57 protein-coding genes and 2 tRNA genes (2 of these 59 only partly in view) are annotated in these 54,313 nt (G+C 64.6%); 22 read left to right on the top strand and 37 right to left on the bottom strand.

All coding sequences use genetic code 11. The features are described from left to right. The 3 genes in view from NLM25_RS23065 to NLM25_RS23055 are tightly spaced (at most 19 nt apart) and all read right to left on the bottom strand, a layout consistent with a single transcriptional unit that may run on beyond the window. On the bottom strand, window positions 1–930 hold the 5' portion of the coding sequence (locus NLM25_RS23065) for an amino acid ABC transporter permease (RefSeq protein WP_254138509.1). 591 nt of this gene lie to the left of the window's left edge; only the first 930 of its 1,521 coding nucleotides appear in the window; its start codon is at window positions 928–930; its stop codon lies beyond the left edge, outside the window. Then, complete coding sequence (locus NLM25_RS23060; RefSeq protein WP_254138508.1) at window positions 927–2,132, bottom strand: amino acid ABC transporter permease; 1,206 nt, start codon at window positions 2,130–2,132, stop codon at window positions 927–929. The genes NLM25_RS23065 and NLM25_RS23060 overlap by 4 nt, the downstream gene beginning before the upstream one ends. A gap of 19 nt (window positions 2,133–2,151) precedes the next feature. Beyond that, window positions 2,152–3,168: an amino acid ABC transporter substrate-binding protein gene (locus tag NLM25_RS23055; RefSeq protein ID WP_254138507.1), complete on the bottom strand. Its 1,017-nt coding sequence runs from the start codon at window positions 3,166–3,168 to the stop codon at window positions 2,152–2,154. A 399-nt stretch (window positions 3,169–3,567) separates the two neighbouring features. On the opposite strand from NLM25_RS23055, the gene metC reads away from it, so the two are divergent. Next, window positions 3,568–4,752 (top strand): cystathionine beta-lyase, encoded by a 1,185-nt coding sequence (metC, locus tag NLM25_RS23050; protein WP_254138506.1) that lies wholly within the window; start codon window positions 3,568–3,570, stop codon window positions 4,750–4,752. A gap of 155 nt (window positions 4,753–4,907) precedes the next feature. Further along, window positions 4,908–6,599 carry a Na/Pi cotransporter family protein gene (locus NLM25_RS23045; protein ID WP_254138505.1) on the top strand — a complete coding sequence of 564 codons (1,692 nt, stop codon included), beginning with the start codon at window positions 4,908–4,910 and terminating at the stop codon, window positions 6,597–6,599. A 9-nt stretch (window positions 6,600–6,608) separates the two neighbouring features. On the opposite strand, the gene NLM25_RS23040 is transcribed toward NLM25_RS23045, so the two are convergent. The 6 genes from NLM25_RS23040 to NLM25_RS23015 form a co-directional block, all read right to left on the bottom strand. After that, window positions 6,609–6,947: a lipid-A-disaccharide synthase N-terminal domain-containing protein gene (locus NLM25_RS23040; RefSeq protein WP_254138504.1), complete on the bottom strand. Its 339-nt coding sequence runs from the start codon at window positions 6,945–6,947 to the stop codon at window positions 6,609–6,611. Further along, window positions 6,944–7,681: a glycosyltransferase family 2 protein gene (locus NLM25_RS23035; RefSeq protein ID WP_254138503.1), complete on the bottom strand. Its 738-nt coding sequence runs from the start codon at window positions 7,679–7,681 to the stop codon at window positions 6,944–6,946. Before NLM25_RS23035 ends, NLM25_RS23040 begins: the two co-directional genes overlap by 4 nt. 65 nt (window positions 7,682–7,746) lie before the next feature. After that, window positions 7,747–8,592, bottom strand: a complete 846-nt coding sequence (locus NLM25_RS23030) for a phosphatase PAP2 family protein (RefSeq protein WP_254138502.1) — start codon at window positions 8,590–8,592, stop codon at window positions 7,747–7,749. 1 nt (window position 8,593) lies between these two features. Then, window positions 8,594–10,336, bottom strand: coding sequence for a glycosyltransferase family 39 protein (locus NLM25_RS23025; RefSeq protein ID WP_254138501.1), 1,743 nt, complete (start codon window positions 10,334–10,336; stop codon window positions 8,594–8,596). Window positions 10,337–10,386: 50 nt separating this feature from the next. Further along, window positions 10,387–12,579, bottom strand: coding sequence for a penicillin-binding protein 1C (pbpC, locus tag NLM25_RS23020; protein WP_254138500.1), 2,193 nt, complete (start codon window positions 12,577–12,579; stop codon window positions 10,387–10,389). Between the two features lie 18 nt (window positions 12,580–12,597). Continuing rightward, window positions 12,598–17,802, bottom strand: a complete 5,205-nt coding sequence (locus tag NLM25_RS23015) for an alpha-2-macroglobulin (protein WP_254138499.1) — start codon at window positions 17,800–17,802, stop codon at window positions 12,598–12,600. A gap of 437 nt (window positions 17,803–18,239) precedes the next feature. Between NLM25_RS23015 and NLM25_RS23010 the strand changes: the two genes are divergently transcribed. Next, a tRNA-Arg gene (locus tag NLM25_RS23010) sits at window positions 18,240–18,316 on the top strand. A 307-nt stretch (window positions 18,317–18,623) separates the two neighbouring features. Then, window positions 18,624–18,809, top strand: a complete 186-nt coding sequence (locus NLM25_RS23005; RefSeq protein ID WP_254141241.1) for a hypothetical protein — start codon at window positions 18,624–18,626, stop codon at window positions 18,807–18,809. Window positions 18,810–18,843: 34 nt separating this feature from the next. Here NLM25_RS23005 and NLM25_RS23000 read toward each other — a convergent pair whose 3' ends face one another. From NLM25_RS23000 to NLM25_RS22990, 3 genes are all read right to left on the bottom strand, one after another. After that, window positions 18,844–20,127: a hypothetical protein gene (locus NLM25_RS23000; protein WP_254138498.1), complete on the bottom strand. Its 1,284-nt coding sequence runs from the start codon at window positions 20,125–20,127 to the stop codon at window positions 18,844–18,846. A gap of 272 nt (window positions 20,128–20,399) precedes the next feature. Continuing rightward, window positions 20,400–20,621 (bottom strand): hypothetical protein, encoded by a 222-nt coding sequence (locus tag NLM25_RS22995; protein ID WP_375166943.1) that lies wholly within the window; start codon window positions 20,619–20,621, stop codon window positions 20,400–20,402. A gap of 269 nt (window positions 20,622–20,890) precedes the next feature. Beyond that, window positions 20,891–21,043, bottom strand: coding sequence for a hypothetical protein (locus NLM25_RS22990; RefSeq protein ID WP_254138497.1), 153 nt, complete (start codon window positions 21,041–21,043; stop codon window positions 20,891–20,893). A 188-nt stretch (window positions 21,044–21,231) separates the two neighbouring features. Between NLM25_RS22990 and NLM25_RS22985 the strand changes: the two genes are divergently transcribed. Beyond that, the gene (locus NLM25_RS22985) at window positions 21,232–21,387 is read left to right on the top strand and encodes a hypothetical protein (RefSeq protein ID WP_254138496.1); all 156 of its coding nucleotides are present in this window, start codon (window positions 21,232–21,234) and stop codon (window positions 21,385–21,387) included. Window positions 21,388–21,488: 101 nt separating this feature from the next. Here the strand turns inward: NLM25_RS22985 and NLM25_RS22980 are convergent, their stop codons facing one another. From NLM25_RS22980 to NLM25_RS22970, 3 genes are all read right to left on the bottom strand, one after another. After that, window positions 21,489–22,283 (bottom strand): hypothetical protein, encoded by a 795-nt coding sequence (locus NLM25_RS22980; protein WP_254138495.1) that lies wholly within the window; start codon window positions 22,281–22,283, stop codon window positions 21,489–21,491. 185 nt (window positions 22,284–22,468) lie between these two features. Then, a complete protein-coding gene (locus NLM25_RS22975; RefSeq protein WP_254138494.1) occupies window positions 22,469–22,693 on the bottom strand; it encodes a hypothetical protein in 225 nt (74 codons plus the stop codon). Window positions 22,694–22,754: 61 nt separating this feature from the next. Next, window positions 22,755–22,982: a hypothetical protein gene (locus tag NLM25_RS22970; protein ID WP_254119278.1), complete on the bottom strand. Its 228-nt coding sequence runs from the start codon at window positions 22,980–22,982 to the stop codon at window positions 22,755–22,757. 269 nt (window positions 22,983–23,251) lie between these two features. On the opposite strand from NLM25_RS22970, the gene NLM25_RS22965 reads away from it, so the two are divergent. Further along, complete coding sequence (locus NLM25_RS22965) at window positions 23,252–23,599, top strand: DUF6481 family protein (protein WP_254138493.1); 348 nt, start codon at window positions 23,252–23,254, stop codon at window positions 23,597–23,599. A gap of 121 nt (window positions 23,600–23,720) precedes the next feature. Here NLM25_RS22965 and NLM25_RS22960 read toward each other — a convergent pair whose 3' ends face one another. Continuing rightward, complete coding sequence (locus tag NLM25_RS22960) at window positions 23,721–23,963, bottom strand: pentapeptide MXKDX repeat protein (protein WP_028150975.1); 243 nt, start codon at window positions 23,961–23,963, stop codon at window positions 23,721–23,723. Between the two features lie 319 nt (window positions 23,964–24,282). On the opposite strand from NLM25_RS22960, the gene dctP reads away from it, so the two are divergent. The 3 genes from dctP to NLM25_RS22945 are packed head-to-tail and all read left to right on the top strand — an operon-like array spanning window position 24,283 to window position 27,211. After that, on the top strand, window positions 24,283–25,305 hold the full coding sequence (gene dctP / locus NLM25_RS22955; protein WP_254138492.1) for a TRAP transporter substrate-binding protein DctP: 1,023 nt from the start codon (window positions 24,283–24,285) through the stop codon (window positions 25,303–25,305). Beyond that, complete coding sequence (locus NLM25_RS22950; protein ID WP_254138491.1) at window positions 25,302–25,856, top strand: TRAP transporter small permease; 555 nt, start codon at window positions 25,302–25,304, stop codon at window positions 25,854–25,856. Before dctP ends, NLM25_RS22950 begins: the two co-directional genes overlap by 4 nt. Then, the gene (locus NLM25_RS22945; RefSeq protein WP_254119271.1) at window positions 25,853–27,211 is read left to right on the top strand and encodes a TRAP transporter large permease; all 1,359 of its coding nucleotides are present in this window, start codon (window positions 25,853–25,855) and stop codon (window positions 27,209–27,211) included. The genes NLM25_RS22950 and NLM25_RS22945 overlap by 4 nt, the downstream gene beginning before the upstream one ends. A gap of 143 nt (window positions 27,212–27,354) precedes the next feature. On the opposite strand, the gene NLM25_RS22940 is transcribed toward NLM25_RS22945, so the two are convergent. Further along, the gene (locus NLM25_RS22940) at window positions 27,355–28,032 is read right to left on the bottom strand and encodes a GntR family transcriptional regulator (protein WP_254138490.1); all 678 of its coding nucleotides are present in this window, start codon (window positions 28,030–28,032) and stop codon (window positions 27,355–27,357) included. Window positions 28,033–28,263: 231 nt separating this feature from the next. On the opposite strand from NLM25_RS22940, the gene NLM25_RS22935 reads away from it, so the two are divergent. The 4 genes from NLM25_RS22935 (at window position 28,264) to NLM25_RS22920 (ending at window position 32,146) form a co-directional block, all read left to right on the top strand. Continuing rightward, a complete protein-coding gene (locus NLM25_RS22935) occupies window positions 28,264–28,872 on the top strand; it encodes a TRAP transporter small permease (protein ID WP_375167886.1) in 609 nt (202 codons plus the stop codon). Next, window positions 28,872–30,137 (top strand): TRAP transporter large permease, encoded by a 1,266-nt coding sequence (locus tag NLM25_RS22930; protein ID WP_254119266.1) that lies wholly within the window; start codon window positions 28,872–28,874, stop codon window positions 30,135–30,137. Before NLM25_RS22935 ends, NLM25_RS22930 begins: the two co-directional genes overlap by 1 nt. A gap of 24 nt (window positions 30,138–30,161) precedes the next feature. Next, window positions 30,162–31,145 carry a TRAP transporter substrate-binding protein gene (locus tag NLM25_RS22925; RefSeq protein WP_254119264.1) on the top strand — a complete coding sequence of 328 codons (984 nt, stop codon included), beginning with the start codon at window positions 30,162–30,164 and terminating at the stop codon, window positions 31,143–31,145. Between the two features lie 74 nt (window positions 31,146–31,219). Further along, window positions 31,220–32,146: a dihydrodipicolinate synthase family protein gene (locus tag NLM25_RS22920; RefSeq protein ID WP_254138488.1), complete on the top strand. Its 927-nt coding sequence runs from the start codon at window positions 31,220–31,222 to the stop codon at window positions 32,144–32,146. A gap of 127 nt (window positions 32,147–32,273) precedes the next feature. On the opposite strand, the gene NLM25_RS22915 is transcribed toward NLM25_RS22920, so the two are convergent. The 4 genes from NLM25_RS22915 to NLM25_RS22900 are packed head-to-tail and all read right to left on the bottom strand — an operon-like array spanning window position 32,274 to window position 37,996. Beyond that, window positions 32,274–33,185, bottom strand: coding sequence for a hydroxymethylglutaryl-CoA lyase (locus NLM25_RS22915; RefSeq protein WP_254138487.1), 912 nt, complete (start codon window positions 33,183–33,185; stop codon window positions 32,274–32,276). Window position 33,186: 1 nt separating this feature from the next. Continuing rightward, complete coding sequence (locus NLM25_RS22910) at window positions 33,187–35,190, bottom strand: acetyl/propionyl/methylcrotonyl-CoA carboxylase subunit alpha (protein ID WP_254138486.1); 2,004 nt, start codon at window positions 35,188–35,190, stop codon at window positions 33,187–33,189. A 4-nt stretch (window positions 35,191–35,194) separates the two neighbouring features. Continuing rightward, on the bottom strand, window positions 35,195–36,799 hold the full coding sequence (locus tag NLM25_RS22905) for a carboxyl transferase domain-containing protein (protein WP_254138485.1): 1,605 nt from the start codon (window positions 36,797–36,799) through the stop codon (window positions 35,195–35,197). Window positions 36,800–36,823: 24 nt separating this feature from the next. After that, entirely contained in the window at window positions 36,824–37,996 is a 1,173-nt protein-coding gene (locus NLM25_RS22900; RefSeq protein ID WP_254138484.1) for an acyl-CoA dehydrogenase family protein, read from the bottom strand. Window positions 37,997–38,108: 112 nt separating this feature from the next. Here NLM25_RS22900 and NLM25_RS22895 point away from each other — a divergent pair, with 112 nt between their 5' ends. Continuing rightward, entirely contained in the window at window positions 38,109–39,137 is a 1,029-nt protein-coding gene (locus tag NLM25_RS22895; protein WP_254138483.1) for an AraC family transcriptional regulator, read from the top strand. Window positions 39,138–39,233: 96 nt separating this feature from the next. On the opposite strand, the gene NLM25_RS22890 is transcribed toward NLM25_RS22895, so the two are convergent. After that, window positions 39,234–39,533 carry a DUF3551 domain-containing protein gene (locus tag NLM25_RS22890; RefSeq protein ID WP_254119254.1) on the bottom strand — a complete coding sequence of 100 codons (300 nt, stop codon included), beginning with the start codon at window positions 39,531–39,533 and terminating at the stop codon, window positions 39,234–39,236. Window positions 39,534–39,764: 231 nt separating this feature from the next. Then, window positions 39,765–40,256 (bottom strand): Lrp/AsnC family transcriptional regulator, encoded by a 492-nt coding sequence (locus tag NLM25_RS22885; protein WP_254124313.1) that lies wholly within the window; start codon window positions 40,254–40,256, stop codon window positions 39,765–39,767. 284 nt (window positions 40,257–40,540) lie between these two features. On the opposite strand from NLM25_RS22885, the gene NLM25_RS22880 reads away from it, so the two are divergent. Continuing rightward, the gene (locus tag NLM25_RS22880; RefSeq protein ID WP_375167841.1) at window positions 40,541–42,016 is read left to right on the top strand and encodes a DUF1254 domain-containing protein; all 1,476 of its coding nucleotides are present in this window, start codon (window positions 40,541–40,543) and stop codon (window positions 42,014–42,016) included. Window positions 42,017–42,068: 52 nt separating this feature from the next. After that, window positions 42,069–43,610, top strand: a complete 1,542-nt coding sequence (locus tag NLM25_RS22875) for a DUF1254 domain-containing protein (RefSeq protein WP_254138481.1) — start codon at window positions 42,069–42,071, stop codon at window positions 43,608–43,610. 119 nt (window positions 43,611–43,729) lie between these two features. Here NLM25_RS22875 and NLM25_RS22870 read toward each other — a convergent pair whose 3' ends face one another. Next, entirely contained in the window at window positions 43,730–44,035 is a 306-nt protein-coding gene (locus NLM25_RS22870; protein ID WP_254119249.1) for an ETC complex I subunit, read from the bottom strand. 257 nt (window positions 44,036–44,292) lie between these two features. Here NLM25_RS22870 and NLM25_RS22865 point away from each other — a divergent pair, with 257 nt between their 5' ends. Beyond that, complete coding sequence (locus tag NLM25_RS22865) at window positions 44,293–45,471, top strand: OpgC domain-containing protein (protein ID WP_254138480.1); 1,179 nt, start codon at window positions 44,293–44,295, stop codon at window positions 45,469–45,471. Between the two features lie 13 nt (window positions 45,472–45,484). On the opposite strand, the gene NLM25_RS22860 is transcribed toward NLM25_RS22865, so the two are convergent. Beyond that, on the bottom strand, window positions 45,485–45,676 hold the full coding sequence (locus tag NLM25_RS22860; protein ID WP_028150987.1) for a hypothetical protein: 192 nt from the start codon (window positions 45,674–45,676) through the stop codon (window positions 45,485–45,487). Window positions 45,677–45,985: 309 nt separating this feature from the next. Between NLM25_RS22860 and NLM25_RS22855 the strand changes: the two genes are divergently transcribed. Continuing rightward, window positions 45,986–46,144 (top strand): hypothetical protein, encoded by a 159-nt coding sequence (locus tag NLM25_RS22855; protein ID WP_254138479.1) that lies wholly within the window; start codon window positions 45,986–45,988, stop codon window positions 46,142–46,144. Window positions 46,145–46,470: 326 nt separating this feature from the next. Here NLM25_RS22855 and NLM25_RS22850 read toward each other — a convergent pair whose 3' ends face one another. Continuing rightward, on the bottom strand, window positions 46,471–46,842 hold the full coding sequence (locus tag NLM25_RS22850) for a hypothetical protein (protein WP_254138478.1): 372 nt from the start codon (window positions 46,840–46,842) through the stop codon (window positions 46,471–46,473). A gap of 333 nt (window positions 46,843–47,175) precedes the next feature. Between NLM25_RS22850 and NLM25_RS22845 the strand changes: the two genes are divergently transcribed. Then, window positions 47,176–47,337 (top strand): RNA-binding protein, encoded by a 162-nt coding sequence (locus NLM25_RS22845; protein WP_254138477.1) that lies wholly within the window; start codon window positions 47,176–47,178, stop codon window positions 47,335–47,337. 34 nt (window positions 47,338–47,371) lie between these two features. On the opposite strand, the gene NLM25_RS22840 is transcribed toward NLM25_RS22845, so the two are convergent. From NLM25_RS22840 to NLM25_RS22820, 5 genes are all read right to left on the bottom strand, one after another. Further along, window positions 47,372–48,100: an outer membrane protein gene (locus NLM25_RS22840; protein WP_254138476.1), complete on the bottom strand. Its 729-nt coding sequence runs from the start codon at window positions 48,098–48,100 to the stop codon at window positions 47,372–47,374. Between the two features lie 181 nt (window positions 48,101–48,281). Continuing rightward, window positions 48,282–48,358, bottom strand: a tRNA-Pro gene (locus tag NLM25_RS22835). Window positions 48,359–48,442: 84 nt separating this feature from the next. After that, window positions 48,443–48,925, bottom strand: coding sequence for a DUF192 domain-containing protein (locus tag NLM25_RS22830; protein ID WP_254119239.1), 483 nt, complete (start codon window positions 48,923–48,925; stop codon window positions 48,443–48,445). 186 nt (window positions 48,926–49,111) lie between these two features. Further along, window positions 49,112–49,747 (bottom strand): cold-shock protein, encoded by a 636-nt coding sequence (locus NLM25_RS22825; RefSeq protein ID WP_254119237.1) that lies wholly within the window; start codon window positions 49,745–49,747, stop codon window positions 49,112–49,114. 199 nt (window positions 49,748–49,946) lie between these two features. After that, window positions 49,947–50,708 (bottom strand): NAD-dependent protein deacetylase, encoded by a 762-nt coding sequence (locus NLM25_RS22820; RefSeq protein ID WP_254138475.1) that lies wholly within the window; start codon window positions 50,706–50,708, stop codon window positions 49,947–49,949. A gap of 268 nt (window positions 50,709–50,976) precedes the next feature. On the opposite strand from NLM25_RS22820, the gene NLM25_RS22815 reads away from it, so the two are divergent. Further along, a complete protein-coding gene (locus NLM25_RS22815; protein ID WP_015686271.1) occupies window positions 50,977–51,141 on the top strand; it encodes a hypothetical protein in 165 nt (54 codons plus the stop codon). Between the two features lie 68 nt (window positions 51,142–51,209). On the opposite strand, the gene NLM25_RS22810 is transcribed toward NLM25_RS22815, so the two are convergent. Next, window positions 51,210–51,494, bottom strand: coding sequence for a hypothetical protein (locus tag NLM25_RS22810; protein WP_254119234.1), 285 nt, complete (start codon window positions 51,492–51,494; stop codon window positions 51,210–51,212). A gap of 247 nt (window positions 51,495–51,741) precedes the next feature. Here NLM25_RS22810 and NLM25_RS22805 point away from each other — a divergent pair, with 247 nt between their 5' ends. Beyond that, entirely contained in the window at window positions 51,742–52,041 is a 300-nt protein-coding gene (locus NLM25_RS22805) for a hypothetical protein (protein WP_254138474.1), read from the top strand. A gap of 3 nt (window positions 52,042–52,044) precedes the next feature. On the opposite strand, the gene NLM25_RS22800 is transcribed toward NLM25_RS22805, so the two are convergent. The 3 genes from NLM25_RS22800 to NLM25_RS22790 all read right to left on the bottom strand — a co-directional run bounded on the left by NLM25_RS22800 (window position 52,045) and on the right by NLM25_RS22790 (window position 53,230). Then, on the bottom strand, window positions 52,045–52,242 hold the full coding sequence (locus tag NLM25_RS22800; RefSeq protein ID WP_254119232.1) for a hypothetical protein: 198 nt from the start codon (window positions 52,240–52,242) through the stop codon (window positions 52,045–52,047). A 332-nt stretch (window positions 52,243–52,574) separates the two neighbouring features. Continuing rightward, window positions 52,575–52,721, bottom strand: coding sequence for a hypothetical protein (locus NLM25_RS22795; RefSeq protein WP_254119230.1), 147 nt, complete (start codon window positions 52,719–52,721; stop codon window positions 52,575–52,577). A gap of 371 nt (window positions 52,722–53,092) precedes the next feature. Further along, window positions 53,093–53,230: a hypothetical protein gene (locus NLM25_RS22790; protein ID WP_212483880.1), complete on the bottom strand. Its 138-nt coding sequence runs from the start codon at window positions 53,228–53,230 to the stop codon at window positions 53,093–53,095. Window positions 53,231–53,597: 367 nt separating this feature from the next. Between NLM25_RS22790 and NLM25_RS22785 the strand changes: the two genes are divergently transcribed. Continuing rightward, window positions 53,598–53,828, top strand: a complete 231-nt coding sequence (locus NLM25_RS22785; protein ID WP_254138473.1) for a hypothetical protein — start codon at window positions 53,598–53,600, stop codon at window positions 53,826–53,828. Here the strand turns inward: NLM25_RS22785 and NLM25_RS22780 are convergent. Together NLM25_RS22780 and NLM25_RS22775 are read right to left on the bottom strand one after the other, a co-directional pair. After that, window positions 53,825–53,989 carry a DUF2934 domain-containing protein gene (locus tag NLM25_RS22780; RefSeq protein WP_254119225.1) on the bottom strand — a complete coding sequence of 55 codons (165 nt, stop codon included), beginning with the start codon at window positions 53,987–53,989 and terminating at the stop codon, window positions 53,825–53,827. The two genes, NLM25_RS22785 and NLM25_RS22780, sit on opposite strands and share 4 nt — an antisense overlap. Window positions 53,990–54,113: 124 nt before the next feature. Next, window positions 54,114–54,313, bottom strand: the 3' portion of a protein-coding gene (locus NLM25_RS22775) for an HU family DNA-binding protein (protein WP_007591377.1). The gene runs 97 nt beyond the window's last position; the window shows 200 of its 297 coding nt (coding positions 98–297); the start codon falls outside the window, past its right edge; its stop codon occupies window positions 54,114–54,116.

The following is a 54,313-nucleotide window of genomic DNA, read 5'->3' as shown; positions in this document are numbered from 1 at the left end:
GGTGACGATGCCGGTCACGGAGACCACCAGCGTCACCAGCAGCCCGCCCCACAGATTCGTCGATACGACCGGCAGGCCGCCGTGGTCGAGCCCCATCAGCTTGATCACGATCGCGATGGCGACGAAGCTGACGACACTGGAGGCCAGAGCCCGCCCGCCGGTGCGAACGCCGCCGCCGAGAACGAAGGCGATCAGGGAAACGATCGCGGCCGTGATGGCGAAATCGGCCCAGACCGACTGACCCGTCCCCTGGAGCTGGTCCCGCAGCCAGGTCAGCGGAAAGATCAGCCAGTAGATCGCCGTGCCGACCAGCACGATGAAATTGCCGACGATCCAGAAGAGCGGTGCGATGGCCGAGGTCTTGCTGAGACCGAGCAGAGCCTGCCCGGCGCCGATGATGCTGTCGTCGAACAATTGCAGCAGGCTCGCCGTCCAGCTCACGCCAAATCCCTTGATGCCGCCGCCGTGCAGCAGAAAGAAGGCGACCACCGGAAAGGCGAAGAAGAACAGGCTGGCGTTCAGGCCCTTCGCCGGGAGGCGCGGAATGAGCAGCGGCAGCAGCAGGGCTGCCGCCAGGATCAGGGAGAGGTTGACGCGCCAGCGCTCGGCCTCGGGATAGAAGCCGTAGATCAGCTGCGGCAGCTTGGCCTGGATGTAGGGCCAGCAGGCGCCGACCGCGAAGCCGGCGTTCTCGGTCAGGCACGCCGTGCGGTCCTTCCCGGTCCAGACCGCATCGACCATCAGGAACCTGACGGAGGGAACGATGGTGAACCAGAGCAGCAAGGCGCCCACGATCGTGAGCAGGATGTTGGTCGGCGAATTGAACAGGCGGGTGCGCACGAGGCCGATGAAGCCCGTGGTCTTCACCGGCGCGGGACGCTCCGTGAGCAGATCCCGGCGGACGTAGGCGGACGAGGTGATATCGCTCATGCGCCGAGGCTCCGGCTGACGCGCCAACCGTAGACGCTCATGATCGCGCTGGTGAGCAGCGAGATCAGGAGGTAGACGCCCATCGTCATGGCAATGATCTCGATCGCCTGCCCGGTCTGGCTCAGCGACGTGCCGGCGAACACCGAGACCAGGTCAGGATAGCCGATCGCGACCGCGAGCGAGGAATTCTTGGTGAGGTTGAGGTACTGGTTGGTCAGCGGCGGAACGATGACGCGCATCGCCTGCGGCACGACGATCAGGCGGAGCGTGGTGCCGCGGCTAAGGCCCAGCGAGGATCCCGCCTCCATCTGCCCCTTGTGGACGGACAGGATGCCGGCACGCACGATCTCGGCGATGAAGGCGGCGGTGTAGGTCGACAACGCCAGCGTCAGCGCCACGAATTCCGGGATGATCCGCGAGCCGCCGGCGAAGTTGAAACCCTTGAGCTGCGGCATCTCGAAGGTGAAGGGCAGACCAAACACCAGCATGGTGGCGAGCGGCAATCCGAACAGCAGCGCGAGCACATAGGGCCAGATCCGGATCATCTGCCCGCGCTGGAACAGCGCGCGCCGCGCATAGATGCGCAAGGCCAGCGCCGCCACGATGCCGAGGGCCAGCATTGCCAGGAGCGGCTCGAAGCCGCTCTCGCCGATCGGACGCGGAATGACGAGGCCGCGGTTGCTGATGAAGGCGACGCCGAGCAGCGAGATGCTCTGCCTCGGATTTGGCAAGGCTGCGAGCACCGCCAGGTACCAGAACAGGATCTGGAACAGCAGCGGCAGGTTGCGGATGATCTCGACATAGATCTCGCCGACGCGCGACAATAGCCAGTTGGGCGACAGCCGGCACAATGCGACGATGAAGCCGATCACGGTGGCGAAGAAGATGCCCACCACCGAGACCACGAGCGTATTCAAAAGGCCGACCACGAACACGCGCAGGAACGTGTCCGAGCCGGTGTAGGGGATCAGGGTCTGGTTGACGTCGAAGCCGGCATTGTTCCGCAGGAAACCGAAGCCGGCGGCGATGTGCTGGTTTTCGAGGTTGGCCCGGGCATTGGAGACGATCTCATAGCCAATCCAGCCCAGGATCGCCGCGAAGGCAAACTGGACGGCGACGCCGTTCCAGCCTGCCTTGCCGCCCAGAATGCGCCTGATCTTCAGCGCGATCTGGGCCGGCGGTTTTCGAGCCTCGGTGCTCATCGCCGCGGATCAGGCGGGATCAGCGGATCGGCGGCGCGTACTGGAGACCGCCCTTGTTCCAGAGATTGTTGAGACCGCGATTGATGGCGAGCGGCGAACCGGCGCCGACGTTGCGGTCGAACACTTCGCCGTAATTGCCGACGGCCTTCACGATCCGTACCACCCAGTCCTTGGTCAGGCCGAGCTGTTCACCGAAATTACCGTCGCTGCCGAGCACGCGCTTCAGCTCCGGATTTTCCAGTTTCGCCTTCTCGTCGACGTTCTTCGAGGTCACGCCGAGCTCTTCAGTGGTGATCAGGGCGAACAGCGTCCATTTCACGATGTCGAACCACTGGTCGTCGCCGTGGCGCACCATCGGTCCGAGCGGCTCCTTCGAGATGATCTCGGGGAGCACCATGTGATCGTTGGGATTGGCAAGCTTGAGGCGGTTGGCGTACAGGCCCGACTGGTCGGTGGTGAAGACGTCGCAGCGCCCGGCCTCATAGGCCTTGACGGTTTCATCGTTGGTGCCGAACGCGATCACCTCGTACTTCATGTTGTTGGCCTTGAAGTAGTCGGCGAGATTCTGCTCGGTGGTGGTGCCGGTCTGGACGCAGACCGAGGCGCTGTTGAGCTCGAGCGCCGAGTTCACCTTGAGCGACTTCTTCACCATGAAGCCCTGCCCGTCATAATAGGTCACGCCGGTGAAGTTGGCGCCGAGCGAGGTGTCGCGCGAGATGGTCCAGGTGGTGTTGCGCGAGAGCACGTCGATCTCGCCGGATTGCAGCGCCGTGAAGCGGTCCTTGGCAGACAGCGGCACGTACTTGACCTTGGTCGCATCGTTGAAGATCGCTCCGGCGATCGCGCGGCAGAGGTCGACGTCGAGCCCGGTCCAGTTGCCCTTGTCGTCAGGCGAGGAGAAGCCGGGCAGGCCCTGGCTGACGCCGCAGGACAGCATGCCCCGATCCTTGATGGTCTTGAGCGTTTGCGCATCGGCGGCCTGGGCGGAGAGGCCGGTGGCGAGAGCGAGAGTGAGAGCCAGGGTTACGCGTTTCATGGGCTGAAGGCCTTTCAAAGTCGTCTCAAGGTCAGGAATGTCGTCTTTGGGATCGTCTCTGCCACGGCTAGCCGCATCAAGACTAGCCTTGCAAGAGTCATGCTGGAAAACCTTGCCGAACACTCGCCGATCCCGGGAGGCCATACCTTAATCCCCGCCGCAGGCGCCCGCCGTCATGTTATGGCTGTGGCGCAAGGTTCGGTCAGACGATGGATCGAAGGTCGCGGCAGCCCCTCAACATGCGGCGACTGAATAGCACCTGCGCATCTCAGAACGACTGGCGAGCCGGGTCAAGGGGTTGACGGGACTCTTCTGTGTTCTGTTATTAACGGCAGCGGCCTTTCGGCCGGCCCGCGGGCGCGGTGCGCCCGGTGGAAACGCCCTTTTGAAAGCAGACGCATGGATTCCTCGCACTCCTCCGAGCAGCAGGCCGAGACTCGGCTGGTCACCTCCGGCCGCGACACCAAGGCGCAGAAGGGGTTCGTCAATCCGCCGGTGTTCCACGGCTCGACGGTGCTCTATCCGACCGCCGAGGACCTGCACGCCCATCGCGGCGAGTTCACCTATGGCCGCCATGGTTCCCCCACCACCAAGGCGTTTCAGGAGACGCTGATGGCGCTGGAGGGGCCGCAATGCGCCGGCGTCGGCATCGTGCCGTCGGGGCTGTCGGCAATCTCCACCACCCTGCTCTCGGTGCTGAAGACTGGCGACCACATCCTGGTCTGCGACAACGTCTATCGGCCCTCGCGCAATTTCTGCAACGGCATGCTCGCCCGCCTTGGCATCGAGACAACCTATTTCGATCCGATGATCGGCGCCGGCATCGACAAGCTGTTCAAGCCTAACACGAGCGCCGTGCTGGTGGAGGCACCGGGCTCGCAGTCGTTCGAGATGCCCGACATCCGCGCCATCGCCGACGTCGCGCATGCCCGCGGCGCACTCGTCATCGACGACAACACCTGGGCGACGCCGCTCTATCACCGCTCGCTCGATCAGGGCGTCGACATCAGCATGCAGGCTGCCACCAAATATATCGGCGGCCATTCCGACATCATGTTCGGCACCATCTCGGCCAACGCCAAGGCATGGCCGCAAATCGCCGAAGGCATCCGCCTGCTCGGCGTTTGCGCCGGCCCCGACGACGTCTTCCTCGCGCTGCGCGGCCTGCGCACGCTGTCGGTGCGGTTGGCGCAGCATCATCGCTCCGGCCTTGACATGGCACGCTGGCTCGCGGCCAGACCCGAGGTCGCGCGCGTGCTGCATCCGGGACTTGAGACCGATCCCGGTCATGCGATCTGGAAGCGCGACTTCACCGGCGCCTCGGGCCTGTTCAGCATCGTCTTGAAGCCGGCACCGCAGGCCGCCGTCGACACCATGCTCAACACGCTCAAGCTGTTCGGCATGGGTTTTTCCTGGGGCGGCTTCGAGAGCCTCGCGATTCCCTTCGACTGCGACGCCTATCGCACCGCGACCAAATGGGCGCCCGGCGGCCCTACCCTGCGTCTGCATATCGGCCTCGAAAGCGTCGACGATCTCAAGGCCGATCTCGATCGCGGATTCGCTGCCCTCAAGGCGGCAATGTGAGCCTGCTCACAAGGCATCTCGCCTGGGGACGCGGCAATCCCGCCCCCGGGAACGTGCAGCACCCGCAAACGTTAACGCTGATGCGCCAACAAAGGGTTTGATCCCCAAGCGTTTGGCGCTAGCTTCACCAATCGACTCTAATCCGGACACGGAGCATGGGAACGTTGGTTCTGCTCGATCTGATGGGCGGCGTGGCGCTGTTGCTGTGGGGCCTGCACATGGTCCACAGCGGGATTCTGCGCGCCTTTGGCCCGGACCTGCGGCGGCTACTCGGCAAGGCGCTCGGCAACCGGTTCAACGCGTTCGCCGCCGGGCTAGGCCTCACCGCGCTGCTCCAGAGCAGCACGGCGACGGCGCTGATCACCAGCTCATTCGCGGCCGAAGGCCTCGTCAGCGTCTCCGCCGCGCTCGCCATCATGTTGGGCGCCAATGTCGGCACGACGCTGATCGTGCAGGTGCTGTCGTTCAACATCGCAGCCGTCGCGCCGGTCTTGTTCGTGCTCGGGCTCGTCGCCTTCCGGGCCGGCCCGCGGTCGCGGATCAAGGATGTCGGCCGCGTCTTCATCGGGCTCGGATTGATGCTGCTGTCGCTGCACATCCTGCTCGACACGCTGGCGCCGGCGGAGAACGCGCCGGGCGTTCGTGTCATGATGTCGGCGATCACGGGCGATCCCGTGCTCTGCATCTTCATCGCCGCGCTCGTCACCTGGGCGGTGCATTCGAGCGTCGCCAGCGTGCTGCTGATCATGTCGCTGGCCTATTCGCAGTTCATCACGCCGTACGCAGCCCTCGCGCTGGTGTTAGGGGCCAATCTCGGCAGCGCCATCAATCCCGTGTTCGAGGGCGCCAGGCGTGACGATCCCGCGAGCTACCGCCTGCCGCTCGGCAATCTCGCCAACCGCGTGATCGGGATCGCGCTGGTGCTGCCATTCCTGAGTGGGATCGCCGAGCACATGCACGCCTGGCAGCCGGATCTTGCCAGGATGACGGCGGCGTTCCACATCGCATTCAACGTCGGCACGGCCGTCATCTTCATCGGCCTGCTCGACACCATGTCCCGGCTCCTGACTCGGCTGCTGCCTGATCGCGTGCGGGAAGACGATCCGGCCCGGCCGCGCTATCTCGACGAGAGCGCGCTGGAGACGCCGTCACTGGCGCTCGCCGACGCCGCGCGCGAGACCCTGCGCATGGGCGATCTCGTTGAGGTCATGCTGCGCAAGGTGATGGCGGCGATGATGACGGGCGACCGCGCGCTGGTCGACCAGGTCACGAAGACGGACAATGTCGTCGACGGCCTCGATGAGGCCATCAAGCTCTACGTGACGAAACTGACGCGCGGCAGCCTCGACGAGAGCGAGGGCCGGCGCGCGATGGAGATCATCTCCTTCGCCATCAACCTCGAGCATATCGGCGACATCATCGACAAGAATCTGAGCGAGCTCGCCACCAAAAAAATCAAGCGGCGCTTCCAGTTTTCGGCCGAGGGCGCCGAGGAACTGGCCGCCTTCCACAAGCGCACGATGGACTCGCTGCGCATCGCCTTCGGTGTCTTCATGTCGGGCGACGCCAACGAGGCGCGCAAGCTGCTGGTCGAGAAGACGGCGCTGCGCAACACCGAGCTTGCCGCCGTCGAGCGCCACCTCGACCGCCTGCGCGAGGGCCGCCCCGAGACCATCGAGACCACCTCGCTGCATCTGGACGTGCTGCGCGACCTGCGCCGCATCCACTCGCATATCTGCTCGGTCGCCTATCCCGTGCTCGATGCGGCCGGCGAGCCCTATCGCAGGAGCGAAGCGGATACAGCCACCCTGCCCGCGTCGGGCGCGGCGTCGGCGTTGCCGCGCTAGCGGAACACCTCAGCGATCCACCGTCGCCGACGCGCGGCCGCGGTTCTTGATGATCAGCATGATGTTGCGGATATAGATGATGGTCGCGAGCGCCTGTCCGAGGATGATCACCGGCTCGCGCTTCACGACGCCGTAGACCAGCGTCATCAGCCCGCCGCCCATCGAGCAGAACCAGAACGCCATCGGCACCACGCTGTTGCCGGCACGTTCGCTCGCGATCCACTGCACCAGGAAGCGCGCGGTGAAGAACAGCTGCGCGACGAGGCCGAACGCCAGCCAGAAATCGAACTTGGCGACGAAGACGTCGTACAGATAATTGCTCAACGCCTGACCGTATTGGATGATCATGCCTGCACCTCAGTCACATCTGGTGTCGGCTTCTTGCGGCGGATCAGCCACCACACGCCAGCGAGATCCATGATCCCGATCCACAGCCGGTCGAAGAAACCATAGTTCGACACGCCGGAATGGCGCGGCCGGTCGATCACGTCGACATAGGCAATCTCGTAGCCCTCGCGGCGCACCAGCGCCGGCAGGAAGCGATGCAGCCCGTCGAAATAGGGCATCATCAGGAACACCTCGCGCCGGAACGCCTTCAACCCGCAACCGGTGTCGCGCGTGCCATCCTTCAGGATGCCGTTACGGACCCCGTTCGCGACGCGCGACTGCAATTTCTTGAAACCGGTGTCCTTGCGTCCGACACGCTGGCCGGCCGCGAGGCCCACCCGCCCGGCACCCTTCTCCACCGCCGCGATCAGATCGGGCAGGAAGGCGGGATTGTTCTGGCCGTCGCCGTCGAGCGTCGCCACGATTGCGCCGCGCGCTGCGCGCACGCCGCTGCGCACCGCTGCGGATTGGCCGCCTGATCTGGCATGGCGGAGCTGGCGCAGATTGTCCCGCTGCTTCATGATCGCGCCGAGCCGCTCGCCGGTCGCGTCCGTTGAACCGTCATTGACGTAGATGATCTCATAGGCCCAGCGGCCGTCGAGCGCCGCGCCGATCTCCGTGATCAGGGGCGCGATGTTGTCGGCTTCGTTGCGCACGGGAACGACGATGGAAACCGAAGGCTGGGACGTCGACAAATGAAGCTCGTGGTTGGAATTGGCCTGCAACTTGCGGAACCGGCGGTCCCGGCAGGCAGCCGCTTTTATGGGGCGGATGCCCCGTGGGCAACCCTTTTGAGGCGGCCCGAGACCGCCCCCGCAAGAGGCACAATGGTGCCGTCGGCGCGGATGGCAAAGCCGAGCCTGCGGGCCGCGAACCAGTAGCGCACCGCCATGGCGCCGACCGTGCCGACCATTGCGCCGGCCACGACATCGCTCGGGTGATGCGCGAGCAGCACCAGCCGCGTCAGCAGGATCACGATTGCGTAAGTGAACATGAATACGCGCAGCCGCGGCCACAGCGCCGAGACCGCAAACGCCAGCGCGAACGCCGTCACCGCATGACCTGACGGCAGGCTGGCATAAGCCCCCGTACCCTCGAACGGGATGAAGTTGAACGGATTGGCCTTGCCGCCGACGAACGGACGTCCGCGGCCGATGAGATATTTCAGAATCTCGGCAACGAACACGGACAGGGCAACAGACAGAAATAGGAACTGCAGCCGCGTGCCGAAGCCGAGCAGCAGCGCGCGGCGCGTGCCATGCAGCCCGGCTGCAACGAGCGCCACGGTCACCAGCACGATCCCCAACACGGAGAGCACATACTCGTCCTTGCCGAAATCGGTGAGGATGCGGATCGGCCACAGCTCGGGGGTGCCGCGCGCCGGCATCAACTGGATCTCGGTCAGATCGAACGCGACCATCAGCGCGATGACCAGGGCCGCACCGACCGCGCTGAGCCACAGCGAATGCCGCGCCAGTTTTCGCGCGGCTTCGGCGCGGCGCGAATGCGAAGGCGTGCGGACGAGCTGCGCCAGGGAACGGCCCGACACCGCGAGCAATTGCGCGGGATAGCCCGGGCGCGGCGTGATGTCGGTTGGCGCCGGCATCCTACTCGGTGCCTTCCGAGCGGAAGATCGAGATCGAGATCGCGCGGCCTTGCGAGAAATTATAGCCGTCGATGCGTGCGCCGACCTTGTAGCGCAGCCCGATCGCCTCGGCGCGCTGCACGAAGCCGCGCTCCGAGCGCTGCTCGATCAGCGCGAAGCGGCAGCTGCCCTGCCGCAGGAAATCCGCCGCGCCCGACCCGTCGGTGAGCAGCGTCTGCGTGCCCGTCAGGAATACGAGGCTCGGCTCGTGATAGCCGGCCGCAGCCGCCTTCGGCCCGACGCAGGTGACGTTGCGAAGTGCACGCGCGATCTCGATGCTCGGAAACAGCGGGGTCAGCGACGGCAGCACGATGCCGTAGACCGTGAATGCGAGCATCAGAGCTGCGACCAGCGCGTTCAGCACCGAGCGTTCGGCACGGTTGGTGTCGAACAGCCACCAGGCGAACAGGCCGAAAATGAGCGATGCCGCGATGAACGGCCAGGCCGCGAAGGCCGGCTGCCGCGTCAGCATCACCGCGCCGACGACGGCGATGATCGAGCCGAGTGCAGGGATGGCGAACCACCAGGCAGAGCCGCGCATCAGCCAGGACCGCGACAGCACGCGCCGCTCCAGCGCACCGACGGTGAGGATCGCGATCGCCGGGTACAGCGGCAGCACGTAATGCGGCAGCTTGGTCAGCACCGCCTCGAACACGATCCAGGACGGAACCAGCCAGGCCAGCAGGAATTGCGCGCCGGGCTCGCGCCGCGCGCGCCAGACCGCAGGGGCCGCCATCGCCGCAAGGGGCGCGCCGGGCCAGAACGTGATCCAGAACAACGCCAGATACAGTCCGGGCGGCGCGCCATGGGATTCCTGGGCCCCCAACTTGCTCAGCATGTCGCCGCCGACGGAATCGGCGAAGAAGGCATCGCCGGCGCGCCAGAAGATCGCGACGAACCAGGGCAGCACCAGCACCAGCATCCACATCAGGCCCCAGAGCGGACGCAGCTTCCACAGCCACGAGGCATCGCGGTCCTGGATCGCGAGCGCGACCACGGTCAGCCCCGCGAACATCAGGATCAGCGGGCCCTTGATCAGGATGCCGACCGCGAGCGCGGTCCAGAAGATCGCGGGCCAGCTCCACGGCGGATGGGTCTCGTCCTCGGCGCGCTGCCACGACAGATAGGCCCTCGACATCGCGCCCATCGCGGCTGTCACGCAGAACAGCAGCATCGCATCGGTTTTCGCGAGGCGTGCTTCCACGCCGAGCAGCACGGAGGCGCACATCAGAAGCGCGGCGAGCACCGCGGCGCGCCGCGTGACAAAGCCGAGCGCGGCCCAATAGGTCATCAGCACGGCGCCGATCGCGCCGATCAGCGACGGCAGCCGGTAGACCCAGATCCGCAATTCGGCCTTCGGCAGCTTCAGCGCGGAGGCGGCTTCAACGGCAGCCGATTGCAACCAGTAGATGCCGACCGGCTTCTTGTAGCGGACGTCCTCCTGGAAGCGGATGTCGACATAGTCGCCGCTCTCGACCATCTGCTTGGTGGCCTGGGCGAAGCGCGCCTCGTCGCGGTCAACAGGCGGGATGGTGAAGAAGCCCGGCAGGAACAGCAGCAGCGCGCACAACAGCAGGAAGCCGACCGCGCGGGCGTGACTGGCCGTGGCGACATCGAGCATGGACACCAGCCGGCTACCCGGATTCACGGGTGATTTCGGCTCGCGGGGGGCTCCAAAACGGGGAGTTGGGTAGGTCTCGGCCATTGGTTCCGCTTACGCTGAAACCGCCATCGCTACAACCGCTTGAGGCAGGGTCATTGAATTCGAATGACAACTGTGTCCGCGGCGCCCGTGGCATCGATGACGGTCAGCCGCGCAAAGCCCGGACCGGGCGGATCGATCAGGCGCTGACGGCGCCCGTCGATCTCTCCGAGTGACGCTCCATTAACCATGACGGTCATGGGCAGGACGCCGCCGGCGACCTTCACGGGCATGGCCGCGCTCCCCTCGCCGCCGGAACGGTCGACGTCGATCCGCGAGCCGTTGAGCGGGAACTGGATGTGCAGCGCCTGCTCGCCGCCGGTCCTTACCAGTTCCCCGACCGGGCGGAACCGCTTCAGCGGCAACGGCAACTTGGCGTTGCTGGCGACCAGGGTTCCCTTGGGCGGCTTCGGCAGCGGGGTCAGCGTCTTCCCGGTTCGGGCGAAGGCGTCGAACAGGATCGGCGCGGCGGCGACACGGCCGATCAGGCCGGGAACCGGGGCGCCGTCGGGACGGCCGACCCAGACGCCGATGGTCATGCGGCCGTCGAAGCCGACCGACCAGGCGTCACGATAGCCGTAGGAGGTGCCGGTCTTGAAGGCGATGCGGTTGTGGGCGGCATTCTCCGGCGGCGGCGTGCCCAGCAGCACGTTGCCGACCTGCCAGGCCGCGACCTGGTCCAGCAGCCGCAGCGGTTCGCGGTCGTCCTTGTCGGCCACGATCTCGCGCAACGGCTTGGTGGTGCCGAGCCGGGCGAAACCCGTATAGAGCTGGGTGAGATCCTGGAGCGTCACACCGACGCCGCCGAGGCCCATGGCGAGCCCCGGCGCCTCGTCCTTGGGCAGGACCAGATTGCCGCCGGCCTGCCGCAGCCGCGATGTCAGCCGGCTCGCGCCGACGCGGTCGAGCAGCACGATCGCCGGCACGTTCAGCGATAGCTGCAGCGCCTTCTTCACCGGCACCGTGCCCTGGAACGTCATGTCGAAATTTTCCGGCGCGTACGAGCCGAAGCGAACCGGCCGGTCGTCGATCAGGCTGTCGGGGTGGACAAAACCGTCCTCGAAGGCAAGACCATAGATGAACGGTTTCAACGTCGAGCCCGGCGAACGGATGGCGCGGGTCATGTCGACCTGCCCTGCCCGGCTCTCGTCGAAATAATCGGCCGAGCCGACGCGCGCGAGCACGTCGCCGCTCTCATTGTCGACCACGATGATGCCGACCGAGATGTTAGGCCCGAGCGCAATGGCGCGGTCGCGCGCCAGCGGCTCCAGCACCTTCTGCAGGTTCGCATCCAGCGTCAGCTTGATGATGGGCGTGTCCTTGACCGTCGACAGCGCCGTATCGGAGGCATGCGGCGCCAGGATCGGCATCGGCTTGCGCAGCTTCGGCACGGGCACGGCCTTGGCCTGTGCCGCATCGTCAGCGCTGACGATGTGCTCCGCGACCATGCGGTCGAGCACACGGTCGCGGGCCTTGCGCGCGGCTTCGGGATGGCGATCGAGCCGGCGCGTCTCCGGCGATTGCGGCAGCGCCACCAGCAGCGCGGCCTCGGCAAGCGACAGTCGCTTCGGCTCCTTGCCGAGATAGGCGATCGATGCGGCCCGTATCCCTTCGAGATTGCCGCCGTAAGGCGCCAGCGCGAGATAGAGGTCGAGGATTTGCTCCTTGCTTAGGCTTCGCTCGATCTCGATCGCGCGAACGATCTGGCGCAGCTTGGCATGGAGCGAGCGCTGACGCCGCGGCTCCATCAAGCGCGCAAGCTGCATGCTGATGGTCGAGCCGCCCGAGACGATGTGGCCGCGCGTCCCGAGCTGCAACGCTGCGCGCCCCAGCGCGAGCGGGTCGAGACCATTATGCGCGTAGAAGCGCTGGTCCTCATAGGCGAGCAGCAGTTTCAGATAGGTCGGATCGACGTTGGTCCTGGCATCGACCGGCAACCGCCAGCGGCCGTCGAACATGGCGTAGGCGCGCAGCAGCTTGCCGTTGCGGTCGACAACGGTGGTGGAGACCTGCCGCGCCTCGTCGAGCGGGAGCGGACCGAGGTAATAGACCCAAGCGACGAAGCCGAGGATGGTGAGGATGAGCGCGAGCGCGAGGCCGGAGAGGATGTGGTGCCCCCTACCCCGTACTCCGTCATGGCCGGGCTTGCCCCGGCCATCGCCGTTCTCGCCGGTCGCACCAAAGTCCGTGGATGCCCGGGACAAGCCCGGGCATGACGACTGAGTGTGAAACGGCACCTCGTTCATACGCCTCTACCTATTCCTTCACTTCGCCGCTCGCACATCGACACTCCCCGTGCCCGTCCGGCCATAGCGCGAGGGATTGTACATGTCCTCGACATAGGCCTGCGGCAGCACGTATTTGCCGGGCGAGACCGCGCGCACGACATAGGCGACGGTGAAGACCGACTTGGAATCCGAGGCGCGATCGACCGCCGCCGTGAAGCGGTCATCGCGGAACTCGGTATCTTCAGGCTCCTCGCCGTCCTCGATCCAGTCCAGCGTGCCGCTGTCGCCCGACGACACCAGCTTCGGATTGTCGATCTCGAGGCCCGCCGGCAGATAGTCGGACACCATGATGTGGCCGTACTCGGGCTTGGCCTCGGTGATCTTCAGCACCACCGCGAAACGCTGGTTCTGCTTCACTTTGCTGATGTCGGCGGGCTTGCCGTCGAGCGTGAAATAGCTGCGCTCGATCTTGAAGCCGTTCGATGCCGCCGGCTCAGGCGTGACCGGCGAGCCCGACACCGAGACCACCGCCTGCACCGGCGCATCGCCGGTGTTGGTGATCTTCAGCGGCTTGCCCTCCAGCGTCACGGCCTTGTAGCTGCGGTACAGCGCGGTCTTGACCGGCTGGCCGTCGACGTCCATCGACAGGTTCTCCTTGGCCAGTGCGCGCGCCGCCAGCACCAGCCACGCATTCTCCTGCGTGGAAGTGTAGGGCGTGAGCCCGCGCGCGGTCTCGACCCGCGACACCGCCTGCGTCAGCGTCGCCTTCGGCGCGTTGCCTTCGCTGGCGAGCGAGACCAGCGCGGCGGCATCGCGAAGCTGCGAGCCGTAGTCGGTGCGGCCGAACTCCAGCGCAGGCTTGGGCGCGAGGCTGTCGAGCGCAGCACCGTAGACGCGTTCAGCACGGTTACGGTCGCCGACCAGCGCCAGCGCGGCCGCAAGCTGCGATTTCGCGATCGGGGTTGCGAGGTTGGAAAGCTTGGTGTCGGCGAGATAGCGGAGGTCGCCGATCGGCGCCGCGCCGTTACGCGCGAGCACGTAGAGGCCGTAGGCGAGATCGCGGCCGCCGTCCTTCTCCGGCTCGTTGCCGTTCACGACCGAGTTACGGATACGGTCGAGCGCGTTCTTGAACAGCACATCCGGCACCGCAAAGCCCTTTTCCCGGGCGCGGGTGAGGAAGTCCGTCACATAGGCATCGAGCCAGGCATCGTCGCCCCCGGCCGACCACAGGCCGAACGAGCCGTTGGAGCCCTGACGGGCCAAAAGCCGTTCGATGGCGTCGCGGATGCGCTGGTCCACCTCAGTGTCCATGGCAAGGTGCGCGCCGGCGGCGAGGTCGTTGACATAGAGCAGCGGCAAGGCGCGGCTCGTGATCTGTTCCGAGCAGCCATAGGGATAGCGATCGAGCGCCTTGAGGATCGTGGCGGCGTCGAGCGCCGTCGACAGGCTCGCCGAGACCGAGACGCTGCCGGTGCCCGGCACGAGATCGGAGAACATGTCCGAGGTCAGCGTCAGGCTCTCGCCCTTCGCCAGCGTCCGGATCGAGCGCCGCGCCAGCACCTGGGTCGCCGCCTTGACGTCGAGCGCATAGTGGCGCGCCAGCGCAAGTCCGTTCGGTCCCTTGATGTCGACGTCGAGCGTCGCCTGCCCCGCCGCGGTCGCGTCGATCGCAAGCGCGAACGAATTACGCTGCTTGGCGGCGAGCTTGACCGTGGTCGCGGGATTGCCCGATATCTTCACCGGTCCGCCGGTCTTCACGTTGATGACGTAGTCGCCGGCCTGGCCCTCGACATTGTCGATCTCGAGATTGACCGTGCCATGGTCGCCATTGAGCAGGAAGCGCGGCAAGGTCGTGGTCAGCACCACGGGATCGCGGATCACGACATCAATGTTGGCGCGGCCGAGCTTGGTCGCAGTCCACGCCACCGCCATCACGCGCGCGGTGCCGGCGAACTCCGGAATATCGAAGCTCACTTCGGCAGTACCGTCGGCAGCGACGGTGACGATGCCCGAATAGAGCGCCAGCGGCTTTTGCGCGGGCGGCGAGCCCTGCAATTCGCCAGCACCGGCATCGCCGCCGGACTTGATCTGTCCGCGCGTGCCAGACATTCCGTCGATCAGCTGCCCGTAGAGGTCGCGGATCTCTGCGCTGAGGCGGCGCTGGCCAAGATAGTAATCATCAGGCGCCGGCGGCTTGTAATTGGTGAGGTTGAGGATGCCGACGTCGACCGCGGCGATCACGATTTTGGCGTCCTCGCCGGGATTGAGCCCGTCGAGCTTGACCGGGATCTTCAGCGTCGCATTCGGCCGGATCAGTGCCGGTGGCGTCAGCTTCACCTGGAGCGTGCGGGTCTGCTTGTCGATGCCGAACCATTTCAGGCCGATCGCCCGGCCCGGCATGCGTTGGGCCGCCGCGTCGAGCGGACGGCGCAGCGTCGCCACCACATAGGCGCCGGTGCCCCAGTCCTTGCCGACCGGCAGCTTGACCTGCGCGGTGCCTTCCTTGACGTCGATGGTCTGCGTCGTCAGCAGGCGGTCGCCGAGCACGTTGACGGTGAGCTTGCCCGCGCTCCGGACATTGACCGACACCGTCATGGTGTCGCCGGAGGCATATTGCGGCTTGTCGATCGAGGTCTCCAGCAGATCCGGCGTGTCGGCGCTGCCGTCGGAATACCAGCCGACGTCGAACTGCACCGAGGTCACCGGGCCGTCGGCGTCGTTGGACTTCACATCCAGCCGATAGCGGCCGGGCTGCGGGGCGAGCGAGATCCGCGACGGCTTGTCGGCAGCGATCGTCACGTCACCGTCGGAGACGCGCGAGGTCGACTTGACCGGCTCGTATTCCCAGTAATTGTTCTGACGATACCACTGGTAGCGCGACTCCATCTTCAGGAGCTCGTAACGCAGGCCGTCACGGCGCAGCCTCTCGCCCTCGGGCGAGACGAACACGACATCGAACTCGGCCTTGTCGCCCTCGGCAACGTTCTTGTCTGCGAATAGCGGCTTGATGCCGATCATGGCGGTCGCAGGCGCGACCGGCAGCACGATCTTGCGCTCGACGGCGCGGCCGCCGGTCTCGACCATGCGGACGAAGATCTGCGCCTCCTGCGGCCGGGTCGAGGCCGGCTGCTTGTCCAGCGTCACCGGGAAGGTCGCAACGCCGTTGGCGTCGGCTTCGGGCAAATTCTCCAGCGGCGTGCGCTCGTTCGAGGTGGTCTCCTCGTCGGCGACGCCGAACTGGTAGCCGGCAAAGCCCGGACGCTCGCTCGCGGGCGCGACCAGCATGTCGCCTTCGAGCTGGAGGCCAGAGGCCGGCGCGCCATAGAGGAAATGGCCGTCCGCCTTAAGCTCCACTGGAGCGTTAGCTTTGATCACCTTGTCCTTGGCGGACAAATCGAATTCGATCCGATCAGGAACGTAGTCCTCGACCATGAAGGTGGTTTCGCCGACCGACGAGCCCTTCGGGTCGGTGAAGGCGCGCACCCGCCAGGTCCCGGTCGGGACAGCCGAGTTGAGCGGCACCGCGAGCGTGCGGCCGCCGGCGCCCTGGTCGGACAGCACGGCGCGGCGGAATTCGACGCCGTCGGGGCGCTCGATCACCAGCGTCATCGGCCCGCCGGTGACGGCATTGCCCTGCCCGTCGCGCAGCAGCGCGGTGAGATAGACGGTCTCGCTGGAGCGATAGACGCCGCGCTCGGCATAAACAAAAGCGTCGGCTCCAACAGGCACGGCGCGGCCGGAGACGCCGCGGTCGGACAGGTCGAAGGCGGAGGTCTTCAGGCTGAGGAAGGCATAGTCGGCCTTCTCGCCCGTGACCGTCAGCATCGCCGGCGACAAGCCGCCCTCGCCGCGCGCAAGGCCCGACTCGAACAGCACATGGCCGCTGTCGTCGGTCTTGCGGGTGGCCAGGATCTCGTTGTTGCGGGCGACCAGCCGCACCTCGGCTTTGCCCACCGGATCGGTCGAGGCCAGCGAATTGACGAAGACGTGGATGCCGTCATTGCCGGAATAGGCTGTGACCCCGAGGTCGGAGACGATGAACCATTGCGTGGCGAGCTGGGATTCGTCGTCCGAGCCTGGCCCCTTGGCGGCGGCGGTCATCACGTAGACGCCGGGCTGGAGCTCGCCCAGCGCCTGGTCGACGGGGAATGCGGTGGTGACGTCCTGGTTCAGCGTCATCGCGGTCGCAAGCTCGCCGGTCCAGACCTTGACGCCGCGTTCGCCGCCGATATCCGAGAGCTGGTAGCGCGACAGCGTCTTCTGGAAATCGCTGTCGACGACCGTATTGATCAGATTGCGGTCGCCGATCCTGAAGACGTTGACGTTGACCGCGGGCGTGTTGACGCTGACCACGGGAATGCCGCGCTGGCCGGTCCTGGGCAGCACATAGGCACGGCTGGTGAAGCGCACGAAGGGTTTGCGATCACGCACATAGACGTTGAACTCGGCCGATTTCGGCAGGCCTTCCTTGACGGTGGATGGCAGGCCGGCGCGCAGATTGATGTTGTAGCGTTCGCCATGCTTCAGCCCGTCGACGCAGAGCTGCTTGCCCTCGGCCGACAGCGCCGGCTTGTCCTGGCCCGCCAGCGCGAGGTACGGCGCGAAATCGGTGCGCTTGGCGAGCTCTTCCGAGAACTGGAAGCAGGCGCGCGGGCTCGCCGAATCCGAGTCCACGGTATAGTCGAGCAGCCGAAAACCGTGCTCGTCCCGCATCTTCTCATACTGGCCGCGGACGTCGGCGACCTCGCGCATGTCGAGCGACAGCCGCAGCGCGTCCAGCGCCGGCCGCCACAGCTTGCGTTCGGCGAGCGACTTGCCGAGCACGGCGAGCGCGTCGGCCTCCTCGCCCGGGTTGCCGGCACGCTGGTAGGCGATGTAGGCGGCGGTCGAGGCGCGCTCCAGAAGGAAGGTCTGCTCGCTCGAGCTCTTCGGCGAGATCTGGAAGATGACCTTGGCGAGCCGCAGCCAGTTGCCGGTATCCTCCGGCGCGGTGGCCGCGATCTGGCCGAGGACCGACAGCCCGGTGCGGTAATCGCTGCGGCGGAAGGCGGCGTCGGCGTCGGTGCGCAGGGTCGCGCTGGTCTTGGCGACCGGCCCCGCCTCGCTCTTGATCTGCGCCTCCAGCTTGATCGCGGAATCGGCAAGATCGTCGCGCTTGAACGCCTTGTCGGCGGCGTGCGCCGCGCTGAGGCCGAACGCCAGCGTGGCGCAGATTGTGACGGCGCGAACCAGACCGATCATGAGGGACTCCCGGAAATCACGGCGAACGCCGCGTGCGCATGAAGTGCGCGGAAAGGTGACAGACTCAAGGCGATGGAACCAGAGGTGCTAATCGTCGCATTCGCCATGACAAGGCAAGCCCAGAGGAGACCGATCGAGATATCGCCGCGCACGCCGTCCTGATGGCGCAGCCCTACCTGACCCGTCGACCGGCGGCCGTGTCCCGGAAGCTGGCCAGCGTTCCCGGCGATGTGAACCATCGTCCAGTCCGCTGCCGCTCAACCCGGCACCCTGACACCCCACCGTTCCGCTTTGTCGCTTTAGGTGCGAAAACGGTTCGGTTCAGACTTGGCGCGGTCGAGGATTTTTCATATGTGGCGTGGTAAGAAACCGGCAGGCGGCAGCCGAGGCCGGCCCAGGGCTGGCATCAAGGCTGGTCTCAAGTCTGGCCAAAAGACGGTCCCATAGCTCAACTGGATAGAGTAGCGGATTTCTACTCCGCGGGTTGCAGGTTCGAGTCCTGCTGGGATCGCCATTCATCGTTGGACTGACGATGCCTCAAGCCGATTTGCGGCATCGGATTCCCGCGCCCCTGCTTTGAGTCCGGGCCGCATGAGGCTCGGGACCCATCTCCCTGGATATCGGTACTGCGGGTCGACCTGTTCGACGCACAGTCCCCAATCGATCGGACATCACGAACGCGTGGGTACCCTCGCACCGGCCTTTCAACCCGGTAAACGAGACTTATGTAAGCGCCGGGCGACGTGCGCCCGATAAGGACTCCGATGCCGCTATCCGAGTGGACGAGAATGGCTATCGCATCTGCGGTGGCAATCGTCGCAATGTCGTACTTGGCGATCGACGCCGGCGTCGTGAACACCAGTGTCGTCACAAAGCGCATCGAGACGGCTCAGGCTTCCATCGTGGGCGCAGCGATGAGTCAGAATCACCTCGCCTTCGCCGTTCAGGCGTGGCCGCGTCGCGACCACCAGAAGCCGCGCTTGGAAGAATGCCTGGCGATCGATTGATCGCTGCGCCGCTCTGTCATGGCCTCGCACGTGCTCACCCTTCAAGGACCCGCTGACGTCTCGCCCACCACGCTGCAATCGCCGTAGTGAGATCCCCCCACAGCTCGGCCGGCAGGTCCGGCACAGCGACCCGGACGCTGTACTGATTCGTTGTCGCGTCGTGAAACCACTCGGTCGCGGCGAAATCGAATCCGAAGCTGCCGGCGTGGCGAATGGGGAAGCCTTCGCGGCTGAGGTCGCGGCTCATGTCTTCGGCGGCCTGCCGTGCGGTCGCCTCATTGAGCGCGTGCCTGCCGCAGAGCGTGACATAGAGGCCGTGGGTGAAATGCAATTCGGCCGAGAGCGAGGCCAGCTCCGAGGCGAAATATCGCGCCATATGGCGGCCGTTGCGCAGGATCGCGGCGACACGCTTTCTCGTTAACGCCCAATAGGCCTTCGTGCCCACGAACGGCGGAAAATGCGCCGGCAATGCCGCGCCGCCGAGAAGCCGCACCGCATTGCGGGTTTCCGCCGCCAGGCATTCGGACATCAAACCGTTTGCGTTGAGGTCCTTCCCACTCCAGCGCAGGAAGACCGCAGAACCGAGCCGGCCGTATTCCACCCCGAGCGAATCCAGCTTGTTATGGCTCCGCACCATCACGACGGGAATCCCGCATCGCCCTGCCCATCTCAGGACACGCCGGATGCGGCCCGATCTGCCGGCGAAACATGTCGTGTCGAAGATCAACAGATCGAGCGTCGATCCGTCGCAGCGCAAGGCCGCTTCGAACGCTCCGGCCGAGGCGCATGAATCCAGCAGCAGAATGCGCGGTGAGCCAGCCGGAGCGAACGCTTCGTCCAGCGGCAGCTTCAGCGTGACAAGCCGCAAATGAGGGACAAAGCGCTCGATCAGCTCCAGCGTCTCGCCGTAGGAGCCGGGCAGCACCAGAATATCGGCCTCGTCGATGATCTCCGCGGATGCGAGCAGCAGCGCCGAGATCGCGGCCATGCCGGAGGCGGTGTAGATCGCCTCGCTCCTGCAGCCCCCTTCGAGTTCGTAAAACGAGGGACCAAGCACCGTAAGGTCCGCGCGCTGGTAGTCGTAACTGAACGCGAAGGGTCCGCTGCTGGGACACGCCGCATGCGACCAGGCCGTCTCAGTGGCCTTCCAGTCATGCAGCGTGTGCTCCGCGCGCAGCGCGGCGGCGAGCTGGAATTTGGATGTCACGACCTCATCGACCGATCGCGGGCGAGCCATATGCAATGGACTTCTCAGGCAGTCGTTCAGCAGCCCGAGTTCACGATGTTTTCGCGCGAGATAGTCCTGAATTGTCTCCATGCGGACTCAAAGAACAATACAACTGACTGACAACGTTTCGGACGCGCCGCAGGTCCAGTAACGGCTCCTGCTGCAACGAAGATCGGTCATCGAAGTTGACACTGCACGAGGAGGACATGATGAGCGAAATCAGCTGCCCGACACATTGAGCCCCTTCGGGGGCCTTTTGTTTGTTCACGATCCGCCGCCGCTTCGTTCCCGAAGCACGAATCGAGATCGGCAAATCGACGCCCGAACAATTGTTAACGACACGTTTCAGCAGATCGAACGGGTCACGCGGACTCGCTCACGAGCACGGGCCGCAACCGGTACGCATCGATCGCAGCGTTCGACAGCAGCAGCCTGCGCCGCTCGCCGCGCAGCATCATGCGATCGATCCTGTTCAGGATGAAGCGGGCTGAATCCTCGTGCTCGCCCGTGAGCAAGCCGGATTGTTCGAGATATTTCCAGGCGATCTCGAACGCCTGTGCGCGCAACTCGGGGTCCGTCATCATCACCGGCCAACGTCGTCGCGGAACGGATGTTCCTCATCGCGCGATGTCAGGCGCAGCGAACCACGGCGCTACAAAATGCGAAGACGTCGTGGAACGACGTCACGACCGGCACGTTGGATGCAGCGAAACAGAGTGGTGCCGATCATCTGCCCCGGTCGGCTTTGAAGGGCCCCGTGCTTGTCCCCCGAGCACGGGGCTTTCTCATGCAGGCCAATTAGCTTCGCAAACCTCGGCCGACTATTGACGCGGGATTTCGCCGAGAACGCGGATCAGTCCGCCCGCTCGTCGCGCCGGTCGCGGGCAAGCTGATGCCAGGCCAGAGCCAATTGGATCAGCCTCTGCCGGTCGTCGCCGTCGGACGACGCCGCGGCCCGCTTCATCGCGGCCTCGGCTTCGTGCTGTGGGTCGTACTTGGGACACATGCGCCCAACCCTAACGACCGATATGGACGGGCGCATGGCAATTTCGTCCGTATGATTGCGGGGTGGTTTCTCGTCGTCCGGCCTCCCCCGGACCCATCTGTGAACTGCGTCACAGCCTGCGCCCGGCGTCTCGGCTAAACCGCGCCTCAACCGCTCGCACCGCCGCGAGCGGGCATGGGTGGTCCGTCATGACACAAGAAGCAGCCGAGGCTCACGTCCCGACGCAACGCGCAAGGCCCGACCTGTTCGGTGCCACGCTTCTCGCCACCATCGGCATCGTGATGCTGGCCTGGATCGCAGGCCTGGTCTGGGCGGCGATCGCGTTCTTCAACTGGCTGGTGTGAGGCGCGAACCGGTCAGCACCTCTTCGATAACCAACACTTTCGCCCACACAAAAAGAGGCGGGCCTGCGCCCGCCTCTTTGTTTCAGATCTTGCTTGGAGCCTCAGTAGCAAGCGCGAGGGTCGGCCTGCACATACTGGCCGCTCGGATAGCGGTAGTAGCAGTTGCCCTGGGCCAGATAGTAGCCGGGGCGCGAGGCAGCCGTCGCGCCGGCGATCGCACCGGTCGCGCCGCCGATCACGGCACCCGCGGCCGCACCCGAGGCGTTGCCCGAAATCAGGCCGCCCAGCACGCCGCCGACAATGGCACCGCCAAGCGCGCTCGCGCCGGGATCAGCCGGCGGCGGAGGCGGCGGCGGTTCGTAGGCGACAGGCGGGGCATAGGCCACCGGCACGTCGTCGTAATAGTCGTCCGAGATGTAGGCAGGCGGGCCGGCCATCCGCTGCGGATAATAATACCAGACACCGCCGACATCCCACCACCAGCCGGAGCGGCCGTTGCGGACCTCGTGGCGCCAGCGTCCGCCATCCCAGGCGCGATTGCCGCGATAGGCGTGACCGCCCCAGTCGCGCTGCGGCGCGGGCCCGCGGGCATAGTTACGGCCGGGCGGCGGGCCGCCGGCATTTTGCGGACGCGGACCTCGATCGGCACCCGGACCGGGACCGCCGGCATGGGGCGGGCCGCCGGGCTGTACGCCAGGCTGTGCCTGGGGCCGAGCTGCCTGCTGCGGCGGCGGGCCCTTGCGCATGTTCTGGGGCGGCGCACCGGCGCCGGGCGCGCCCTGCGGCTGGGCCTGGGGCCTTGGCGGCAACGAATCCTGGGCCTGCGCCGACAGCGCGACCAAGGACATGGCCGAAACCAAGGGAATGATGATCTTCATGCGGCTGGACGCACTCATGCGTGCTTGACCCCCTACTCTCTCGATTGCCGTGGTCCCTGCGCGAATAGACGATTCGCCTCGCGCTGGGCTGATGCCGGCTGACATAACAGACCTGCTTTGGCAGGCCCTGTCCCGTTACAAATGTTTAAGATCACGGCAATTTTTGGCCCCGGAGGGCTGCAGAGGGCCGTACTGGAGCGGTTCTAGCGGGCCGGTTCGATCACGTTGCAGTTGGTCCGTCCCGACATCAGGCAGTCCTGCATCTTGCTGGCCGAGGTGAGATCGCGGGCGAGCCACCAGCCGACGCCGAGGATCACGATCGCGATGATCAATCCGGCAATCGCGCCACGGCGGTTGTCGCCGGATTGAGGTTGTGCGCGGGATTTGGGCTTTTCGCCCGGTTCGGGCTTGGACTCAGGCTTGGACATGACTGACTGATCACAGGGATGAGCGGCTTTACCACCTCTGCGACGTGGCGTCACATTCCGCTCAGCCTCGGGTCGGCCGGATCAGATCCTTGCGCGAGGTTTCGACCGCCGGGGTGCCCCGCGGTGCGCAGGTCGTGACTACGAATGCGGTCTGCGTGCATTCCCAGTCGGTGCCCAGAACAGCGCTTTCGATCGGTTGTGGGCGGGCGAAAAGCAGCGCGGCGCCGGCCACGGCGACCGCCGCGACGGCGATTGCCAGCGCCCTCGGGCTCAGTCGGAAATTCGTCATGCCCGTGCTCCGTCTCGTATCCGGGGCGGACGCTAGGCGCCGCTCCGCGTGGTCCCTTATGAGGGACATCACAATTCGGCAGTTTTTCGGGGCTACGAGAGATCGTCGGGGCTGGCGATTTTTCGTCTACCTGATCGGCTGCGATTATGGGTGGCTTCGCGACGCGCGCCGATGTACACGCTCTTGCGTCGCGTGGCGCCCGCTATGCCCAGCCGACGTACCAACTGGCAATGATGTAGGATCGGAAGCGAGGAAGACAAGGCTCGTCGATGAGTGGATTCAGGGAACCCGGCTTCGCAGACCGGCAAAAGGCGGCGCAGGACGCACGCAAAAATCTTTTGAACAAATTCAAGTCGCAGCCCGGGCAAGACGACCCGGCGGTAGCGGCACGTCGTGCCGAGCGCGAGGCGCTCGCGGCCAAGCGTGCCGAGGTAAAGGCCGCGCGCGAAGCCGAAAAGGCCGAGCAGAAGCGCGCCGCGGAAGAAGCTGCCGCCGCCGAAGCCGCGCGCATCGCACGCGAAGCGGAAGAAGCGATCGCCAGGCAGGCAGAACTCGAGGCCGAGCAGAAGGCCAAGCGTGACGCCCGCTACGCGGCCCGCAAGGCCAAGCGGAAGTAACGTTCGCAAGTCACGTTCAATTGAAATTGAACCGGGCATCGCTGGGGTGGTCGATGTGACCGCCCCAGGACTGCTCAGCGCGCGCGTCAGCCTGTCATGACGTCGTGACGACCGCGGAAGATCAATTCTTCTTCATCATCCCGTCGTCTTTCTTCATCCCGTCCTTCGACATGTGGTCCTTCTTCATGCCGTCGTCCTTGGACATGGTGTCCTTCTTCATGCCGTCCTTGGACATCGTGTCCTTCTTCATCATGCCGTCGTCCTTGCCCATCTTGTCCTGAGCAAAAGCGGCCGGCGACAGCGCGAGGCCAAGCGACAGAGCGGCAGCGGAGACGCCGAGCACGATGCGGGTGCGAATGGTCATGTGATCTTCCCTTCGAGATGATGTTTGTCAGCGACGGACGCCGCTATCTAATCTCGACGGATTGCCCGCTGGCGTTGTTACGCCTCGGCTGACAAAATTTCTGCGGGCTCCTCGTCGTCCATCGTTCGGAATAGCCACGGGATCGGGATGTGTGCAGCGCAGCAAGATCGGCACTTGCCGCGGCATTCGGTCTCGAACTATCAGACTAGAGAACATCCACTCAAAGACCGGCTAGGATAGGCCTACGCGCAGGTCTCAGAGACTTGACCCAATCACACCAACAAGAACAGTCGAAAGACCAGTCCAAGGGGATCACACCATGCTCACGCGCCGTCACCTGATCGCGACCGCCGTCGCCGCACCCGCCATTCTCCGCTTCGGCACCGGTACCGCGCATGCCGCGACCACGCTGAAGATCTCGCATCAATTCCCGGGCGGCACCATCGACAAGGGCGATTTCCGCGACCGCCTCTGCCGCATGTTCGCCGCCGAAGTCGCCAAGCGCAGCAAGGGCGACATCGCCGCGGAGATCTATCCGAACTCCTCGCTGATCAAGACCAACGCGCAGTTCTCCGCGATGCGCAAGGGCGCGCTCGACATCAGCCTCTATCCGATGCCTTACGCCGGCGGCGAATTGCCGGAGACCAATATCGGCCTGATGCCGGGCCTCGTGACCACCTACGACCAGGGCCTGCGCTGGAAGAAGGAGCCGGTCGGCAAGGCGCTGACGGACTTCCTCGCCGACAAGGGCATCATCCTGCTCACCTGGGTCTGGCAGGCCGGCGGCGTCGCCAGCCGCTCCAAGCCGATCGTCGCGCCCGAAGACGCCAAGGGCATGAAGGTGCGCGGCGGCTCGCGCGAGATGGACATGGTGCTGCAGACCGCGGGCGCCTCGGTGCTGTCGGTGCCCTCGAACGAAATCTACGCAGCGATGCAGACCGGCGCCTGCGATGCCGGCATCACCTCCTCGACCAGCCTGATCTCGTTCCGGCTCGAAGAGGTCGCGAAGTCGTTGACCTCGGGCGCGGGCGCCTCCTACTGGTTCATGCTCGAGCCGCTGATGATGTCGAAGGCGATCTTCGACAAGCTGCCGAAGAACCAGCAGGACATCCTGCTCACCGTCGGCACCGAGCTCGAGGCCTTCGGCCGCAAGGGTGCGCAGGATGACGACGTCGAGGTCGCCAAGGTCTACGAGAAGGCCGGCGCCAAGGTCTCGGCGCTCGACGCCGCCACCGTCGGCAAGTGGCGCGACATCGCCCGCGACACCGCGTGGAAGGACTACAGCGCCAAGACCGCGACCGCGGCGAATTTGCTCAAGCTCGCCACAGACGTCGCGGCATGAGCCACGGTCCGCTTCCGGATCGTGATGACCTCGAGGCCGCTGCCGCAAGGACCGGCCTTGCGGCGGCGATCGATCGCAGTCTCGCCATCCTCAACAGCATCATCGTGGTGTTCGCCGCGATCGCGCTGGTCGCGGCCTGCGCCATCCTGAGCTACAGCGTGCTCAGCCGCGCGCTGTTCAAGGCCGCCAATTACTGGCAGGACGAGGCCGCAGTGTTCCTCCTGGTCGGCGCCACCTTCATGACGGCGGCCTATGTGCAGCAGAACCGCGGTCATATCGGCATCGAGGCCTTTGTCGGCCTGCTGTCGCCGCTCGCGAACCGGATCAGACTCTGGCTGGTCGATGTCGCGACATTCCTGTTCTGCGCCTTCTTCACCTGGAAGTCCTGGACGCTGGCTCATGAAGCCTATGTCGACGGCCAGGTCTCGAACTCGATGTGGTCGCCGCCGCTCGCCATTCCCTACTCGCTGATGGCGCTGGGGATGAGCCTGCTCTGCGTCCAGATCCTCGTGCAGCTTGCGCTGCCCTTCGCAGGAGCCAGGCGTCCATGAGCGTTTTCGGTATCGGCCTCGCCTACGGAATCGCGACGCTGGTCATCATGTTCTCGGGCATGCCGATCGCATTCGCGCTCGGTGCGGTCGCGGTCGTGTTCATGGGCATCTACATGCCCGCCGCCTCGCTGGATACGGTGACCCAGAACGTCTACGAGGAAATGGCCTCGATCACGCTGCTGTCGATCCCGCTCTTCATCCTGAAGGGCGCCGCGATCGGCAAATCGCGCGCCGGCCAGGATCTCTATTCGGCCCTGCATGCCTGGCTGCATCGCGTCCCCGGCGGCCTCGGCGTCGCCAACGTGTTCGCCTGCGCGCTGTTTGCGGCGATGGCGGGCTCGAGCCCAGCGACCTGTTCGGCGATCGGCTCGGCCGGCATCCCCGAGATGCGCAAGCGCGGCTATTCCGGCGGGTTTGCCGCCGGCATCATCGCGGCGGGCGGCACGCTCGGCATTCTGCTGCCGCCCTCGATCACCATGATCCTGTTCGCGGTCGCCGCCGAAAAATCGCTCGGCCGGCTGTTCCTGGCCGGTATCGGCCCCGGCCTGCTGCTGGTCTCGCTGTTCGGCTTCTATGCGGTGTACCGATTCCGGCGGGAATATGCCGCTGCCGAAGCAGTCTTCAAGAATGGCGGCCCGGAAGCTGCGATCCTCGCCCGCGACGAGTACACGCTCGCCGAACGCTTCAGCGTGCTGCCGCGCGTGATCCCCTTCGTGCTGCTGCTCACCGGCGTCATGATCGCGCTCTATGGCGGCTACGCCACGCCGTCGGAGACCGCCGGCCTCGGCGGCTTGCTGGCGCTGGCGCTGATCGCGGCGATCTACAGCGTGTGGCGGCCGAGCGACCTCGCCCCGATCATGAAATCGACGATCCGGGAATCGACCATGCTGATGATGATCATCGGCATGTCGCTGCTCTATTCTTACGTGATGAGCTATCTGCACATCTCGCAATCGGTCGCCGAATCCATCGTCGCGATGCACCTGCCGCGCTGGGAATTGCTGTTCGCGATCCTCGTCATGGTGGTCGTGCTCGGCTTCTTCCTGCCGCCGGTGTCGATCATTCTGATGACCGCGCCGATCATCCTGCCGCCGCTCCGCGCCGCCAATTTCGACATCATCTGGTTCGGCGTGGTGATGACCATCGTGATGGAGATGGGGCTGATCCATCCACCCGTCGGCCTCAACATCTTCGTCATCCGCAACGTCGCGCCGGATATTCCCCTGCGCGAGGTGATCTGGGGCACGCTGCCGTTCGTGCTGCTGATGATGCTCGCGGTGCTGCTGCTGTGCTTCGTGCCCGAGATCTCGACCGGGCTGCCGGATCTCGTGATGGGGCCGGACGGGAGCAGGTAGCGGCAATCACAGGTGCCGTAGGGTGGATTAGCCGAAGGCGTAATCCACCTCTTCTGTTTCCTTGGAGACCAACAGCGGTGGGTTACGCCTTCCGACTGCGCTTTGCGCAGCCGCAAGGCTAACCCACCCTACGATTCCTACCACTAGCTCTTTCGCCGCGACCGCGGTGCGATCGCCACCACCTGCAGCAGATCCTTTCGCACGGCCTCGATATGCCGTTCCAAAAACCGGCAGGCCTCCTCGACCTTCTGTGCGCGGCAGAGCGCGATCAGATGGGCGTGCTCCTTCTCGGCCGTCCCCATCGCCTTGGTGTTGGAGAGCTGGAGGCGCGTGTAGCGGTCGCTGGTCTGGAGCAATGACAGCACGATCGCGCGCGTGCGCGGCTGCGGGGCGTGCATGTAGAGCGCGAGGTGGAAGTCGGCGTTGAGCTGCCCCCAGTCGCTGACATTCTTCGCCTTGATTGCCTTCTCGAACTGCCTGTGGATGTCGTCGAGCGCATCGAAATCGTCCGCGGAGAAACCCGGCGCCGACTGCGCCAGCAGGCGCGGCTCCAGGATGCAGCGCAGGTCGAACACGTCGTTGATTTCGTCCAGCGACAGTTCAGAAACAATGGCACCCTTCTGCGGCACGATCCGCACCAGGCCTTCGGCCTCGAGCTGGAACAGCGCCTCGCGCACGGGGATGCGGCTGACGCCGTAGGCCTCGCCGAGTGCATCCTGGCGCAGCTGAGAGCCTGCCGGATAGGTGCCGTCGAGGATCGCCTGCCGGAGCTGGTCCACGATCGCAGCCGACAGCGTACGATGCTTCAGAGGCTGTTTCATCTGACCTTCCGTTGTCCTTCCCGACTCATCGGCGTGAAGCGGTCCCTCTCTTGCATGGTGAGGCGCCCGGCAAAAGCCAAATAGCCCCACAAGCCGTGTGCCCAGCAAAAGCGCGTCCTGCCGCCGAAATGACCGCAATCTCTGTTTGACACCCAAAATGTATAAATTATACATTTGACTTTAGCACGACAATTCTCAGGGGTTGGGGCCTCCTTCATGATCGAGCAGACGATGCCGGCCACGCCCGCATTCAGCGTTCGACGCTTGATCGTCCGCGCGTCCAGCGCCCTGCTCGCCGTCGAACGCGTCGCGCTGATGGGCCTGATGTACCTGCTCACCGGCCTGATCCTGGTGAACGTCGTTACCCGCTACGCGCGCTTCCCGATCTACTGGATCGACGAATCCGCGGTCTATTGCGTGGTCTGGCTGACCTTCGTCGGCGCCTCCGCAATGACGCGACTGCGGCTCGATTTCGCGGTGACGATGCTCACCGAGCGTCTCTCGCCGCAGCATCAGAAGATTGCAAAGGTGATCTCGACCGGCCTCGTCGTCGTGTTCGGCGTCGCCTTGATCGTCACCTGCGTGCTCTGGATGGATCCGATTGGCCTTGCCCGCGCCGGCTTCGACGGGCGCAAGCTCGCCGCCGAAACCTTCAACTTCCTCTACACCGAGCACACCCAGACGCTGAACTGGCCGACCTGGGTGCTCTATCTGACGCTGCCGATCTTCGCGGTGTCGATGACCGTTCACGGTCTCGCCAATCTGCTGGAAGATCTCGAGCTGGTCCCGCGCACGCCGCCGAAGGGCTTCCAGCTCTCCGAACTCGACGGGGTCAACTGATGATCACGTCGGCCGCCTTCGTCGCGATCATGCTGGTCGGCGTGCCGATCGGCCTCTGCCTATGCCTCGCCGGCCTCGTCTATATCGCGGCATCAGGCAATCCGGTGCTGTTCCAGTCCTATCCGCTCCAGCTGTTCGGCGGTGTCGACAGCTATGGCCTGATCGCCATCCCGCTGTTCATCCTGATCGGCGAGATCATGAATGGCGGCGGCATCACGCGGCGCATCGTCGACATGGCGATGGCGTTCGTCGGCTCGCTCAAGGGCGGGCTCGCCTACGTCAACATCCTCGCCAACATGTTCATCTCCTCGATCCTGGGATCGGCGACCGCGCAGGTCGCGATCATGGCCCAGATCATGGTGCCGGAGATGGAGAAGAAGGGCTACGACAAGACCTTCGCGGCGGGCCTGACCGCCTATGGCGGCATGCTCGGCCCGATCATCCCGCCGTCGGTGATGTTCGTGGTCTACAGCGTGCTCGCGCAGGTCTCGGTCAGCGACATGCTGATCGCCGGCATCGTGCCGGGCGTGATCCTCACCGTGATGTTCTGCCTCGTCATCGCGCTGATGGGCTACGTCTACAATTACCCACGCGCGGACTATCAGACGCCGCGCCAGCGCGTCACGACAATCCTGCGGACGTCACCCACCCTGTTGATTCCGATCGTCATCGTCGGCACCATCCTCAGTGGGCTCGCCAACGCGACGGAATCGGCCGCCGTCGGCGCGGTCGCCGCCGCGCTCGTCGGAAAATACTGGACCAGGGAATTCGAGTTCTCGCAGCTGCCGCAGATGATGCTGCGCAGCGCGATCTATTCGGCGATCGTGCTGTTCCTGGTGGCGGCCGCCGCCGTGTTTTCCTGGGTCCTGATCTTCGGCAAGGTGCCGCAGGAAACCGCCGGCTGGATCCAGTCCGTCGCCAGGGACCCGGTCAGCTTCATGCTGATCTGCAACGTCATCCTGCTGATCATCGGCACGGTGATCGACGGCATCCCCGGCCTGATCATGACGGTGCCGATCCTGCTGCCGGTCGCAACCGATGTCTACCACATCGACCCCCGGCATTTCGGCGTCGTGGTGGTGATCAACCTCGTGCTCGGCCTGCTGTCGCCGCCGGTCGGGCTCTGCTTCTTCGTTGCAGCCGCCGTCACCGGCGCCAAGCCCGGCAAGATGTTCATGGTGACGCTGCCGTTCTTCGTCATCTCCTGCGTCCTGCTCGTGCTGCTCTCGCTCTATCCCTCGCTCTCGCTGATCCTCATCAAATAGGCCCGTCCAGAAGGAAGCCCGACCATGCCGCTTTCACGCCGCCGCTTTCTCGCCGCCAGCGCCGCCGCATCGGTGTTTGCGCCGTCGCTCGCGCTCGCCCAGGCCAAGGAATTCCGCCTCGGCCTGATCACGCCGAACGGCCACTCCTGGAACAAGGCCGCGCTCAAATTCGGCGACGATCTCAAGGCCGCCACCAGCGGCCGCCTGAGCCTGACCGTGTTCCACTCCGGCCAGCTCGGCAACGAGCCGGCGATGATGCAGCAATTGCAGTCCGGCGCGCTCGACATGGGCTTCATCCAGGCCGCCGAGCTCGGCTCGCGCGTGCCGCACATCGCCGCAATCAACGCGCCCTATATCGTCCGCTCGACGCCCGCGGTCGCCAAATTCGTGCGGCATCCGGCGGCGGTGAAACTGTTCGAGGTCCTGCCGCAGGAGACCGGAACGATCGGGCTCGGCTGGGGCATCACCGGCATGCGCGCGGTGTTCTCGTCGAAGGATTTGAATTCGCTCGCCGACATCAAGGGCATGAAGCTGCGTATCAACCCGACGCCGGTCTACCGCGATTTCTATTCCTCGCTGGGCGCCGCGCCGACGCCGATCCCGACGCCGCAGGTGTTCGACGCGATGGCGAACGGTCAGGTCGACGGCCTCGAGGCCGATCTCGAATTCTCCTGGAACCAGCGCTTCGACAAGGTGTCGAAGGTGATCCTTCAGATGAATGCCGTCTTCATGCCGATGGCCGCGGTCGTCTCGGGCCGGGTCTGGCAGTCGCTCCCCGCGGCCGACCGCGAGCTGATCGCCAAGACGGTGAAGGCGACGCTCGACGCGCAGATCGACGAGCTCGCCGGCAACGAGCCGGCACTGATCGAGAATTTCAAGAACGCGCCGATCCCGATCCGCCAGGTCCCGGCGGGCGACACCGAGGCCGTCATCGCCGAGTTCGACAAGATCTGGCTGCCGAAGGCACCTGTCCTCGCCGAATTGCGCAAGGTCGGCGCCACGCTCTGACCCCATCAGCCATCCTGTTCATAACAACCGGCGGATCCAGCCCCCCCGCCGGCAATACACCTGGAGTGAAAACCATGAGCCGCCGCGTTTCCTGGGAAGGCGTCTTCCCGGCCGTCACCACGCAATTCCACGACGATCTCTCGCTCGACATCGACGCGACTGCGAAAGTGATGGACGGGCTGATCCGCGACGGCGTCTCCGGTCTGATCGTCTGCGGCTCCGTCGGCGAGAACACCTCGCTGGAGCGCAAGGAGAAGGTTGCGATCATGGAGACGGCCAAGTCCGTCGCCGCGGGCCGCGTGCCCGTGCTGTGCGGCATCGCCGAATTCACCACGGCCTTCGCGGTCGAAACCGCGAAGGAAGCCGCGCGCGTCGGCATCGACGGCGTGATGGTGATGCCGGCCTTGGTCTATTCGTCCAAGCCGCACGAGACCGCCGCGCATTTCCGCGCCGTCGCCAGCGCGACCGACCTGCCCGTGATGCTCTACAACAATCCGCCGATCTACAAGAACGACGTCACACCCGACATCCTCGCCTCGCTCGCCGACGTCGAGACCGTCGTCTGCTTCAAGGATTCCTCCGGAGACACGCGCCGCTTCATCGACACCCGGAACATGGTCGGCGACCGCTTCGTGCTGTTCGCGGGCCTCGACGACGTCATCGTCGAGAGCATCGCCATGGGCGCCGTGGGCTGGGTCTCCGGCATGTCGAACGCCTTCCCGCGCGAGGGCGAGACGCTGTTCCGCCTGGCCAAGGCGGGACGCTTTGCCGAGGCGATGCCGATCTACGAATGGTTCATGCCGCTGTTGCACCTCGACGCTCGCCCGGACCTCGTCCAGTGCATCAAGCTGTGCGAGCACATCATGGGTCGCGGCACCGCGCTGACCCGCCCGCCCCGCCTGGCGCTGCTGCCGCAGGAGAAAGCCGAGGTCGAGGCCATGATGGCCAAGGCGCTCAAGAACCGGCCGCGCCTGCCGGACGTGGGCCTGAAGGCAGCCTGAAAACAGGTCTCGTAGGGTGGGCAAAGCGAAGCGTGCCCACCATCTACCGATGATTGCGGAAACTTGGTGGGCACGGCGCTACGCGCCTTTGCCCACCCTACGGCACCTGAAGGCGACGTAAGCGGCCTTACCTCGCAGCCCGCTTCTTCTTCGCATTCAGCGCCGACGCCACGCGGCTCACGGGCGGCTTGCCCAGCACGCCGCTCATCTCGTTCGTGGCGGCCAGCAGCCTTTCCATGTCGACGCCGGTCCTGACGCCCATGCCTTCGAGCATGTAGACGACATCCTCGGTCGCGACGTTTCCGGTCGCGCCCGGCGCATAGGGACAGCCGCCGAGACCGCCGGCGGCGGCGTCGACGACGCGGACGCCCTGCTCCAGGCCGGCATAGAGATTGGCGAGCGCCTGGCCGTAGGTGTCGTGGAAATGCATCGCCAGCCTGGCGGGCGGGATGTTGGCGCTGACCGCGCGCAACATCTCCTTCGCCTTGTCGGGCGTGCCGACGCCGATGGTGTCGCCGAGCGAGATCTCGTAGCAGCCGAGCTCCCACAGCGTGCTCGCGAGATCGGCAACCGCCTTCGGCTTGATCTCGCCGTCGAAGGGGCAACCGAGCACGCAGGAGATATAGCCACGCACGGGAATGCCATCGGCCTTGGCGCGCGTCAGCACCGGCTTGAACCGCTCGATCGACTCCGCGACCGTGCAATTGATGTTGGCCCGCGAAAACCCTTCCGAGGCCGCGGCGAACACCGAGACGACCTTCGCCCCCGCAGCGCGCGCGGCGTCATAGCCCTTCTCGTTCGGCACCAGCACGTGGAACTCGGCGTCCTTGATGTGGCTAACGCCGCGCAGCACGGCGTCCGAGCTCGCCATTTGCGGGATCGCCTTGGGGGAGACAAAGGCGCCGACCTCGACCGTATCGAGGCCGGCCGCGACCAGCGCCTCGATGAAGGCGACGCGGGCCTCGACGCTGACCGGTGTCTTCTCGTTCTGGAGGCCGTCGCGCGGCCCCATTTCGATGATACGGACGGGGTCGCTCATGTCATTCTCCGGAAGGCTCGACCACGGCGAGCTCGACGCCCTCCTGGACGATGTCGCCGACCTTGCACTTGATGGATTTCAGCACGCCGGCATAGGGCGCCCGCAGCGTCTGCTCCATCTTCATCACTTCCAGGGTGAGGATCGGCGCGCCCTTCTCAAGGGTGGCACCCTCCTCCGCCAGCACGGCGACGACCGTGCCGGGCAAGGGTGCAGCGATCTTGTCCTCGCCGGTCTGCTCCTCGCTCTCGCCGCCGAACGGATCGACCCAGTGCAGGTCGAAGCGGCCGTTGCGCGTGCGCAGGTACAGCTCATGGCCGGAGATCACCGCCGCGACCGCGGATTTGACGCCATCGAGCGTCAGGTCGAAGCCGCCATCCTTCGGCGCAATCGCGAACGCCAGCTCGCGGCCGCCGATCACCAGCGTCGACGGCCCGCTGCCATAGTTCAGCGTGATCTTCTGCTCCGACCCATGTCCGACGCGGAAGGCGAAGCTGCGCTGGCGGCGGCCGACCGGCTGCCAGCCAAAGGTCTGCCAGGGCGAATTCGCGCCCCCTTGCGCGGCTTGCCGCTCGTCATCGACGATGGCGGCCACCGCGGCACAGAGCTCGAGCTCGCCGGGCGCAGGCGCGGCCGAAGTCAGGACCGCCAGCTCGCGCTCGATGAAGCCGGTGTCGATCGCATTCGTCCGCACCTTCGGATGCGTCATCAGCGCCGACAGGAACGGAATGTTGGTGACGATGCCGCGAACGTCGGACTCCTCCAGCCCGCGGTTCAGCCGCTCGATGGCGACGTCGCGCGTCGGCGCCCATGCGATCATCTTGGCGAGCATGGCGTCGTAATACGGCGAGACGCTATCGCCCTCGCGATAGCCGGCATCGATGCGCAGGCCGCCGGTCTCCGCCGGTAGCCGCCAGGTCGAGATCTTGCCGACCGACGGCATGAAGTTCTTCGTGGGGTTCTCGGCATAGACGCGCGCCTCGACGGCATGGCCGTTGAGCTTGATCTCGTCCTGCCTCATCGGCAGCGCCTCGCCGAAGGCGACGCGCAGCTGCCATTCGACGAGGTCGATGCCGGTGATCAGCTCAGTCACGGGATGCTCGACCTGGAGGCGCGTGTTCATCTCGATGAAGAACACGTCCTTGCCGTCGGAGACGAACTCGATGGTGCCGGCGCCGACATAGTCCACCGCGCCCGCCGCCTTGCGCGCAGCGGCACAGACGGTCTCGCGCTGGCTGGCATTGAGCGTCGGCGACGGCGCTTCCTCGATCACCTTCTGGTGCCGGCGTTGCAGCGTGCACTCGCGCTCGAACAGCGACAGCAGATTGCCGTGGCTGTCGCCGATGATCTGCACCTCGATGTGACGGGGATTGTCGACATATTTCTCGATCAGCATGCGATCGTCGCCGAACGCGGCCTTGGCCTCGCGCTTGGCGCTGACGATCGCCGGCCCAAGCTCGGCAGCAGAGCGAACGATCCGCATGCCACGGCCGCCGCCCCCGGCGGACGCCTTCACCAGGATGGGGAAGCCGATCTTGTCGGCCGCCTTCGACAGCGTCGCCTCGTCCTGGGCCTCGCCGTGATAGCCCGGCACCAGCGGTACGCCGGCCTTCTCCATCAGCGCCTTGGAGCCGGATTTCGAGCCCATCGCGGTCATCATCCCGGCGGTCGGGCCTACGAAGACCAGACCCGCGTCGAGGCAGGCATGCGCAAACTCGGCATTCTCCGACAGGAAGCCGTACCCCGGGTGCACGGCTTCGGCGCCGGTCTTGCGGGCGGCCTCGATCAGCCGCTCGACATTGAGATAGCTGTCACGCGCCCGCGCCGGCCCGAGCAGCACGGCTTCATCCGCGAGCGCGACATGCATCGCGTCGCGGTCGGCCTCGGAATAGACCGCGACCGTGCGCAGGCCCATGGCGCGCGCGGTGCGGATGACGCGGCAGGCGATCTCGCCGCGGTTGGCGATGAGGAGCGTGCGAAAACGGCGGTAGAGCTTTGAGCGGTCCATCGCATCACATCCTGAACAGGCCGAATTTCGTCGGTTCGATCGGCGCATTCGACGCCGCCGAGAGGCCAAGCCCGAGCACGAGCCGGGTGTCGGCCGGGTCGATCACGCCGTCGTCCCACAGCCGCGCGGTTGCGTAATAGGGATGCCCCTGGCTCTCATATTGCGCGCGGATCGGGCTGCGGAAGGTCTCTTCCTCTTCCTTCGACCAGCTATCGCCCTTGGCCTCGATATTGTCGCGGCGGACCTGGCTCAGCACCATCGAGGCCTGCTCGCCGCCCATCACCGAGATGCGTGCGTTCGGCCACATCCAGAGGAAGCGCGGCGAGTAGGCGCGGCCGCACATGCCGTAATTGCCGGCGCCGTAGGAGCCGCCGATCACCACGGTGAATTTCGGCACCGAGGCGGTCGCGACCGCCGTCACCAGCTTGGCGCCGTCGCGCGCGATGCCGCCCGCCTCGTATTTCTTGCCGACCATGAAGCCGGTGATGTTCTGCAAAAACACCAGCGGAATGCCGCGCTGGCAGCACAGCTCGATGAAATGCGCGCCCTTGAGCGAGCTCTCGCTGAACAGAATGCCGTTGTTGGCGATGATGCCGACCGGATAGCCCCAGATGTGAGCGAAGCCGCACACCAGCGTCGTGCCATAGAGCTTCTTGAACTCGTCGAACTCGGAGCCGTCGACGACGCGCGCGATGATGTCGCGCACGTCGAACGGCTTGCGTCCGTCGACGGGCACGACGCCATAAATCTCCTCCGCCGCAAACAGGGGATCACGCGGCGGATGCATGTTGAGGTTCGGCCGCGCCGACGGCTTCAGCGTGCCGACGATGCGCCGGGCGATGCCGATCGCGTGGGCGTCGTTCTGGGCGTAGTGGTCGGTCACGCCGGACTGGCGCGAATGCACGTCGGCGCCGCCGAGCTCCTCCGCACTCACAACCTCGCCGGTCGCGGCCTTCACCAGCGGCGGGCCGCCGAGGAAGATGGTGCCTTGATTGCGCACGATGATGCTCTCGTCCGACATCGCGGGGACATAGGCGCCGCCGGCGGTGCAGGAGCCCATCACGATCGCGATCTGCGGGATGCCTTGCGACGACATCTGCGCCTGATTGTAGAAGATGCGGCCGAAATGCCGCTCGTCCGGAAAGATCTCGTCCTGGAGCGGCAGGAAGGCGCCGCCGGAATCCACCATGTAAACGCAGGGAAGGTTGTTCTGCCGCGCTACGTCCTGGGCGCGCAGATGCTTCTTCACCGTCATCGGATAGTAGGTGCCGCCCTTGATGGTGGCGTCGTTGGCGACGATCACGCATTCGCGGCCCGAGATGCGGCCCACACCGGTGACGACGCTCGCCGAATGCACGTCGCCGCCATAGAGGCCATAGGCCGCAAGCGGCGACAGCTCCATGAACGAGGTGCCGGGATCGATCAGCAGATCGACGCGCTCGCGTGCCAGCATCTTGCCGCGCGCGGTGTGGCGGCTGCGCGAGGCCTCGCCGCCGCCGCCGGCGACTTGGGCGAGCTTTTCGCGCAAATCCGCGACGAGGGTGCGCATGGCCTCGGAATTGCGCGCAAAGTCGGATGATGACGTATCGATGCTGGAATGGAGCGCCATGTTGATTCCAATCAGGTGAAGGTTTTACGCCGTCTCGGCCATCAGTTCGCGGCCGATCAGCATGCGCCGAACCTCCGAGGTGCCGGCGCCGATCTCGTAGAGCTTTGCATCGCGCCAGAGCCGTCCGACCGGAAATTCGGATGTATAACCGACGCCGCCGAGCGCCTGGATCGCCTCGCCGGCCATCCATGTCGCCTTCTCCGCGGAATAGAGGATCGAGGCAGCGGAATCCTTGCGCAGCGTGCGCGCGTGGTCGGCGCGGTCGCAGGCCCGCCCGACGGCATAAACATAGGCGCGCGTGGCCTGCCAGGTCGCATACATGTCGGCGAGCTTGCCCTGCATCAGCTGGAAATCGCCGATCGGCTGGCCGAATTGCTTGCGCTCGTGCATGTAGGGCACCACCGCGTCCATGCAGGCCGCCATGATGCCGAGCGGGCCGCCCGAGAGCACCGCGCGCTCATAGTCGAGGCCGGACATCAGCACCTTGACGCCCTCGCCGACCTTGCCGAGCACGTTCTCCTCGGGCACCTCGCATTCGTCGAAGAACAAGGGATAGGTGTTGGAGCCGCGCATGCCGAGCTTGTCGAGATGGTGGCCGTGGGTGAACCCCTTGAAACCTTTCTCGATCAGGAACGCGGTCATGCCGCGAGGTCCCGCTGCCGGATCGGTCTTGGCGTAGACCACCAGCACGTCGGCGTCGCCGCCATTGGTGATCCACATCTTGGAGCCATTGAGCACATAGCGGTCGCCGCGCTTGTCGGCGCGCAGCTTCATCGAGACGACGTCGGAGCCGGCGCCGGGCTCGGACATCGCCAGCGCGCCGACATGCTCGCCTGAGATCAGCTTCGGCAGATAGCGCTGGCGCTGCGCGTCGTTGCCGTTGCGGCGGATCTGGTTGACGCAGAGGTTGGAATGGGCGCCGTAGGACAGCCCGACGGCCGCCGAGCCGCGCGAAATCTCCTCCATGGCGACGATGTGGGCGAGATAGCCCATGTTGGAGCCGCCATATTGCTCCGGCGCGGTCATGCCGAGCAGGCCGAGGTCGCCAAAACGCTTCCAGAGGTCGGCCGGGAACAGATTGGCTTTCTCGATCTCGGCCGCGCGCGGGGCGATCTCCGCCTCCACGAAGGCGCGAAGCGTGTCGCGCAGCATGCTGATGTCTTCGCCCAGATCGAAATCGATGCTCGGGATGTTCACGGCGATTCCTCCGTATTTTGGGGACCGAACCTAGCGGGGTCCTGGCCCTCTTGCGGTCGAAAAGGTTGCATTTTCCGCCAAACTTGGCGAGGATTTTCCCAAAGGATTTCCGATGCCGTTCCAAGTCGCCACCGCGATCCCGCGCCGCGCAATGACCCCTGCCGCCTTCGTCCGCGGCGTAATTGCCGCTTACGAACGCTATGGCCGCGATCCGGCGGAGGCGCTGAGCCGGGGCCAGGTACCGCCAGACCTTGTCAATTCTCCGGATGGGCGGGTCACGGCCGCCCAGTTCGAGGCCCTGGCGGGCCACGCCATGCGCGAGCTCGACGACGAGGCGCTCGGCTGGTTCTCGCGCCGGCTGCCGTTCGGCACCTACGGCATGCTGTGCCGCGCCTCGATCACAGCCCCCACGCTCGAAGTCGCGCTAAAACGCTGGTGCCGGCATCACCGCCTGCTGACCGAGGACGTGCTGCTCGAGCTCGCGGTCGGCGAGGAGACCGCAATCGTCTCCATCCGGGAGCTGCGCGACCTCGGACCCTTGCGCGAATTCTGCCTGGTCACCCTGCTCCGCTACGTGCTCGGCTTTTCCTGCTGGGCGGTCGATTCCAGGATCGCGCTCCGCGCCGCGGAGTTTCCGTACCCCGAGCCGGACCACGTCTCGGTCTATCCGACCATCTTCAGTCGGAGCATCCGCTTCGACGCCAAGTGCGCATCGATCATCTTCGACAAGCACTATCTCTCGCTGCCGCTCACGCGCAGCGCGGCAGACCTCGACAACATGCTCAAGGGCGCGTTGCGGCTGACGGTGCTGCCCTATCGGCGCGACCGGCTGCTGGTCGAGCGCGTCCGCCGCGTGCTGCGCAACGCGCGCGGCCGTAGCCTCGGCGCCGAAGACGTCGCGAGCGAGCTGGCGCTCTCCACCCGCACCATGCATCGCCGCCTGCGCGAGGAAGCGACCTCGCTGCGCGACCTCAAGGAAGAAGCAAAGTTCGAGCTCGCCAAGCAGGAGCTGATGCGCGGACGCGCCCCGATCAAGCGGATCGCGGAGATCGCCGGCTTCCGCAACGAAAAGAGCTTTTCCCGTGCCTTCCGCACCTGGACCGGCGCCTCCCCGCGCGAATTTCGCGGCCGGTATCGCTGAGGCACACGCGCGCGCGCCGTCGCCCGATTGTCATAAAATAACGGCCCCCGAGATGAACCTCGGAGGCCGCAAAGTCTAGAAACGGGACTTCTATCGTTAGTTCGAGTTGGTCTGGCCGCCCGAGCGATGCTTGCCGCGCGACTGCGTCTGCTTCGGCTGGAACGCGAGCGCGTCGTTGCTGGTCTTCGCGCCGCCACTCTGCGAGCACATGCCGCCGATGCCGCCGGCCGCCTGACGGCAGGCTTCCATCGTCGGATAGCCGCAACCGTGCGCGGCCTGGGCGCCGTTGGTGATGCAGAAGTCGTCGGCCTTGGCAGCGGGCGCGGTCATCATGAGAAACGCAGAGGCGAACAGCGTCGCAGCGGAGGCGACGAACGTCTTCGAGGTCGAGGTCATGCTGTCTTTTCCTAGCTCAGGGTCCCACAAAAGAGTCCTCGGCATGGGACGCACGCCAAGGTTCACACCCCGGATGTAGGCCGGGCGCGCGAGCCGACAATCACGTTCCAGCGCATCGCAGGGCTTCCTAAATCACATGTCACAGTTAGGTGAGTTACTAAGCTATCAGTAGGCCGCTAGTTCGGTTTTTGTGAAATCGTCGCCGGGCCAACGGCCGGAGTGCGCGGCCCCCTATCCTGCTGCCGCCGCCATGCCTTCCTGCAACGGAAGCGGCACGTCCTTCGCGACACCCAGCACCGGGAAGCTGCGGACGTTCTTCACATCAGGCATGGCGGCGAAATGCAGGAGTTGCTGGCGCATGCTCTCGACATTGGGCGCGACGCATTTCAGCAGATAGTCGGTGTCGCCCGAAATCCGCCAGCACTGCTGGATGCGCGGGATCGCTGATATCGAGCTCTCGAACGCCTCCAGCACCGGCTGGGCCTGGCTGCCGAGCTGGATCGAGACGAACGACACCACCTCATAGCCGAGCAGCCGCTCGTCGATGACGGCGCGGACTGCCCGGATCACGCCGCGGCTGAACAGCGATTTCAGCCGCCGCAGGCAGTTTGGCGCGGAGACGCCGACGCGTAGCGCCAGCTCATTGTTGCGAACGCGCCCGTCCTGCTGCAGCTCGGATAGTATCTTCAGATCGATGCCGTCGAGCTGATCACGCCCCGCCATACCCCACCTCGCCATGGTCGCCTCATGCGAGGCAGCGAAGCATGCGGCGGAATCGGTGCCAAGAGGCGGAACTGGGGATCCGACCCGATCGTTTCGCGCGAGCACCGTCATTGATGCTCTCTTGAGTCAAACTGCCGCAGGACTCGCGTCCTGGCACAAACTGCATAACGGTAAGATGGAACTGATGCGATGATACAGCTCCAAATGAGGAGCAGTATCCGGACGATCCATCCACAATTGAAACGACGTCGCGAAAATTGCTCCCGTGTGAAATGAGGAAGCAAATGAAAACAGTATTGATGTCCGCTCTCCTGGTTTCCTCTATCTTCACCAGCTCGTCCGCAATGGCGCAGGATCAGCCGGTTCCTCCCCTGATCAAACAGATAAACAACGGGAATTGGCTGCCTCAGAAGGAAGCTGAGGACCTCCGCGACGAATTGTTCTATCAGCGCGCGATCCACGCCTACATGACGATGCAGCCGGCATTGAACGTGATCGGCATGCGCGACGGTTCAGAGGCCGCCTTCGGAAAGGGCTACAACGTCCTGCCGATCTGGAAAGACAGGATGGACTCGCGCGCGTGGGTGCCGACCCCCAATGCCGACGTCGTCTACTCCATGAACTATCTCGACCTCAAGGAGACCGGCCCGCTCGTGGTGGCTGCGCCTGCGAACGTGATCGGCATGTTCACCGATTTCTTCCAGCGGACCATCACGGATGTCGGTGCGATCGGTCCTGATCGTGCGCGCGGCGGGCTCTATCTGCTGCTGCCGCCTGGCTATGAGGGCGAGATTCCTCAAGGGTACTTCGCGTTCAAATCATCGACTTACAACGTCTTCCTGTTCTTCCGCACCGTGATGGCGAAGGGCGACAACGGACCTGACCCCAAGCCCGCTGTGGCGCTGGCGGAACAAACACGCATCTATCCCCTGTGGGCGATGGAAAAAGACGTCAAGCCGATGCAATTCCCCAATGGCAGCGGCAAGCGCGTCAACATGATGTACCCGGTCGACAATGCCTACTGGACGAAGCTCAAGGCGTTCGTCGACTACGAACCCGTCGCCGCCATCGATCCCGAGCTGCGCGGGGTGCTGGCATCGATCGGCATCATCAAAGGCCAGCCGTTCAATCCCGGCGCGAAGCAGCAGGAACTGCTGAAGAAGGCAGTCGAGACCGCGCCGAGGATGATCCTGGCCAATCGTCAGCTCGGCCGCCCGGACGGCCGTACGCGGTACTACAATGATCGCCAATACGAGAACACTTGGGCCGGCGGCACCGCGGAATGGCTTCAGGACGGCTATCTCGATGTGGATCAGCGTGCGTCGTACTTCCAATTTGCCTATTCCACGGCGTCCGCCATGGTCATGCGCACGCTTGGCGCGGGATCGAAATATCCGTTCACAGGGCGCGACTCCAAAGGTGAATTTCTGAACGGTGCGAACACCTACAAGCTGCATCTGCCGCCCAATCCACCGGCCGCCTTGTTCTGGGCCGTGACGGCCTACAACGTCACCGACGGAACGATGCCGGAGACACCGCAACTGCTGCCGTCGATCAACGGCTTCAACAAGGTCGCGACCAACAGCGACGGCTCGGTCGACATCTGGTTCGCGCCGCAAAAGCCGGCCAACGCGCCGGAGTCGAACTGGATTCAGACCGTCAGCGGACGGAATTTCCTGGCTGCGCTGCGCCTCTATGGCACCGGCGTCGAATTCTTCGATCAGACCTGGAAACCTGATGACGTCGTGAAGGTGAACTGAGACGAGATCGACGCGATCCAACTCAGCCATCGGACTGAAACTGGAGAATGCAATGAAACCAGCAACCATCACTGAACAAGGCACCACGCGGCGCGACGCAATGAAGGGCAGTATCGGCGCGGCAACTCTCGCCGCACTGGGCACCGGCCCGGCAGCCCCGGTCGCGATTGCGACCGCTTCGATCGCACTGACCGCTGACGCCGCTCAAGCTCAACGGGCCCTCGAGGCCACACTCGCCCCAACGGAGCCCGCGACGGGCATCGTGATGTTCCCGGATTATGCGAAGGCAATCGCGCAGATGGCCTATATCTGGGGTTGGCCGATGGTCAACATGACCAATCGCAGGGCGACAATCACGCAAGCGCCGCAGGCTGGTCTGTTGAACGGCGTCATACCGGTCGCGCCCCGCGGCCAGATCGGAATGCTCCACGATTACATCGAACCGTCGGAGACTTTCGTGACCTGTCCAAACCAGGATGTGGTCTACGGACTTGGTTTCTTCTCGCTCGATGAGGAGCCTGTGGTCGTTCAAGTCCCGGATTTTGGCGACCGCTTCTGGGTCTATGCTCTTTACGATGCGCGCACTGACCAGTTTGGCGAACTCGGTAAGCCCTACCATACAAAGCCCGGCTTCTACTTGTTGGTTGGGCCGAACTGGAAGGGCCTCAAGCCGTCCGGCATTACCGGGATCGTTCGCTGCTCCACCACGCTTGCCAACGCCATTCCGCGTGTATTCCAGGATGACACAGCAGAGGACAAGAAGGCGATCCAGGCAGTCGTCAATCAAGTTGTCGCTTATCCGCTGAAGGACTTCACCGGCAAGATGAAGACCGTCGAATGGAGTAAGCTCCCGAACATTCCCGGTCCGAAATCGGACGGCGAGGAGACGAAGTGGGTGGTCCCGGAAAAATTCTTCGATCAGTTCGGCGAGGTGCTCGACATCGTCGGCCCGCTCCCGGGCGAGGAAGCGATGTACGGGCAATTCCGCCTGCTGCTCGATGCCGCCAGCAAGGATCCGGAACTCAAGAAGGCATTGGTCGAGACCGCTGTCGAGACCGAGCAAAAGGTCATCAAGAGCTTCTTCCAGTGGAAGCACAACGGCCGCCCGGCCGGTAACGGCTGGAATCGCTCGACCAACAATGCGCAATTCGGCATCGACTACTTCAACCGCACCGGGACGGCAAAATCGAACATGTTCGACAACCGGCCGACTGAGACGCAGTATTTCTACACGGACAATGACGGCGCGAATGCCGAACTCAACGGCAGCAGCGCTTACGAGATAACGTTTCCGAAGGGAGAGGAGCCGCCGGTCAACGGCTTCTGGTCACTGACGCTCTATAACGACAAGCATCTCTTCCACGCCAACAACCTCAAACGCTACTCGCTCGGCACCAAGAACAAGAACCTCAAGCGCAACGCCGATGGCTCTCTGACGCTCTATGCCGGCGCCAGATCACCGGGCGGTGACAAGGAGACGAACTGGCTGCCGGCGCCGGACGGACACTTCTCGCTCTACATCCGTGCCTATTGGGGCAAGGAAGGCATTTTGACCGAATCCTGGAAGCCGCCGGTCATTCGAAAAGTTGCCTGAGAAGGTTCTGGCGAATGTCCATCGTCGCCGCCGACGAGGCAGCGCCCCGCCGAAGCGGCTTCGGCCGCGCAGGCGGGACAAGCCCGGGCATGACGAGGCCTAAACGGGCGTAGCGCCCCTCAATGCGTCCAGGGCTCGCCGCGCCGGAACGAGAAATTGTCGGCATAGGCAGCCGGCCGGCGGATCGAATCCTGGGGCTCGATCACCTGGTAGGCGATGCCCTTGCGCTCGCAATAGGCGACGGCCTCTTCCTTGGAGTGGAAACGCAGCGTGATCTGCTGCTTCATGTCTCCGGACGAGGTCCAGCCCATCAGCGGCTCGACCGAACGGGGCTGTTCCGGCTCGTAGTCGAGCTGCCATTCCTTGGTCTTGGACCGGCCGGATTGCATCGCGTTCTTGGCGGGCTTGAAAATGCGTGCGGTCATGGTCGGTCCGGGCCTCTGTGCGTCTTTTCGGTCGAATTCGATGCGTCACGGTAGCAGTTGGTGGAAACCGTGGGCATAGTATAGAGACACCTTTCGGGAACTGTTCGGTGATTCCGGTCCCTGGGTGCCTCGCCGACGGGTATAGTCATTATGCTGCACCGTGACAATTGCGTACCCGCCTGCCGCCCCGGGATGCCGCCCGGCGGCGCTGCATCGCCGACGCCTGCCTGTCTGTCCCTTTCGAAAGCTCCCGTCGCATGGCCTTCCTGAACGTCAGCGCAACGCTCCCCGAGAAAGGCCGCGACCTCAGGCTCGACCTGTTTCGCGGCGTCGCCAACTGGGCGATCTTCCTCGACCACATCCCCGACAACGTCGTGAACTGGATCACGACGCGCAATTACGGCTTCTCCGACGCCGCCGATCTGTTCGTCTTCATCTCCGGCTACACTGCCTCCTTCGTCTACGCGCGTATGATGCTGGAGCGCGGCTTCATCGTCGGCGCCACCCGCCTCACCAAGCGGGTCTGGCAGCTCTATGTCGCCCACATCATCCTGTTCGTGATCTATATCGCCTCGATCAGCTACCTGGCGCTGCGCTTCGGCGATTCCGAGATGATCAACGAGTTCAACGTCGCCGGCCTTGTCGACAACGCCACCGAGACGCTGCGCCAGGGCCTGTTCCTGCGCTTCAAGCCGCTCAATCTGGACGTGCTGCCGCTCTACATCGTGCTGATGGGCCTGTTTCCGCCGATCCTGTGGTTCATGCTGCGCAAGCCCGACCTGACGATGGTGCTCTCGATCGTGCTGTGGCTGGCCGCGCGCCACTTCGGCTGGAATCTGACCGCCTATCCGGCTGGCCAGTGGTACTTCAACCCCTATTGCTGGCAGGTGCTGTTCGTGTTCGGCGCCTGGTGTGCGATGGGCGGGGCACGGCGCTCCGGCGCCCTGATCAACTCGCCGATCACGCTGTGGCTCTGCCTCGGCTATCTCGCCTTCGCGCTGATCATGACCATGGCCGGCCGCTTCCCCACCTTCGGTGGCATGTTCCCGCAGTGGCTGTTCTCGGCCTTCAACCCCAATGACAAGACCAACCTTGCGCCCTACCGCTTCCTCCACTTCGTCGTGATCGTGATCCTGGTGATCCGCTTCGTACCGAAGGAATGGCCGGGCCTGGAGTGGAAGGTGTTCGATCCGCTGATCGTGTGCGGCCAGCAGTCGCTCGCCGTATTTTGCGTCGGCGTGTTCCTGTCCTTCGTCGGCCATTTCGAGCTGTCGATGAGCTCGGGTTCGGTGTTCGCGCAACTCTTCGTCAGCATCGCCGGCATCGCGATCATGACGACGGTGGCCTATTACATCTCTTGGTCGAAGAAGCAGGACAAGCCGCTGAAGCCGCCGCCGGCCAAGCCCGCGGTCGCCCCGCCTGCAAAGGCCGCCTGATCCCGGCGGGGGCTCAGGCCGCTTCGCTGTCGTATTCGGTGAACTTCTTGTAGATCCAGTCGCGGCCGTCGTGGCGGCGCCAGACCTTTCCATAGACCAGCTGCCCGTTGATCGAGCGGCGCGGCACGATCACGGTCCAGAGGTGCCAGATCTCGGTCCAGCTCGACTGCGGATGGACGGTTCGGACGTTGCGATCGAAAGACATGACGCAAAACTCACAAAATATGAGCGCCGCGACGAACTGTGATCCTGTGTGAGTACCTCTTGCAGGTAGCCCATCGCGAGCCTTGCCGACCTGATAGCAGCCTCGAATGGGGCCGCAACAACCTCTCGCCCTTAACCTAACCGATCAACCTTACTTGTCGTCCACAGGTGCGCAGACACCGGTTGAAAGCAGGCGTCGATTTTTCTAGAATGCATGCGCGCTTTGAGAATGAACGCGCCGTTTGGGCGCTCCGTAATTTTGAACTGATCTCCAATTTTCAAAACAATTGACTGGCCGGGGTCGACCACAATGAATTTGCAATGTGCATGTTTGCGCCTGGCGCTGCGCTCGACGCCGGCTGCTCCGCGCGTCAAGACGTCCGCTCAAGAACCGCCGAAGGCCGCCAACGACAATCAGCTGGTCTGGCCGTTCCTGCCGTTTCCGCTCGGCTGGTGCGCGACGAACTGATCGCTCGGAAAAGCGCGACGCCGCGCAAGCGGAATATCATCGCTTGGCGGCGTCCGTTTAGGTATTGGGCGCTGAAATCCCCCAACACTCTTATGTCTATGGCGACAGCCAAAGGTTCGATGCAAATTTGTGAATTCTGCGCCGGACCGGCCGGCGCAATGCCTTGAAAGATCGCCCAGAAGTCGCGCTGGGTGAAGAACAAGCGCCAGGGGTTAGGCAAGGGTTAGGCAAGCGTTCGGGCAAGGCTTCAAGCAAGGCCTTCCGCATGGTTCGCACGCGCTTCAGGACGCGATGGCCGCATGCCCCGCGCCCGGCGATCGCGCCGCTCAGATGCTCGACGTGCTCTGCGCATTGGCGCTGAGCGTGCCCTGCGCGTTGTAGGTCTGGCCCGCCTGGTTGCCCTGGCCGGCTTGCGGGCTGGTCGAGGTCTGGACCTCGGTTGTGCCGTCGGAATAGGTGATCGTCGTGGTGGTGATGCCGCCAACGGTGGTCGAGACCTCGCTGACGATGGTCTTGGCCGAGCTGCCGCCACCGCCCGATCCGGAACTGCCGCCCGCGGATTGCGAGGACGACGTCGAGGACGCGGCGGACGTCGCCGACGTGGCGGATGTCGATGAGGCTGCGGAGGATGACGCCGCCGTGGTCGACTGGAAGGTCGAGGCCGTCGCGCCGGATGAAGCAATCGCACTGATCGACATGAGGTCCTCGCTCAAGGGAAGCCGCGGGCGCTTTGCCGATGGCGCGCCCTGCCCGCTCCTTCAACGCAAGGGGCACGCGAAGCAGGCGCCGGCGCTGCGAAAAATCGTCGCTGCGGCGCGCAGTTCCCGCTCCTGCGGTCGCAACCAATCACCGCGCCACGAGTTGCATGTTCTTCCCATCTGTCCGGGGAAGCCGCGTGGCTGCGATGGACGCGCCGCGTCATGTACGGACAGTCATCTCGTCTCACGACCGTGTGAGCTGGAGCGCGGCCGGTGAATTTTCACGAGCGAGCGGAGACCAATGAACAGCAGGCCGTCAGGCAAGGGGATGCCGTGAGTCAAATCGATACGACCGAGAAACTCTCGCCGACGCCGGAGACCGAAAATTCGCTGTTCGCGCTATGCGGGCTCGGCATCGCCGGGATCGCAATGCTGGGCTGGATCGGCGCCCTCGCCTGGATCGCCTGGCGCCTCGCCAATTGGCTGCTGTTCTGAACCTGCGCCGCCGGCCGCAGTCGTCGCCAACGAATCAGAAGTGATAGTTCACGCCGACGGTCCCGGCGTGAATCGTGTCCTTGAGGTTGGAGACGGTGACGCTGTTGACCGGACTGGTCAGCAGGATGGGGCCCTTCGTGCCGAAGTCGTGGTAATTGTATTCGACATTGGCCGACCAGTGCTGCGCGAACGCCCATTCCACGCCCGCGCCTGCTGTCCAGCCGGTCCGCGTGACGGTTGCGCCGGGATCGGTCAGGACGCCGGCGACTGGAGCGATGAACGCATCGTCGATCTTCTCGCGGGTCCAGGCGGTGCCGCCCCGCACATAGAGCAGCCAGCGTTCGGCATAGACGTAGCCGAGCCGTGCGGTGGCCGAAGCGAGGAAATCGTTCTCGAGACCGAACTGCGACGGCACGATGAGGTTGCCGAGCGCGGGAAATCTGACACTGCCGGCATGATGGTTCGAAAGGCTCGACCACGCAGCGCGGCCTTCTGCGCCGACGAGCCAGTTCGGCGCGAACTGATAGTTGCAGCCGATCTGTCCGCCACCGACAAAACCGGACGAGCTGAAATCAACCGTCGTTCCGATGCTGCTGATGGTGCGATCGTCGCTGACGACGCCGCCGAGGTGACCGCCGACATAGCAGCCGGTCCAGGTGAACGAGACGGGAGCCACGGGAGCGGCCTTCAGCGCGAGATCAGCGGCCGACGCCGTCGTGACGGACAGGGCGAGAACCGCCGCGCCGCAGAGATACTTCAACATGTCCCGAGCTTCCCCATTCGCCAACCCTTGAGCGGGGATCAGTACCACGCGAACCTGACGCAGAGGTTGCATCCGGCAATATTTCGCGGGATCGCGCTGCCGGCCCGACCGTCGGCGGGCGGCGGAACGGGATTCGCGCGTCGGACTATCAAGAGAATTGAAGGAGCTTCAACCTCGGGACTGGTCGGGGCAGCTGGATTCGAACCAACGACCTGCAGTACCCAAAACTGCCGCGCTACCAGGCTGCGCTATACCCCGAATGTCCAGCGAGCCCCGTCGATACACGCTTCCCAAAGCGCCAGCAAGCTTTCAGTCCGGCGGCGATAACCCCGCCAAACCGCGCTATTTGGTGCCGAATAGCGGGTGGCCGACGCGGTCGCCGGGGCGGATGCCGTATTTCTGCGCCGTTCCCGCCACCACCTCCAGGACCGCCCGCGCGGGGCCCCGGGAGGAGATGATCTTGGTCGACATCGGCTCGGTGTTTTCGGCGATGCGCAGGATGCGGCCGTCGGCGCGGATGAAGATCATGTCGAGCGAGACGTAGGTGTTCTTCATCCACATCGACACTTCCTGCTCGGGCTTGAAGTCGAACAGCATGCCTTTGCCGTCAGCCAGTTCCTTGCGGTACATCAGCCCGGTCTGCTTCTCCTCCTCGGTCGTCGCCATTTCCACCGAGAACACCTGCACGCCGTTCTTGGTGACGATCTCGAGCGGCTCGAAGCTGGCGGCGCCGGCGGGCGCGCTCGCGACGGCACAGCCGACGACGAGGATGGCGGCCAGCCAGCCCCTCGCAATGGACCAGACGGCCTTTCGATCAAAATTCATGGGACGGTACTCGAGGGCGTGGGGACTGGAGCAGTCCTTACGCGGCGACCGTGACAAAAGCCAGAGGCGCGCGGGCTGGCCTGCGCGCCTCTCGTCACGATTGCGGGATTTGGCGATCGGCGCCGCCGCTTGTGCGACCGCAAGCTTTCTAGTGAGAAGAAAGCCGTCTAGTGCGAAGAAAGCCTTCTAATGGGAAGAAAGCCCTGGCGATCCCGTCTCGGGATGGATCTCGGCCGCCATCATGCCCTTGGAGCCGGGCCCGAAGCGGACCAGCACATATTGGCCGGGCCGGAGTTCGGTCATGCCGAAGCGGCGCAGCGTCTCCATGTGGACGAAGATGTCGGGCGTGCCCTCGCCGCAGGTCAGGAAGCCGAAGCCGCGCAGGCGGTTGAACCATTTGACCTGGGCCCGCTCCAGCCCGCTGGTCGCGGTCACGGTGACATGGGTGCGCGGCGGCAGCATCTGCGCCGGATGGATCGCGGTCGACTCGTCCATCGAGACCACGCGGAAGGCCTGGTAGCCCTTGGCGCGCTGGATGCACTCGACGACGATGCGGGCGCCCTCATAGGCGGTCTGGAAGCCGTCGCGCCTGAGCACGGTGACGTGCAGGAGCACGTCCGGCCAGCCATTGTCGGGAACGATGAAGCCGTAGCCCTTTGAGGCGTCGAACCATTTGATGACGCCGTGAACCTCGACAAGGTTCGCACTGCCCTCACCTAGACCGGTGAAGGGACTGAGCCCGCTGTCGCGACCGGCACCGCCGTGCTCGCCTGCCGCTGGAACTCCGACCTTCTTGGACTCAAATCCGTCCGACGACCCCATAACCCCGGACCCCACACTGCCCATTGCAACCCGCCTCAGCGGCGGCGTCGAATCACGCGTCTTAAGAGAATATTCTCAATTCGACGCGATGCGAATCTTTCGACTCAAAAGATAACACTCCCGGTTGCGAGGCATAGATAAAAAAGAGATTCGCCGGAACCTATGAACAGCTTGCACAGCCGCGAATCAAATTGATGCCTCAATTTGCGACAAAGGGCCCGAGAGTCTCGCCGATGTCGTGGCGGATCACGAGGTCGGCGATGTCGTCCTGATCGGTCGGCTCGCGATTGATGATCACCAGACGTGCACCGGCGTTCTTCGCCATCATCGGAAAGCCCGCCGCCGGCCACACCACGAGCGAGGAACCGATCGCGATGAAGAGGTCGCAGGCTTGCGACAGCGCGCTCGCGCGCTGCATTTCGTCCTCGGGCATCATCTGGCCGAACGAGATCGTCGCGGTCTTCACCGGCTCGTCGCACGCGGTGCAGTTGGGCGCGGCGCCGTCTTCGTCGAAACGGCGCTTCACCCAGTCGAGCTGATAGACCTGCCCGCATCCGATGCAGCGCGCATAAGTCGTATTGCCGTGAAGCTCGATCACGTGCTCGGCGGCGAAGCCCGAGGCCTGGTGCAGATTGTCGATGTTCTGGGTGATGATCGCGGGGATCTTGCCGGCGCGGTAGAGTGAGGCCAGCGCGCGGTGACCGCGGCCGGGCTTTGCCGCGGCGAACACCTCCTCCATCGCAAAGCGGCGGCGCCAGGATTCGTCACGCGCCTCCTGGCTCGCGACGAAGTCGCCGAACTCGATCGGACGGTAGCGCGTCCAGATTCCTCCCGGCGAGCGGAAGTCGGGAATGCCGCATTCGGTGGAGATGCCGGCGCCGGTGAACGGCACGATGGTCTTCGCCTCCGCGATCATGTCGCCGAGTCGCTCAACGCCGCTGCGAAGATCCGATGCAATCAATCGCGGCCTCCCGATCTGGCTTTGCGCTAGCTGCACCACGCGCAAGCGACAAGATTGTTGACGCTCTTATCCACCGCCGCGCAAGAACCGCGCAAGCTGTGGTCGGCAATTTTTTCCGACCGTCGCTTATCACAATGCTGCAATGCCCCCTCCCCATTGACGCCTCAATCAGAAGCGCCAATGCATGTGTTGACGCGACTCAAGGTGATTGCGGCGGCAGTGCTTGGGTTCAGTAGTGCACATACTGACGTGTGGAGAGGATTTGACAATGACCGAAGACGAACAACGCAAAATCCGCGAACGCGAAGAGATTGCCGCCCGTGTCGCCGCATTCCGTGCCACTCAGGAAAAATTCAAGCGCGAGCGCGAAGAGTATTTCGTTTCGACGCTCGACAATGCGCGCAAGGTGGAACGGCCCTCGCTCTGGCCCTAAGACATTTCCGATCGCCACGCATGAAAAAAGCCCGGGGCATCGCTCCGGGCTTTTCGCTTATTCAGCGGTTACCAGTGACGGTAATAGTGCCGGCGGTAATACGGGCCGCCACCGTAATAGGCGTAAGGGCGAGGACCGTAATAGTAGCCGGGGCCGTCATAATAGCCGTAGCCCGGGCCATAGCCGTACGGACGGGACGCTGCGACCGCGCCTGCGGTGATCGCGCCGGCGGCCAGGCCGAACGCGAGGCCGGGGCCAACGCCGCGGTAGTGCGCCTCGGCGGGCGCAGGTACCGCGACCGCCGTCACGCCGACGGCTGCGACGGTGGCGAGAACTGCCAGTGTCTTCTTCATGCTCTTCTCCTTCCGCATTGCCTCGGGACAACGCGAGCGGACTGCGATGGTTGCGCGCAGCCGCGGAACCCGGGCTGGGAAAAAATGTCGGGAGGGAGGGAACGAAACCGCGCTCCGAAGATTTTATCCTGCAAGTGCGGAAGCCTCCGCTATCCGGTAGAGGTGACAGCACGAAGACCCCGTCAGCATCCTCCGCGGTGCTGGCGGGGTTCTTCATTTCAGGGAGTGGACAGGGCAGCAGACAGCGATGGCTGCCATCGGGACGGATGCCGGGGAGGAAACATTGCCGCTATCCGCTTTGCTGCCCGTATCCGCAGGCTGGTTCCCGGCGCCCCTCCTCTCCGCTCTGAGCGCGTTTGTCTCGGCGGGCGGGGAACAAGGATTACCCGCGCACGTTGAGTCACCTCACACGCAGAAGGGACCCGACATGCCCGCGTGGCTCGAAATTCTGCTCAATTTGTCCGGTTATGCCGGCTTCGTCGCGCTCGCGACCCGCGGCGGCGGGTCCGGCGACCATTCAGCCGACGATTCCCGTCTGCAAAGATGAGCGCTAATTGGCGCGCGGCGCCTGGCCTGCCGTGCGCACCAGCCTGTCGGCCTTGACCGCGACGCGGGTGTCCTCGAACTGCGGCCGCAGCGAGAAACTGATCGCCACGAAAGCAAGACAGAACAGCATGCCGACGATGGCAACACGCCGGTAGGTGTGCCGGTCGCCTTGATAAAAGGACGGTTCTGAAAAAGGTGTCATGAAATCTGTCTTCGCAAACTTGCTTCTTGGCAAAGTCGTTCTTGTCGTTGCCAGACACCTATCCCAAACAACGGCAAGCGCAACGCGATTGGGCTTTTAACCTAACCGAATAGGGTTATCGGCTTCCCCGCAAACTTTCGTTAGGAGTTTGCGCGGCGTCGTTGCATCTCCGCGAGCCGCTTAAAGATCGCGCGAACTGAAAGGCCAACGTCGGCCGGTTTTGTTCCAGCTTCGCCTGCCTTTCGTTCTCGAAGAACGAATCGGAATCGAAGAAATCAGCGCGGAGCATTTCTTAACAAGCAGTGTGGATCGTCGCGAAAGCGAACGCATGGTCACGACGAACGCCCGATCACCTGAGTGTCGTCGGGCTTGTGTGGTGGCGGCACCTGCGGCACCGACGGCCTGCCTTTGCGCAGCCGCGGGTGCCTGTCGTACCAGAACACTTTCACGATCTCGGCGAGAAACCAGCACACATCCATGTCGCTCTCCCTCGCCTCATTCCGTAACGAGGACACGAGGGCGGGACTGTGCGAAGCATCACACCAACTCGCCGCGACGAGGCGTGTCCCGCATCGACACAGAAGCCACGCCTTGTTCTGCATCCGACTCCATTTCGTTCGCAAAGAACGAATCGGAGTCGAAACAATCGGCGCGGAGCGACTCCTAACGATTGATGAAGGCGCGCACCGTCACGTCTTCAACGACAGGACTCTTTGGCGCCAAGGCTCTTCGGCGGCAGAAGTTTCGAGACGACCGCAAACACGATCACGAGCTCGCGGCAGGGTTCACATCGATGCCGCGCGAAGCCGCGTGGCGGAGGTCTGTCGCCGTGGTCACCCGTCGAAGCTCCTCACGCCGCTCGCTTGGCGTTGCCCTTCTCGGAAAAACACTCGAGGATCTGGATGCGGAGTTCTTCCGCGGCCGGGCCCTCGACCTTCCTGAGCTGGTTCCAGAGCCTGATCACTTCGCGCTGTTTCTCGATGGTCATGCGTCACCTCCAACGTGATGACCAACTAGAACAAAATAAGAACAAAAAGTCCAGCCCCCCCTCGCGCGCGATTTTCCACCCTATCGCGTTGAACCTTTTTGGCGTCAGGCGGACCCATGGAGGCTGGGGATTTCAGCGCCCGGTCAACATCGCAGCGCCGCCTGACGAACATACTCCGTCACCGCGGCGCTGTTGCTTTTTGGATTTTCAACCTTAAGTTAGAGGTCCGGCCGGCGGCCAGGCGCTGAAATCCCAACGCCGCCAGCCAAGAGAGCCCCGTGCGAAAGCGCGGGGTTTTTCTTTTGGATCGCTGGCTGACCGGAACGCGCTGGCGCCCTCCCCGTTACTCTCTCCGGAGAGAGGGGCCGTGACCAGGAAGAGCGACAGAAAATACTTCGCCGTCGAGGTGGTGCGTCAGATCGAGGAGACCGTGGAGATCATGGTCGAGGCGCCCGACGAGAGCAGCGCGCGCGATGCGGCGCTCGAACATGTGAAGGCGCACGGCTCCGAGTACCAGTGGCTCAATCCCAAACGCGATTTTGTCGTCTGGCGCGAGCGCGAGGTCGATACGCCGGCAATCGTGGATGTGTCCGTCTAGCGATCGCGCGGCGCCGGCACTGCGGCTTGCTCGTTTCGCTCGGCGAGAAGCTGCTTTTCGGCCTGATACCAAAAAGTGTCCATCTTTCCCGCGGGTTCGCCGGCGTCCATCCAGAGGTGATAGGCGCGGGTTCGAATCTCTTCCTCGCTCAAGCTGGCCATGCGCTGCCTCCCTTTCGGAAGCAAAGCCTGACACCGCCGGAGAGTTCCGTCCAGGCGTCACCATCGCACGGCGGCCGTTGCGGCACTTCGCGACAGAAAGCGCCGCAACGACATCGCGAGCCGTTTAGACGGAGTCCTTGGCCACCTTCAGCGGCGAGGCCTTCACCGACTTGCTCGCCGGCTTCGCCGCAAACTGCATCGGCTCCTTGGTGAAGGGATTGACGCCCATGCGGGCTTCGGTGGCGGGCTTGTTCACGACCGACATCTTCACGAAGCCGGGAATGACGAATTCGCCGGACTCGTTGAGCTCCTTGTAGCCGACCG

The sequence above is a fragment of the Bradyrhizobium sp. CCGB01 genome (assembly GCF_024199795.1).
Taxonomy (GTDB): domain Bacteria; phylum Pseudomonadota; class Alphaproteobacteria; order Rhizobiales; family Xanthobacteraceae; genus Bradyrhizobium.
The sequence above is the reverse complement of the archived record's forward strand: the minus strand, read 5'-3'. Positions and strand labels throughout refer to the sequence as shown.

What these genes read in the sequence shown, in the direction of transcription:
- NLM25_RS23060 (WP_254138508.1), bottom strand. Translation starts at nt 2,132, where the DNA reads ATGAGCACCGAGGCTCGAAAACCGCCGGCCCAGATCGCGCTGAAGATC.
- NLM25_RS23055 (WP_254138507.1), bottom strand. Translation starts at nt 3,168, where the DNA reads ATGAAACGCGTAACCCTGGCTCTCACTCTCGCTCTCGCCACCGGCCTC.
- metC (WP_254138506.1), top strand. Translation starts at nt 3,568, where the DNA reads ATGGATTCCTCGCACTCCTCCGAGCAGCAGGCCGAGACTCGGCTGGTC.
- NLM25_RS23045 (WP_254138505.1), top strand. Translation starts at nt 4,908, where the DNA reads ATGGGAACGTTGGTTCTGCTCGATCTGATGGGCGGCGTGGCGCTGTTG.
- NLM25_RS23040 (WP_254138504.1), bottom strand. Translation starts at nt 6,947, where the DNA reads ATGATCATCCAATACGGTCAGGCGTTGAGCAATTATCTGTACGACGTC.
- NLM25_RS23030 (WP_254138502.1), bottom strand. Translation starts at nt 8,592, where the DNA reads ATGCCGGCGCCAACCGACATCACGCCGCGCCCGGGCTATCCCGCGCAA.
- NLM25_RS23025 (WP_254138501.1), bottom strand. Translation starts at nt 10,336, where the DNA reads ATGGCCGAGACCTACCCAACTCCCCGTTTTGGAGCCCCCCGCGAGCCG.
- pbpC (WP_254138500.1), bottom strand. Translation starts at nt 12,579, where the DNA reads ATGAACGAGGTGCCGTTTCACACTCAGTCGTCATGCCCGGGCTTGTCC.
- NLM25_RS23015 (WP_254138499.1), bottom strand. Translation starts at nt 17,802, where the DNA reads ATGATCGGTCTGGTTCGCGCCGTCACAATCTGCGCCACGCTGGCGTTC.
- NLM25_RS23005 (WP_254141241.1), top strand. Translation starts at nt 18,624, where the DNA reads ATGTCGTACTTGGCGATCGACGCCGGCGTCGTGAACACCAGTGTCGTC.
- NLM25_RS23000 (WP_254138498.1), bottom strand. Translation starts at nt 20,127, where the DNA reads ATGGAGACAATTCAGGACTATCTCGCGCGAAAACATCGTGAACTCGGG.
- NLM25_RS22995 (WP_375166943.1), bottom strand. Translation starts at nt 20,621, where the DNA reads ATGATGACGGACCCCGAGTTGCGCGCACAGGCGTTCGAGATCGCCTGG.
- NLM25_RS22990 (WP_254138497.1), bottom strand. Translation starts at nt 21,043, where the DNA reads ATGTGTCCCAAGTACGACCCACAGCACGAAGCCGAGGCCGCGATGAAG.
- NLM25_RS22985 (WP_254138496.1), top strand. Translation starts at nt 21,232, where the DNA reads ATGACACAAGAAGCAGCCGAGGCTCACGTCCCGACGCAACGCGCAAGG.
- NLM25_RS22980 (WP_254138495.1), bottom strand. Translation starts at nt 22,283, where the DNA reads ATGAGTGCGTCCAGCCGCATGAAGATCATCATTCCCTTGGTTTCGGCC.
- NLM25_RS22975 (WP_254138494.1), bottom strand. Translation starts at nt 22,693, where the DNA reads ATGTCCAAGCCTGAGTCCAAGCCCGAACCGGGCGAAAAGCCCAAATCC.
- NLM25_RS22970 (WP_254119278.1), bottom strand. Translation starts at nt 22,982, where the DNA reads ATGACGAATTTCCGACTGAGCCCGAGGGCGCTGGCAATCGCCGTCGCG.
- NLM25_RS22965 (WP_254138493.1), top strand. Translation starts at nt 23,252, where the DNA reads ATGAGTGGATTCAGGGAACCCGGCTTCGCAGACCGGCAAAAGGCGGCG.
- NLM25_RS22960 (WP_028150975.1), bottom strand. Translation starts at nt 23,963, where the DNA reads ATGACCATTCGCACCCGCATCGTGCTCGGCGTCTCCGCTGCCGCTCTG.
- dctP (WP_254138492.1), top strand. Translation starts at nt 24,283, where the DNA reads ATGCTCACGCGCCGTCACCTGATCGCGACCGCCGTCGCCGCACCCGCC.
- NLM25_RS22950 (WP_254138491.1), top strand. Translation starts at nt 25,302, where the DNA reads ATGAGCCACGGTCCGCTTCCGGATCGTGATGACCTCGAGGCCGCTGCC.
- NLM25_RS22945 (WP_254119271.1), top strand. Translation starts at nt 25,853, where the DNA reads ATGAGCGTTTTCGGTATCGGCCTCGCCTACGGAATCGCGACGCTGGTC.
- NLM25_RS22940 (WP_254138490.1), bottom strand. Translation starts at nt 28,032, where the DNA reads ATGAAACAGCCTCTGAAGCATCGTACGCTGTCGGCTGCGATCGTGGAC.
- NLM25_RS22935 (WP_375167886.1), top strand. Translation starts at nt 28,264, where the DNA reads ATGCCGGCCACGCCCGCATTCAGCGTTCGACGCTTGATCGTCCGCGCG.
- NLM25_RS22930 (WP_254119266.1), top strand. Translation starts at nt 28,872, where the DNA reads ATGATCACGTCGGCCGCCTTCGTCGCGATCATGCTGGTCGGCGTGCCG.
- NLM25_RS22925 (WP_254119264.1), top strand. Translation starts at nt 30,162, where the DNA reads ATGCCGCTTTCACGCCGCCGCTTTCTCGCCGCCAGCGCCGCCGCATCG.
- NLM25_RS22920 (WP_254138488.1), top strand. Translation starts at nt 31,220, where the DNA reads ATGAGCCGCCGCGTTTCCTGGGAAGGCGTCTTCCCGGCCGTCACCACG.
- NLM25_RS22915 (WP_254138487.1), bottom strand. Translation starts at nt 33,185, where the DNA reads ATGAGCGACCCCGTCCGTATCATCGAAATGGGGCCGCGCGACGGCCTC.
- NLM25_RS22910 (WP_254138486.1), bottom strand. Translation starts at nt 35,190, where the DNA reads ATGGACCGCTCAAAGCTCTACCGCCGTTTTCGCACGCTCCTCATCGCC.
- NLM25_RS22905 (WP_254138485.1), bottom strand. Translation starts at nt 36,799, where the DNA reads ATGGCGCTCCATTCCAGCATCGATACGTCATCATCCGACTTTGCGCGC.
- NLM25_RS22895 (WP_254138483.1), top strand. Translation starts at nt 38,109, where the DNA reads ATGCCGTTCCAAGTCGCCACCGCGATCCCGCGCCGCGCAATGACCCCT.
- NLM25_RS22890 (WP_254119254.1), bottom strand. Translation starts at nt 39,533, where the DNA reads ATGACCTCGACCTCGAAGACGTTCGTCGCCTCCGCTGCGACGCTGTTC.
- NLM25_RS22885 (WP_254124313.1), bottom strand. Translation starts at nt 40,256, where the DNA reads ATGGCGGGGCGTGATCAGCTCGACGGCATCGATCTGAAGATACTATCC.
- NLM25_RS22880 (WP_375167841.1), top strand. Translation starts at nt 40,541, where the DNA reads ATGAAAACAGTATTGATGTCCGCTCTCCTGGTTTCCTCTATCTTCACC.
- NLM25_RS22875 (WP_254138481.1), top strand. Translation starts at nt 42,069, where the DNA reads ATGAAACCAGCAACCATCACTGAACAAGGCACCACGCGGCGCGACGCA.
- NLM25_RS22870 (WP_254119249.1), bottom strand. Translation starts at nt 44,035, where the DNA reads ATGACCGCACGCATTTTCAAGCCCGCCAAGAACGCGATGCAATCCGGC.
- NLM25_RS22865 (WP_254138480.1), top strand. Translation starts at nt 44,293, where the DNA reads ATGGCCTTCCTGAACGTCAGCGCAACGCTCCCCGAGAAAGGCCGCGAC.
- NLM25_RS22860 (WP_028150987.1), bottom strand. Translation starts at nt 45,676, where the DNA reads ATGTCTTTCGATCGCAACGTCCGAACCGTCCATCCGCAGTCGAGCTGG.
- NLM25_RS22855 (WP_254138479.1), top strand. Translation starts at nt 45,986, where the DNA reads ATGAATTTGCAATGTGCATGTTTGCGCCTGGCGCTGCGCTCGACGCCG.
- NLM25_RS22850 (WP_254138478.1), bottom strand. Translation starts at nt 46,842, where the DNA reads ATGTCGATCAGTGCGATTGCTTCATCCGGCGCGACGGCCTCGACCTTC.
- NLM25_RS22840 (WP_254138476.1), bottom strand. Translation starts at nt 48,100, where the DNA reads ATGTTGAAGTATCTCTGCGGCGCGGCGGTTCTCGCCCTGTCCGTCACG.
- NLM25_RS22830 (WP_254119239.1), bottom strand. Translation starts at nt 48,925, where the DNA reads ATGAATTTTGATCGAAAGGCCGTCTGGTCCATTGCGAGGGGCTGGCTG.
- NLM25_RS22825 (WP_254119237.1), bottom strand. Translation starts at nt 49,747, where the DNA reads ATGGGGTCGTCGGACGGATTTGAGTCCAAGAAGGTCGGAGTTCCAGCG.
- NLM25_RS22815 (WP_015686271.1), top strand. Translation starts at nt 50,977, where the DNA reads ATGACCGAAGACGAACAACGCAAAATCCGCGAACGCGAAGAGATTGCC.
- NLM25_RS22810 (WP_254119234.1), bottom strand. Translation starts at nt 51,494, where the DNA reads ATGAAGAAGACACTGGCAGTTCTCGCCACCGTCGCAGCCGTCGGCGTG.
- NLM25_RS22805 (WP_254138474.1), top strand. Translation starts at nt 51,742, where the DNA reads ATGGCTGCCATCGGGACGGATGCCGGGGAGGAAACATTGCCGCTATCC.
- NLM25_RS22800 (WP_254119232.1), bottom strand. Translation starts at nt 52,242, where the DNA reads ATGACACCTTTTTCAGAACCGTCCTTTTATCAAGGCGACCGGCACACC.
- NLM25_RS22795 (WP_254119230.1), bottom strand. Translation starts at nt 52,721, where the DNA reads ATGGATGTGTGCTGGTTTCTCGCCGAGATCGTGAAAGTGTTCTGGTAC.
- NLM25_RS22790 (WP_212483880.1), bottom strand. Translation starts at nt 53,230, where the DNA reads ATGACCATCGAGAAACAGCGCGAAGTGATCAGGCTCTGGAACCAGCTC.
- NLM25_RS22780 (WP_254119225.1), bottom strand. Translation starts at nt 53,989, where the DNA reads ATGGCCAGCTTGAGCGAGGAAGAGATTCGAACCCGCGCCTATCACCTC.